The organism is Lactobacillus mulieris (assembly GCF_007095465.1).
Classification (GTDB): domain Bacteria; phylum Bacillota; class Bacilli; order Lactobacillales; family Lactobacillaceae; genus Lactobacillus; species Lactobacillus mulieris.
On record NZ_SDGL01000012.1, the window covers coordinates 1 to 43104 of the forward strand.

The following is a 43104-nucleotide window of genomic DNA, read 5'->3' on the forward strand; positions in this document are numbered from 1 at the left end:
CAAAGCCGGTTGGAAATTGCAATTTTAGCTTATAATTTGGCTTATTGTCTAGAAAGATTTAACTAGCACCACGCGTACATTAATATTATAATTCGAAATTATTATTTTTTCAACGACTTAATGCTGATTGCCAGAATCGAACTGGCGACCTTCTCTTTACGAGGGAGATGCTCTACCGACTGAGCTAAATCAGCTTAACAAAAAATTATAGCAAAAAACAAACTAGGGTGCAATCTAGGCTTTTAATACATATTCTGGCATAATTACTAGCTGGTGATAGTATGAAGGAATATGTTTATTTGTTGATAGCGATTATTGGTGAATTAATAGGTACTACATTGTTGAAAGCATCTGATGGCTTTTCAAAATTGTTTTTGGGGTTGCTGGCATTATTTTCTTATGCCTCATGTTATTTCTTCTTTTCTAAGTGTTTAAGAACAATTAGTTTAGGAGTCGCATACGCTATTTGGTCAGGAGTAGGAATAGTTATTACTACAGTAATTGGGATAATATTATGGAAAGAAAAAACTAATCTGATTACAGTACTGGCTATAATTATGATTATCATTGGCATCATTTTACTGAATTTAACGACTACTAATAAATAATTGTGTAATAAATAGTTAGGTTTTGTAATTTTTGTAATTCTAATCTCGCAAAAAGATGAATAAAGCCATATTTAATATTACAAATATTTCAAATTGTAACATTAGACATAATATTTTTAATAATCTATCTATAGCTGTGTAACTTTTCTGAAATATTCGCCTGCTAGTATATATCATGTCAATTGAATGACAGACGAAATTTTGACAGACGAGAAAAGTTATTATTAAGGAGAGATTATTCTTGAAAAACGCAAAGTCTATCAGATTAAATTCATTATTTACGAAATTTATGGCAGTTGCAGCAGTTACTTTAACTGGTGTAATGGCAACTAACTTGAAATCAAATACTGCACACGCTGCAACTATTGTTAACAATGATACTGATGTTGTAACTATTAACTATGTTCCAGGATATGGTATTGCAATTTGGGACAATCCAGATAATCCACAATTGAAGAACAATAACAAGCTTCAACATGCAACTAGTTGGAAAGTCTTTGAAACTGCATATGATAGTCAAGGCAACAAATGGTATGATTTAGGTGGTGGACAATGGATTGAAGCCAAATGGACTAAAGCTGGTCTTAATAGTGTCAACCCATATGTAGCTTTTAATCAAGTGGCTTCACAAAGCAGTAGCTACTCTTCATCTACTCAAGCATCAAATCAAGTTGCTAATACAGCTAGTTATGCAAATGCTGCTTCTTCAAATAACTACAGTTCAGCCTCAACAACTAGTTCAACTTCAACTACAACAAGCACAACTAGTTCATACACTTCAACTGCAACTGGTTCTGAAGCAGATGCTAAAGCTTGGATTGCAAATAAAGAATCTGGTGGTTCTTACACTGCACAAAACGGTCAATACTATGGTAAATACCAACTTTCAATCAGTTACTTGAATGGTGACTTATCAGCTACTAACCAAGAAAAGGTTGCTGATAACTACGTATACAGCCGTTATGGTTCATGGACTGCTGCTAAGGCCTTCTGGTTAGCTAATGGTTGGTACTAATATTTTTGAATTTATTCTGAACAAATATAAATAAAAGGACTCCTTGAGGAGTCCTTTTTCTTTTTGGGATAAAATTATGGTACTATTTATGTTTGTAATATACTTAATAGGAGAGAAGTATGAGTAAAACAATTTACTTAGTTCGTCATGGACAGACTGTTTTTAATTATTATCACAAAGTTCAAGGAAGGGTAGATTCACCTCTAACAGTCTTAGGACAAATGCAAGCAAAAGTTACAGGTGATTTTTTTAGAAAAAATGGGATAAAATTTGATAAAGCCTTTTGCTCAACTCAAGAAAGAGCATCTGATACGTTAGAATTTATTACTGAAAGAAAAATGTCATATGAAAGACTGAAAGATATGCGTGAGAAGTGGTATGGAATTTATGAGGGGCAAGATGAAGTCACTTTACCATGGAATCATGGAAGTGTGGCAGATCCTACTATGGAAGCAGACTTTTTGGCCGTAGATAGAATGAAAAGAGCTATTGAATATATTAAAAAACAGCTTGCAGATGGAGAAACCGCAATTGCAGTTGGTCACGGAGCAATTTTAGGAATGTATGTAAGAAATATTTTCCCTGAAACTAACTTTCATTTTGAAAATTGTAGTGTAGTTAAATTAATTTTTGATGGTGATAAAGTAGAATTTGCTGGTAGCTATTGTCCAGCTAAAGGAATGAAATAGCAGAATATTTCAAGTTTTTTAATTTTTTTGTTGACGAGAATAAAATTATTGGGTATTATATTATTTGTTGAGCAACAAGTAAAAGCTCACAAACGATTGGGTTATAGCCAAGTGGTAAGGCAACGGTTTTTGGTACCGTCATGCACTGGTTCGAATCCAGTTAACCCAATAGAGGTAGCTCTGAATCGTAAGATTCAGAGCTTTTTTTTCGAAAAAACTAGTAATGAGAGTATAATAAGCTATTATTTGTAAAGGAGAATGGTTATGAGAAGAGTAGGGATTATTGGTCTAGGAAATGTTGGTGCAACTGCAGCGTTTAACCTTTTTACTCATGGCTACTGTGATGAAATTGTTTTGCTAGATGTTAATGAAGCCAAAATGCAGGCTGAAGCTATTGACTTGTTAGATACGTTGCCAGTCAATGACCATGAAGTTAAAGTTTATTATGGTGACTGGGATAAATTAAGGGATGCTGATTTAATTATTGCAGGCTTTGGTGTGAAGGTAACTAGTAGTAGTGAAGAATTAGCAATTAATAGTCGCAATGCACAAAGTGTTGGTCAAAAAATTAAAGCCAGTGGTTTTAATGGAATAATCATTAATATTGCAAATCCTTGTGATGTCATTACGACTGTTTTACAAAAGACTACGGATTTACCCAAGCAAAAGGTATTTGGAATTGGAACGATGCTAGATAGCGTGCGCTTGCGTCGAGTAATTAGCGAAAAGTTGGAATTAAACAGTAAGCAAATTGGTGGCTTTGTACTTGGTGAACATGGACTTTGTGATTTTATTGCGTGGTCAACTGTTAATCACGAATTTTCTGATGCTGAAAAAGCTGAAATTGCAAATGAAGCCAAAAGCAATGCCGAGAAATTAATTGCAGGTAAAGGTTTTACTAATTGGGCAGTTACAAGTGCTGCGATGGAATTAGTGCGTGCAGTTTTAACTGATGAATATTTTTATACAGTTTGTTCCGTTTATGTTGAAGAATATGGTATTTATTTAGGCTATCCTGCAGTAATAGGAAAAAATGGTGTTGAAAAAATTGCTCAATTATCATTACCTAGCGATGAAGAGTATCATTTGCAGGAAGCTATAGCTTTAATCAAAGAGCATTTAGCTGAAATTGATTAATTTAAAGAATGTTACTCAAAAAGTTTAATTTATCTCTTGCATTTTTTTGATAAATTAGATATCATAGTTAAGTAACGTTTCGGAGGAGTAGCGAAGTGGCTAAACGCGGCGGTCTGTAAAACCGCTCTCCCTGAGTTCGGTGGTTCGAATCCACTCTCCTCCACTTGATTTGGTTATAGCCAAGTGGTAAGGCAACGGTTTTTGGTACCGTCATGCACTGGTTCGAATCCAGTTAACCCAATAGTGTTTTTAGAACACCCAACCCGAAAAAAATAGCTCGCCAATTGGTGAGCGTTTTTTTTTACTAAAAAAAACCTTTTTGTTAAAGTATGTAAGATTATTGTTTATACTCAGAGGTGATAACGTGCCAAGAATTGTTAAAGTAGGCGCTGGTGGCGATGAAATCGATTGGAAAGAAGCTCTAAAAAATCTCAGGGCGGATGATATGTTACTCTTAAAGCCTGGTTTTTATGAATTAGAACAGGGCATTTCAGCTTGTGATGTTACTATCAAGGGGACTGGAGCAAGTCCAGAAGATACTGTAATCGATGGGTATATTTCTGTATCACCTGATAGCAGATATGTAACGCTAGAGAACTTGACTATTAATACTATTGGGGAAAGAAATGCGCTTTTTATTCCTTATAATGCAGATACTTATTTAACACTGAGAAACTGTGTTATAAAGACAGAGATTAATGAAAATGCAGCAATAGCGTTAAATGGAAAATGTACAGTTGAGTTATATTCATGTCGGGTAATAAATGGTAGTGTATCGTTCTTTTCTGGATCAGATTTTAGGCTTGAAATGAATGATTCTCAAATAGATTATCCCGTTACCGATTATTGTGGATTAGCATTAGAGGGAATTGGAACTGCAATAATAAATAATTCAACTGTAAATTCAAGTATCAATACTTTTTCTGATACTAATATTGAATTAGTTATAAATAATTCTAGATTACGTGATGTTCATTTAGCAGGGCAAACTTGGTTGAATATGCTTAATTGTCAAATATATTCTAAAGAAGACAATGCTTTTACTAGTGACGATGAATGTTGGTTAAATATTGCAAATTCTGTATTTAGTGGAGGCATGTATTTAGATGGTTCAACAACTATGCTACTTCAAAATAGTAAGTGTGATCGTTTAATGGCTATTGCAGGCACTAAAACAACAATGACTAATTCTCTTTGTAAGTCACATGCTGACTTTCAACAAAATGCGAGTTGTGATGCTACCCGATCTACTTTTAATGGTAGTGAAGAATTTGAATTCTTCTTAGCTGTAAATGGAGAAGCTGAGTTTAAGGGACATGATATTATTTTGAACCCTAATGGTGCCACATTAGCAGTTCAAGATGACGCTATTTTTAGAACTAACGTTTTATCTAGTGATCAAAAGGCACTAAGCGTAGAATATACTAATTTGCCGAATGTAAATATTTTGGGATTAAAGTGGGAAAAAAGAAAATAATTCATTATTTTTCAGAATGATGAAATCTAGACCAATTTGCTCTACAATATGTTTATACAACTTGATGACCTAATTCTGGGAGGCGATAAGAATGCAGGAACCAATTTACATAAAAATTCATAATCAAATTAAGCAAGATATCGAAAACCGCGTATATAAAGTTGGAGAAAGAATTCCTGCGGAAAGGCAGTTAGCACAGGAATTTGGGGTTTCAAGAATGACATTGAGACAAGCTATAAAAACGCTTGAAGATGAAGGAATCCTGGAAAGACGACTAGGGAGTGGTACATATGTATCAAGTCAAAAAGTTCAGGAAAAAATGTCAGGTGTTATGAGCTTTACGCAAATTACAAGGGCCAATGGCCAAGTACCATCTTCGAAACTACTTTCTTATCGAATTACTAAACCGTTTTTGTCTGAAAAAGAAAGATTGAAAATTAACGAGAACGACAATGTTCTCAGAATGGAGAGAATTCGGTATGCGGATGATATTCCTATTTGTTTTGAAGTAGTAACTATTCCTCAAAAATTAATAAAAAATTTTTCAAAACATGATATTTCGACTAGTTTATATAAGACTTTAGAAGAAAAAGGTGGATATAAGATTGGAAGTGTAGTTGAAAATATTGGGGCAAGTATTGCTAATGAAAATGATGCAAGGTACTTAAAAATTCATAGAGGAGATGCCTTGGTTACTCGGCGACAAGTAACTACTTTAACTGATGGGCAGCCATTTGAATATACGCGTGCGGAGTATGTAGCTGAAAGATTCGAATTTACATTTTCACGATAAAAGGAGATGCATAGCGCATCTCCTTTTATTTTAAATCTTCCTTTATTTTGGTAGTTGATATTCCAGGAGTTCTTGGAAGATAGACCACATCACAATATGGCTTTAAGAAGTCAAATTTTCCTTTCCAATCGTCTCCCATTACAAAAGTATTGATATCATATTTTTGTACATCTTTTATTTTTTGATCCCAGTCTTCTTCTGGAATAACTTCATCGACGTATTTAATAGCTTCAAGGATATATTTTCTCTCAGCATATGAATTGTAAGCCTCTTTATGTTTCTTGAATTCATTAAATTCATCGGTTGAAAGACCTACGATTAAATAATCGCCCAATTCTTTAGCTCGTTTTAATAAGCGGACATGTCCATAGTGTAACAAATCAAATGTTCCATAAGTAATTACTTTTTTCATAGCATAAGCTCCTTTATTACTTGATTAATAGTATCATACTTTAAGAAAAGACAAAACTTTGATAAAGCTTTCATGTAGGGGTCCTTTTTTGCTAAAATTTGATAGTAAGAATAGGGAGGATATTCATGAAAAGCGTTTTATTCGGCTTGTATATTAGATTTTTAAAATTATGTGCATTTTTTGTCCCAATTAGATCAAATTCTTTTGTAATTTTAAATGGCGCAGGACGTTCGGGATCAAATGGATATTTATTTTATAAATATCTTAGAAAAGAACATCCAGAGTTAAATGTAACTTTGGTAGAGCCGTGGCCATCATCTCATTTGAAGTGGAGTGTATGGAAGAAAATAGGAGGAGCACAATATATATTCACTACCCATCAACCATTTAAAATAAAAAGAAAGCAAATTAGTTTTTCTTTATGGCATGGAATTCCTTTAAAAAGAATGGGCTTTATGGCATACAATACAAAATACCATACAAATAAGCATAATATGAATATTTGGCAGCATCAGGCTGATTATATAGCTTCTTCTTCGGATATCTATGAAACTTTGATGGCAAGTTGCGTAGGTATAGACACAAATAAATTTATAAGAACTGGATTTCCTAGACTGGATTTCTTGAATAAACCAATTTCAAAGAGGATAATTTTAAAAGATCTATTTGATAGTGATAATGAAAAAGCAAAAATTGGAATTTATATGCCTACATTTCGATATGAACTTGAAGATAGAACTATAATGAATCAAATTGAATCAGGTAATTTTTTTGCTTTTGATGATTTTAATATTGTAGCTTTAAATTCCACTTTAGTAGAAAATAATCAATATCTAATTGTAAAACTGCATCCTTACGAAATGAAATTAGTTAGTGCTGAAATGAAACAAGCTTCTAACATAGCTTTTTTGAATAATAATTATCTTAATGAAAATGATATAGACCTATATGAGCTCTTAGGAATAACAGATTTCTTGATGACTGACTTTTCTTCTATTTTCTTTGACTATTTACTTTTAAATCGGCCTATCATTTTTGTAAGTAATTTCTTAAAGCAATATTCAAAAGCTAGAGGGTTACTAATGTCACCATATGAAAAGATTGTTCCAGGACAGCAAGTATTGAATCAAAAAGAATTACAAATAATCTTAAAAAATATAGATAAAGATCCATATAAAGAAAGAAGAAACAAGCTGTGTACTATTTTTTTTGAAAAAGATAAGAATTGTTGTCAATCTATTTATGAGTTAACCAAAAGGGTGAACTAGTTTGAAAAAAACTTTATTAAATATTTTTTATAATGCTATCTATCAAATCTTTTTAGTTTTAGTGCCATTAATTACAGTGCCATATTTATCTAGAGTGTTGGGACCTAATACGTATGGCATTTATAGTAGTGTAAATAATACGTTTCAATTTTTAATGGTTTTTTGTACTCTTTCGGTATCTTATATTGGAATGAGAACAATTTCGAGAATTAGAGCAGAAAATCCAAAAAAAGATTTAACTGAAGCTTTCTGGGGATTATGGTATTTTCAAGGAATTGCAGGATTAGTTACTATTGCCCTGACTGTATTAGTATCAATTGTTTTTAAGGTGAAATATTGGAACTATATTTTGCTAATGGTGCCATTTTTGATTTCAGCTCAATTGGATATAGCTTGGTTCTTTCAAGGCTTAGCTGATTTTGGGAGAGTAGTACTTAGAAATACAATTGTTAAGCTTATCAGTGTATTGCTAATTTTAGTGTTAGTTAAAGAGCCTAGTGATTTATATAAATATATGCTAATCATGTCGGTTTCTACAATGTTAGGCTCTTTTGTTTTTTGGTTTAATATTAGAAGTTATGTTGGAAAGCCAACTAAATATTTTTACAAGTTAAGGATCACTAGCAAAGCTATTATTACTTTATTAATTCCGCAAATTGCTACTCAAATTTATACTTCATTAGATAAACCAATCTTAAATTTCTTTCAGAATACTACACAAGTTTCTTATTATGATAATTCGCAAAGGATTGCTAATATGATTTTGGGGGTTATTACAAGTATCACTTTAGTTATGATGCCTAAAATGGCTAGTGAAGGAAAAGAAGCTCAGAAAAAGATTTTACGAAAATCATTGGAAGCAACGGTTATGTTAGGGACGTTATTTTCTGTAATCGTGATGGTTAATACTAAAGAGTTTGTACCTTTTTTCTTCGGAGAGAAGTATATTCCAATGACGCCATTAATGTTTTTCTTCACATTAACTATAATTTTTATTCCAATGGGTGGGGTATTTGCTAATCAATTTGCACTGGCAAACAAAAGAGATAAAGACTATGCAATTCCAGTATGTATAGGAGCTGTGTTAGAGGTTCTTTTGAGTATTATATTAGATCGGCAATTTGGTGCTACAGGTGCTTTAATAAGTATATTAACGACAGAAGTTATTGTGCTAATTTTAAGAATCTGGATTGTGCGAGATGGCTACGAATTTAAATATGTGTTTAAAGATATCCCCAAATACTTTATTATTGGAATAGTAAGTTTAAGTATCGGAATGTTAATCCCTCAAATTTTAGCTAGTGCCTTTTTCAATATGGCTTTAAAATCAATAATAGTTATGCTTATTTATTTAGGATTAATGTTTATGATGAAACTAGATTTTAATCAAGATATTCTAAATGTGACAAATAAATTTCTTAGAAGGAATAGATAATATGCCGGAAAAAGTAGATATTTTAGGTGTTAAGTTCAACAATTATAGTTTAAAAGGATATCAAAATGAAATTATTAGAAGATTAGATGATAAATTATCCACTTTTATTGTTACAGCTAATCCTGAAATTGTGATGGCTGCAAATGAAAACCCAGTCTTTATGAAGTTAATAAATCAAGATGCAGATTTTGTAACAGCAGATGGAATAGGAATTATAAAAGCAGCCAATATCTTAAATAAACCAATTTCGGAACGAGTTACAGGATATGATCTTTTTACGTGGCTGCTTGATATAGCGAACCAAAGAAAAAATAAGGTTTATTTCATCGGTGCTAAAGAAGAAGTGATTGATGATTTAGGAAAAAGAATTCAAAAAGAATATCCTAATATCGAAATTGTGGGTTTAAAAAATGGATATTTTAAAGATAAGTTAGACATTATTGCTCGTGATATTTCTAAGACAAAGCCTGATATGGTTTTTGCTGCATTAGGGTATCCAAAACAAGAACAACTATTAGATATTTTGAGAAAACAAGAATTACCTGCAATTATGATGGGTGTAGGTGGTAGCTTTGATGTCTTTTCAGGTCATGCTAAACGAGCACCAAAAGTTTGGCAAGACTTGCATATTGAATGGGTATATCGCTTTTTAAAAGAACCTAGTCGTTTTAGAAGGTTTTTGGCATTACCTAGATTTATTGAAGAAGTTTATCGGAGTAAGAGAGGAAGAAGATAATGAAGGTTCTGCATGTTAATGCTGGACTTGAAAAAGGTGGTGGCCTTTTTCATATTATTAATTTATTGACTGAAGCTAAAAAAGAGGGACAAGACTTTGAACTCCTTACTTTAGCAGAAGGACCAGTTAGTCAAAAAGCAATTTCCAAAGGGATAAAAACGCATGTACTGAAAACTAAAAGTCGATATGATTTAACTAGTTTAAAAAGATTATCCCAATTTATTAATGAAAATAATTTTGACTATGTACATACTCATGGGGCAAGAGCTAATTTATACCTTTCTTTGATAAAAAAGCGAATAAATGCTAAGTGGGTAATTACAGTTCATTCTAATCCATTATTAGATTTTGAGGGGCGTGGATTTATGGGCTGGATTTTTACCAAGTTAAATATAAAAGCTTTAAAAAAAGCAGATGGCATTTTAGCTATTACTCAAAATTTTGCTAATTTGTTAACTGAAAAAATAGGAATAAATAAGAAAAAGGTCCATATTATTTATAATGGAATCTTTTTTCATGAGAGTTCTGATTTACCTGCTAAGTATGACCATCCTTATTTTAATTTAGTTAATGTAGCACGTTGTGAAAAAGTAAAAGGACAGGAACTGCTTTTGAAGGCCCTTAAAGATTTGCATGATCCACATATTCGATTACATATCGCTGGAGATGGTAGTGAACTTGAAAATTTGAAAAATTTAGCTCAAGAATTAAATATTTCAAATCAAGTTACTTTTCATGGTTTTATGAGTCATGACGATCTTTCTCATTTATATGAGAGATGTGATTTAGCGGTGCTTACATCATATTCTGAAAGTTTTCCACTTGTGTTATTGGAAGCAGCTGATAATATGGTTCCTCTTTTATCAACTGATGTTGGTGATATTAAAAAGATGATTCCAAGTGCAGATTATGGTTTTGTTAGTCCAATTGGAGATTTGGATATGATTAAAGAGCAAATTCTTAAAGCAAGCTTGATGCCAAGTATTGAATTGAGGGAAATGGCTAAACGAGAGAAAGAATATTTAATGAATAATTTTAGTTTAGCTAATCAGTTAGAAATGATATTACAAGCTTATACAAAGATAAAAAATGAGGCATAAAATGATACCAAAAATTATTCACTATGTATGGGTTGGTGGTAATCCCAAGCCTGAGAAAATTCAAACCTGTATGAAAACATGGAAGAAACATTTAGGTGATTATAAAATTATTGAATGGAATGAATCTAACTTTGATATTCATGAAAATAAATATGTAGAGCAAGCATATAAACAGAAAAAATGGGCCTTTGTTTCCGATTATATTCGTGCTAAGGCAGTTTATGAATATGGTGGAATTTATCTTGATACAGATGTTTTAGTTCTAGATGATTTAAAGGATTTGTTAGATAATAAATGTTTTGTTGGTTTTGAAAATAAAGATAATCCCTTTACAGCAGTTTTTGGAGCTGAAAAGGGCCATCCATTGATTAAAGATATGTTGGACTATTATAATGACCGCGATTTTGAATTTGATAGCAGTGACCAAATGGCGGGAGTTAATACAGTTTCAGTATCGGATATTTTGAAAGATAAATATGGAGCAGTACCTAATAATCAAGAACAAGTTTTAAAAGATGATATCCATGTATATCCTGATGGCATCTTGTGTAATCCATCTAAAAATTCTAAGACAATTCACGTATTTACTGGAACTTGGATGGAGGGAAGTAAGCCATTTAAGCGTAAATTAGTAACGTTCTTAAAGCTTAGAATAAAGACTAAATGGCAAGCTGGATTATATTCAAAACTTTTTTAAAAATCAAAAATATCTTAATTTATAAGTCTGTGCGCAAGTGCAGGCTTTTTTGTTAAAATAAAAAGGTATTAATTTATTATTGCAATAGGAGAAAAGAATGTTTTATAAGCAAATCGATGAAGATGATTCATTAATATTGCATACTGATTTATATGAAATCAATATGATGTATACCTACTTTAAAGAGGGAATTAGTGAAAAAAAGGCGGTTTTTGAAGTCTTTTATCGTAAAGAACCTTTTGGTAATGGCTTTGCTGTTTTTGCTGGGTTGGAACATATTGTCCAATACCTTAATGACTTGCATTTTAGCGAAAGTGATTTGGCCTTTCTTAAAGAAACACAAGATTATGATGACGATTTTATAGAATATTTGAGAAACCTGGAACTAAACTTGACTGTTCGTTCAATGGAAGAAGGTCAATTAGTCTTTGCAAATGAACCAATTGTGCAAATTGAGGGGCCTCTTTCACAATGTCAGTTAGTTGAAACTACAATTTTAAATATTGTTAATTTCCAAACCTTGCTTGCTACTAAAGCTGCTCGAATTAAATTAGCTGTAGGATCAGATGCATTAATGGAATTTGGTACACGACGCGCCCAAGAAACTGATGCTGCATTATGGGGAACTCGTGCCGCATATATTGGTGGGTTTGATGCGACAAGTAATGTCCGTGCTGCTAAACTATTTGGAATTCCTGCAAGTGGTACTCATGCTCATGCATTAGTTCAAGCATTTGGCAATGAATATGCTGCTTTTAAAGCATATGCACAAACACATAAAGATTGTGTATTCTTAGTTGATACTTATGATACTGTTCGCTCAGGTGTTCCTACTGCTATAAAGGTAGCAAAAGAAATGGGCGATAAGATTAATTTCTTAGGTGTAAGAATTGATTCGGGAGATATGGCTTATATTTCCAAGCAGGTTCGTAAACAGTTAGATGATGCCGGCTTCAAAAATGCTAAAATTTTTGCTTCAAACGATTTAGATGAAAAGACAATCACTAATTTAAAGATGCAGGGAGCTAAGATTGATGTTTGGGGAATTGGAACCAAATTTATAACTGCATTTGATCAACCTGCTTTAGGAGCAGTATATAAATTAGTAGCGATAGAAGATGAAAATGGCAATTGGAAAGATAGTTTGAAAATTTCTTCTAATGCAATTAAAATTTCAACTCCTGGCAAAAAACAAGTTTGGAGAATTTGCGCTAATAGTGATCGAAAAAACGAAGGAGATTGGGTGGCAAGAGTAGGAGAAGATCCTAGAAACTTTAATGCCCTATTTATGTTCCATCAACAATATACATATATAAATAAAGTCGTAACAAATTTCACAGCCAAACCTCTATTAAAAGATATCTTTATCGAAGGAAAATATGTTGATCACCCACGTTCACTTGCTGAAATTAAAGCTTTTTGTCAAGCAAACTTAGAAAACTTGTGGGATGAATATAAGAGAAGTCTTAATCCACAAGAATATCCTGTAGATTTGTCACAAAACTTATATGAAAGTAAAATAGATTTAATTAGTGAGATAAGAACTAAAATTAGAAATCGAGGTTTGCATTAATGAGAGATTTGCAAAAAGAAATTATAGCTTATGAACATGTTTTACCTGAAATTGATCCGGAAAAAGAAATTAGACGTTCAGTTGATTTTTTAAAAGATTATTTAAAAGCCCATCCATTTTTAAAGAGCTTAGTGTTAGGAATTAGTGGTGGGCAAGATTCAACTTTGACAGGAAAGCTTTGTCAAATAGCAATTGATGAGTTACGAGCAGAAACTGGAAATCAAGAATATAAGTTTATTGCTATTCGTTTGCCTTATGGCGTTCAAAATGATGCTAGTGATGCAGCTGATGCTGTTGCTTTTCAAAAACCAGATGTTGATTTAATTGTTAATATAAAAGATGCTGTAGATAAAACAGTGGAAAGCTTAGAAAAAGCTGGAGTTAAAGTTACTGATTTTAACAAGGGAAATATTAAAGCTCGCCAAAGAATGATCGTTCAATACGGTATTGCTGGAGCTTATAGCGGTGCGGTTGTAGGTACAGATCATGCAGCAGAAAATATAACTGGATTTTATACTAAGTATGGCGATGGAGCTAGTGATCTTGTTCCGTTATTTAGACTTGATAAACGTCAAGGTAAAGCTTTGCTTAAGTATTTAGGATGTCCAGAACATTTATACCTTAAAGCACCTACAGCTGATTTAGAAGAAGACGCTCCAGATTTACCTGATGAAGTAGCTTTGGGTGTAACTTATAAAGATATTGATGACTATCTTGAAGGCAAAGAAGTGAAGCTGGCAGCTGCAGAAAAAATCGAAGCTTGGTGGAATAAGACTAAGCACAAGAGAGAGTTACCAATTACAGTATTTGATGACTTTTATAAAAAATAGATAACTTGAAACTTAAGCTTTTTTTACCTATAATAAAGCTATCATAAGGGAGTAACGGCAATGTAAATTGCGATAAGCTCAACAACCGAAAGAAAAACTTTCTGGGCTTGTCTTAATTAGTGAGACTTATGTGCGTCAGCACGTGAGTCTTTTTTTGTTAGGAGGTATTAAATTGCCAAAGAATTATTATTCTCAAAGTCCTGAAAATATTGAACAAGAACTTGATACTAATATTCAATCAGGTTTAAGTTCTGCTAAGGCACAAGAACGTTTAGAAAGAGACGGCCTTAACGCTTTAGCAACTGAAAAGGGCAAGAGTATGTTTGCTCGATTTATTGATCAATTTAAAGACTTTATGATTATAGTCTTGTTGATAGCTGCGTTGGTTTCCGGTGTAGTTGCTGGAGAATGGACTGATGCTGGAATTATTTTATTCGTTGTTTTAATGAATGCAATTTTAGGTGTTGTTCAAGAAGCCCGTTCTGAAGCAGCGATTGAAGCTTTGAAAAAAATGACTACACCTGTTGCACATGTGCGAAGAAATGGTCAAGTAGTTGAAGTACCAAGTACAGAATTAGTTAAAGGGGATATTGTTTTACTTGAAGCTGGGGATGTTGTTCCAGCTGATTTAAGACTAACTACAACTGAAAGCTTGAAAATTGAAGAAGCAGCTTTAACTGGAGAATCGGTTCCAGTTGAAAAGGATAAATCATTAATTTCAAAAGATGATGTTGCGTTAGCTGATCGAGTTAATATGGCATATTCTTCAACCAATGTAACTTATGGTCGAGGAGAAGGAGTTGTAGTTGCCACTGCAATGGAAACAGAAGTTGGTAAGATTGCTACAATGATTAACGAAGCTGATGAAACAGATACACCATTAAAACAAAGTTTAAATCAACTGGGTAAGACTTTAACTTGGATGATTTTAGGTATCTGTGCTTTAGTATTTGTTGTTGGTATTTTGCGTAATCCAGCTAATGAAAGTCAAGCAAGTTTAATGATTGACATGTTTTTGATTGCTGTATCATTAGCTGTTGCAGCAATTCCTGAAGGTTTACCAGCAATTGTTACTATTATTTTAGCTTTGGGTACACAAACAATGGCTAAGCATAAGGCTATTGTGAGAAAGTTACCAGCTGTTGAAACATTAGGGGCAACTGATATTATTTGTTCTGATAAAACGGGGACTTTGACTCAAAACAAGATGACCGTTGAAAAAATATATTATGATGGTCAGTTACATGATGCTAGTGAAGCGGTTGATGCTAATAGTGATATTATGCAAACTATGTTATTAGCAAATGATACTAAACTACAGGCCGATGGCTTACTTGGTGATCCAACGGAAACAGCTTTAACTCAATTTGGCTTAGATAAGGGCATTAATGTTGCTGATTTATTAGAAACTAAAAAGCGTGTGCAAGAAGTTCCGTTTGATTCAGATAGGAAACTAATGAGTACTGTTAATAAAAACGGGGATAAATATTATGTTGCCGTTAAGGGTGCTCCCGATGAATTACTTAAACGAGTAAGCAATTTATCTGATAAAGAAAAAGAACAGGTTCTTTTAGCTAACAAAGAAATGGCTCAAAACGCGCTAAGAGTTTTGGGACTTGCTTATAAAGAAGTGGAAAAGCCTTTTGAAGCAGTTAATAGTCAAACTGTTGAAAACAAGTTGATTTTTGCTGGATTAGTAGGAATGATTGATCCTGAACGTCCAGAAGCAAAAGCAGCAGTTGCAGAAGCAAAAGCAGCTGGTATTAGAACTGTAATGATTACAGGAGATCATCAAGTTACTGCTCAAGCTATTGCTGAACGATTAGGAATTATTGAAAAGGGACAGAGTAAGAGAGTCTTGACTGGTAGCGAACTAGATAAGATGGATGAAACTTACTTTAAGGAGCATGTTTCTGATTATAGTGTTTATGCCCGTGTGAGTCCTGAACACAAGGTTAAGATTGTTAAAGCATGGCAGGCTAATGAAAAGATTGTGGCTATGACTGGTGATGGTGTAAATGATGCACCAAGTTTGAAACAAGCGGATATTGGTATTGGTATGGGAATTACTGGTACTGAAGTTTCAAAAGGCGCTAGTGATATGATTTTAGCAGATGACAATTTTGCAACAATTGTAGAAGCCGTTAAACAAGGTAGAAAAGTATTTTCAAATATTCAAAAAGCCATTCTTTATTTAATGAGTTGTAATGTTGGGGAAGTTTTGACTGTTTTCATTATGACTATTATGGGTTGGGATGTATTACAACCTGTACAACTTTTATGGATTAACTTAGTTACTGATTCACTACCTGCTATTGCATTAGGGGTGGAACCTGTTGAAGATGGCATTATGAATCGAAAACCACGTGGTAGAAAGTCTAATTTCTTTAGTGGTGGTGTTGCAAGTTCGATTGTTTATCAAGGTATTTTAGAAGGTGTATTAGTTTTAATTGTATATACACTAGGTCTCCATATTGGACCACATGTTGCTGATCCTAAGCTTCAACACGGGGATGCTTTGACAATGGCATTTTTAACCTTAGGTTTAATCCAATTATTCCATGCATTTAATTCTAAATATGTTCACCAATCAATTTTTAGAAAGCACACTTTCCAAAATAAATGGTTTAATTGGGCAATTGTAATTTCTGCAATTATTATGGCTGCAGTTGAATTGCCTTTCTTAACTAACGTATTTAAAGTTACAGAATTAGATTTAGATCAATGGTTAGCTGTTTTGGGAACAGGCTGCTTGATGATAATTATTGTTGAGCTAGTTAAGCTTGTGCAGAGACGAATGGGAAAAGAATAATTACAACATTGATATATAATTTTTTAGACAACTGAAAGGTTGTCTTTTTTGTTGTAAAATAAATTTATTATGAATGAAGTAGAACTATTAAAACTGATTAGGAAAATATCTTTAGAATCATTTAGTTATCCATTTAATGGAAAAGCAAAAATTAATTATCGCTTCAAAACAACAGGTGGACGCTATCATTTAAAAGATCGTCATATTGAAATTAATGCTCATTTTTTAAAAAAAGAATATCGAAAGGATTTAATTGGTATTATCAAGCATGAATTATGTCATTATTATCTTCATACTCATCAGATGGGGTATAAACATCAAAATAGAGATTTCAAAATTCTGCTAAAGCAAGTAGGTGGAAGCCGCTATGCACCAGATATTGGCTTAGCAAAGAAGATAAAATATACCTATCAATGTACTAATTGCCATAAGTTATACTATCGAATTAGGCGGATTGACTTAAAAAAGTATGTTTGTGGAAAATGACATCATAAATTAATACTCTTAAAATGAAAAAACACTTGCATTAAATTACTGATTCGTGTATCATAATAGGAGTGTTGCGGGCGTGGCGGAATGGCAGACGCGCAAGACTAAGGATCTTGTGATCGCTTTTAGATCGTGGAAGTTCGAGTCTTCTCGCCCGCATACAGTTAGGAAGTTGTGTAAGCAGCTTCCTTTTTTGTTTATCATTTGTACAAGAAAAAGAGGCATTACTATACAAAATAGCATCTTTTTTATAGAATTATTTTGGATGGAATTTCAAAGTGAAAAATCAAAAGGCTAGAAATTTAGCAATTAGTGCAATTTTTTTTGCACTTCTGTTGCTAGAATTATTTATTCCTAATATTGGAAATATATATTTATTTCCAGCCATGCCTGCTGTGACAACTATTCCTTTAACAATTGCAATATATAGTGTATTGTTAGGTGCTAGAGCAGGAATGGGGTTGGGAATAGTATGGGGCGTAATTAGTATGTTTTTAGCTTATACACGTCCGACTAGTTTAGTAAGTATATTTCTTTTTCAAAATCCAATTATTGCAATAATTCCTAGAGCTTTATCTGGATACTTAGCAGGGATAGTTGCTTTAAAAAATAATAGATTATACTATTGTTTATCAGGATTAATTAGCTCATTGACTAACACAGTTTTTGTGATTATTTTAGCCAGTGTAATTCTTACTGGAAATCAAGAGCTTTTGGCACATCTAGGACATACTAATGGAAATTTATTGGTTCTTTTAACATCTGCTTTGGCTTTTAATGGGATATTAGAAGCTATATTTAGTGCAATATTAGCCCCAATAATTTTAAAACCGTTGATTAAAATAATGCAGTATAAATAGAAATCAGGATAAAAATGGCACGTTCACGATCTCGAGTAAAAAAAACAACATTAACTTTAGTTAAAGTCTTTGGAGTACTACTTATTTTAGTAGTGGCTTTTGTTTGTTTTCGTTATTATCGTAGACAAGCGATTAATAACGAATTAATTCGCCAAGAACAATTAGCTAGAGAACAAGCAGCAGCTAAGGAGCTGAAAATTAAAACTGATTTTATAAAAAAAATAGGCCCAATTGCTCAAAAAGCGGATCAAGGTTTTGCGCTTTTACCTAGTATTACAATTGCTCAAGCTTGTTTAGAAAGTAATTATGGGCAAAGCGAATTGTCTCAAAAATATAATAATTTATTTGGTGTAAAAAGCAGTGATCCTAATACATCCAAAACTTTGTCTACTAAGGAGTATGTAAATGGTAAATGGATTACGGTAAAAGCTAGTTTTCAAATTTATGATTCATATGAATCTTCAATTCAAGCCCATGCTAGGTTATTTCAAAATGGTACTACTTGGAATAAAGATCAGTATCAACATGTATTAGCAGCAAAAGATTATAAAAGTCAAGCTAAAGCACTAGTTACGGATGGTTACGCAACAGATCCTGATTATGCTACTAAGTTAATTAACTTAATTGAACAGTTTAATTTAAATAAGTATGACAACTAATCTTTTATTTTTACTAGACTTCTTCGTTAACGAAGAAGTCTTTTTTCGTTATAATGATAAACGTGTTAATTTAGTGAAAGGGAAAAATTTATGAGTCGCGAAACGATTTTAAAAGGGTTAAACCCTCAACAACAAGAAGCCGTTGAAACTACAGAAGGACCACTTTTAGTAGTTGCAGGAGCTGGTAGTGGTAAAACTAGTGTTTTGACAAGAAGAATTGCTTACCTCGTTGAAGAAAAGGGAGTTGCCCCTTGGAATATCTTAGCTATTACCTTTACTAATAAAGCAGCTACTGAAATGAAAGAACGTGTCCAAAAGCTATTAGGACCTGCCGGTCAAGATGTTTGGATGTCAACTTTTCATGCCCTTTGTGTTAGGATTTTACGTCGGGATGCAGATAAAATTGGTTATTCTCGCAATTTTTCAATCGCTGATTCTAGTGAACAGGTTACTTTAATCAAACATATTGAAAAAGATTTAAATATTAATCCTAAGCAATATAATCCTAGAGCTATTCTGAGTGCAATTTCGAATGCCAAAAATGATTTGCTCAATCCTAAAGATTTTGAATCAGCTAGTGGAAATCGACCTTTTGATCAGGTTGTCAGTGAGATTTATAAAGAATATCAAAAAAGATTAGTTCAAGACCAAATTATGGATTTTGATGATTTAATTATGCAAACTTTAGTCTTATTTCAAAAAGATAAAGCTACTTTGCATTATTATCAAAATAAATTCCGTTATTTATTAGTTGATGAATACCAGGATACTAATGAAGCTCAATATCAACTTTGTCGGTTATTAGCTGCTCAATACAGCAATGTTTGTGTAGTTGGTGATGGTGATCAATCCATTTATGGCTGGCGTGGAGCTAATATGGAAAACATTTTGAATTTTGAAAAAGATTATAAAGAAAAGGGTGTCCACACGGTTAAATTAGAGCAAAATTATCGATCTACTGGCCATATTTTAAGTGCAGCTAATGCTGTTATAAAAAATAATCAAAATCGAAAAGCTAAAAAGCTTTGGACAGATCAGGGGGCTGGAGAAAAGATAACCTATTATAGGGCTCAAAGTGATGTAGATGAAGCAATTTTTGTTATTTCCAAAATCACTGAAGCAGTTAAAGCAGGAAAAAGAGATTATAAAGATTTTGCAATTCTGTATCGGACTAATGCACAATCACGTGGTTTTGAAGAATCTTTAGTAAAGTCGAATATTCCTTATCAAATTGTTGGTGGCCACAAGTTCTATGATAGAAAAGAAATTAAAGATATTTTGGCCTACTTAAAATTAGTTGCTAATACGAGTGACTCAATGAGTTTTAACCGAATAGTTAATATGCCCAAACGTGGTATTGGAGCTGCTACTGTTGAAAAATTATTGACTTTTGCTAATGAACGAAGAATTGGAGTAGGTGATGCACTTTCTAACTTAGAATTAGTTCCTGTTTCAGCAGCAGCAAGTAAAAAATTAGCTGACTTTAATGCTAAATTGGTTGATTGCGTGTCTTATGCTCAAGATGCAAGTCATACTGTAACCGGATTAACTGAAAAGATTTTAGAAGATTTTGGCTATACTGAAGCGCTCAAAAAAGAAAAAACGTTGGAAAGTGCTAGTCGATTAGAAAACTTAGATGAATTCCTTACGGTAACTAAGCGCTTTGATGATAATTTTGAAGCAGAAGATGATGAAAGCTTGCCAATTAATGATTTTCTAAGTGAAGTAACATTACTTAGTGATCAAGATGATATTGAAGATGATGGAAATCAAGTGACTTTGATGACGCTCCATGCGGCTAAGGGGTTAGAATTTCCAGTAGTCTTTTTAGTAGGAATGGAAGATGGAATTTTCCCATTGTCACGTGCTATGCTTGAAGAAGATCAACTTGAAGAAGAAAGACGCTTGGCTTATGTTGGGATAACTCGTGCCAGAGAGAAATTATATTTAACCAATGCTTTTTCTAGAACGATGTATGGAAAAACAACCTCAAATCCAGCTTCTAGATTTGTCCAAGAAATTAAGCCTGAAGACTTAGAAACAGAATATGCAGGCGGCTTCAATAAACAAAGGGCCAATTCAGTATCTTCCACTAGTAGTATTCCATTCTTTAATAAAGATGAACGTGCAAGAAGTCAAGTTTATACGTCTAAGACAGCAGCTAAAGCTAGTGGTGCTGTAGGTGCTGAAAAAGAGGGGTGGAATGTAGGAGACCAAGTCACTCACAAGGCATGGGGAAAAGGTGTTGTAGTTAAAGTTAATGGCACTGGTGAAGATATGGAATTGGATATCGCTTTTGAATCTAAAGGAATAAAACGCCTTTTAGCAGCATTTGCCCCAATTAAAAAGGTATAATAAAAATAAAAACGGACAGTTGATATAAGGAGGTTTTATGGCTAAATTGAATAAAAAAAATGCTCAAGAAGAAATTGAAACCTTGCGAAAAAAGTTAAATACTTGGGCTGAACAATATTATGCACAGGATGCTCCGAGTGTTGAAGATGCTGTTTATGATCAGAATTATCAAAAATTAGTAGAACTTGAAAAGCAATTTCCAGAGTTAGTAACCCCTGATTCAATTACGCAACGAGTTGGTGGAGAAATAAAATCAGATTTAGGAAAAGTTGAACATCAAGTTCCGATGCTTTCAATGGGGGACGTCTTTTCCAAAGATGAACTTTTTGAATTTGATCAACGAATTCAAAAATTAGTGGGAGGACCTGTTGCTTATAACGTTGAATTAAAAATTGACGGATTATCTTTATCACTTGAATATGTTGATGGAAAATTAATTCAAGCTTCAACACGTGGTAATGGTCGAATTGGTGAAGATGTAACTAAAAATGTGCAATATATTGATGATATTCCTAAGATTTTGCCTGAAAAACTTACTACAGAAGTACGTGGCGAATGCTATATGGGAAAAGCAGCTTTTTTAAAATTAAATACTGAGCGTGATGAAAATGGAGAAGCAATTTTTGCCAATCCAAGAAATGCGGCTGCAGGAAGTTTGCGTCAACTTGATCCAAAAGTTACCAAAAAGCGAAATTTAAGTACATTTATCTATACTTGGGTAAATCCTCCTAAGGAAATTACTAGTCAACATCAAGCAATACAACAAATGTCCAAGTTAGGATTCCATACTAATGAAACTGGAAGAAAATTAGCTAATTTAGATGAAGTTTTTGCATATATTGATGAATACACTAGTAAAAGAGATAGCTTGAGCTACGGAATAGATGGAATTGTTTTAAAAGTTGATGATTTAACTTTACAAAAGCAATTAGGCAATACTGTTAAGGTACCACGATGGGAAATCGCTTATAAATTCCCACCTGAAGAACAAGAAACTATAGTTCATGAAATTGTTTGGACAGTGGGAAGAACAGGGGTAGTAACACCAACTGCGGTGATGGATCCTGTTGAATTAGCAGGAACAACTGTGTCAAGAGCTGTACTGCACAATCCTGATTTGCTTAAACAAAAAGATGTGAGAATAGGCGATACTGTTAAACTGCATAAAGCAGGTGACATAATTCCTGAAATTTCAGAGGTTGTTTTAAGTAAAAGACCAGCTAATAGTCAAGTATATGAGATTCCAACCGAATGTCCATCTTGTGGACAAAGTTTGGTTCACTTGGAAGGAGAAGTTGCACTACGATGCATTAATCCAGCTTGCCCAGCTCAAATTGAAGAAGGAATTATCCACTTTGCTTCACGGCCAGCTATGGATATTATGGGCCTGGGACCGAAAATTGTTCGACAGCTAATTCAACATGATTTAGTTAAAGATGTTGCAGATTTATATCATTTAACTGCAGATGATTTAGCAGAACTTGATCATTTTGGTGATAAATCTATTAGTAATTTGCTTACAGCGATTGATAATTCTAGACAAAATTCAGTAGAATTACTATTAAATGGGCTGGGAATTGATCATGTAGGTGCTAAGGCAGCACTATTAATCGTCCAAAGATTTAAAAACTTAAATAAGATTATGCAAGCAAGCGTGTCAGATTTAACAGCAATTGATACAATAGGAGAGACGATTGCGGAATCAATTACTACTTACTTTGCACAAGCTAGTGTTCAAAAATTAGTTCAAGAACTAATTGATAGTGGAGTAAATATTGATTATTTAGGTGAAGATGTGTCTGAGGAAGAAATTGTTGATAATTTCTTTAAAAATAAGACTGTAGTTTTAACTGGAAAATTGGCACATTTTACTAGAAGTGAATTTACTAAAAAGCTTGAAAGCCTTGGAGCAAAAGTTACAAGTTCAGTTTCTAAAAAGACTGATTATGTTATCTATGGAACAGATGCTGGTTCTAAACTTACTAAGGCTGAAAGCTTAAAGATTGCACTTTTGACTGAAGAAGAAGCAATCGAAAAAATTCAATAAAAGGGATTATGATTGTGAAAAAGTTTTTACAAATAGCTTTGTTGGCATCATCGATGCTTGTGTTAGCGGGTTGTGGTCGATTAGGAGATTCAGATTTAGCTAATAATGCTACAACCACTAATAATAAAACTAAAAAGTATCAAACAACATCAACTAATAGTGGTTATACTGTTTTATTAAAAAATGGGAAATATGTAACTAGTTCAACTTCTGGACTTACGTCAAGTGATCTTGATAATACAGTTGATAGTGAAGCGCTAGAACGTGGTTTAGTCAATTTAGACAAAAATGTATTTTCAACGAATAAATATGTTTTTCAAGAAGGACAAAAATTATCTAGTTCTACTATTTCTTCTTGGCTAATGAGAGAATCTAAATCATATCCAGATGGCCTCAATCCTAAAAATAATGGTAAAACAGGTGAAACAACCCGAAACCCCGTTATTTTAAATCAAATTTTGGAACAAGATTTTTTAACCGGCTCAGGATCAAATTATAAATTATCTGGTATTTCTTTGGGCTTAGCACTTAATTCTATTGATTATTATCAAAAGACAACTGGTGGACCACAATATTCAAGTAATATTTCTCGATCTAAACAAGAGGAATATGGAAAAGAAACAGCTGATAAAATAGTAGCTAGACTACGTAAGAAAAAGGAAATGAAAAATATTCCGATAATGATTTCTCTCTTTTCAAAGACTAGTCAAGACTCATTAGTTGGTGGAACTTTCTTTGCATATGGCGTAGCAGAGGGTAATAGTAGTAAAATAACTAATTGGAAGTCTGTTTCCGAAAAGAGCCAGGTCTTGCCAACTGTAAATAATGAATCACCTGTTAATAGTGATGATGCTTCAGCCTTTAATAGTTTTAAATCAGCTATTGAAGATTATTTCCCTAACTTGAGTGGGGTTGTAGCAACAGTTCGCTATCAAAATGACAAATTAACTCAGGAGAACATTCAAATTACAACGCAATTTTATGGTTACGTTCAAATTCAAAGTTTTACAAGATTAGTGCAATCAGAGGCTAAAAAATATTTAGCCAAAGATGTACCAATTGAAATAAAAATAAGTTCAGTTAATGATGTCCAGGCAATTGTTTATAAAAACAGTGGCGATGATAGTTATAGCTCACATATATATGGTGGCGAATAAGGAGGTAAAATAGTGGAAATTACAAAAGAAGAAATCAAGCACGTAGCTGCTTTGTCACGGCTTGAATTTAAAGATGAAGAGTTAGATCAATTTACTTCCCAAATGGGAAAGATTATTGAAATGGCTGAACAATTGGGAGAAGTTAATACAGAAGGTGTTCCTGAAACGACTCAAGTAGTTGATCGTGATACAGTTTATCGCGAAGATAAGCCAGAACATTGGCAAGATCGTAAGGAAATGCTTAAAAACGTTCCCGAAACTAGTGATGGCTTCATTAAGGTGCCAGTAATTATTGATAAGGACGATAACGATTAATGAATTACTTAAACGAAACTATTGACTCTTTAAACCAAAAATTAGCTAATGGTGAAGTTTCAGCTCAAGAATTAGCCGATAAAACTATTGCTAATATCAAAGAAACTGACAAAAAGATTAATGCTTTTATTACTGTTGATGAAGATGCAAAGGCAAGTGAAAACTTGGATTTTGCAAATAAGTTAGCAGGTGTTCCAATTGCAATTAAAGATAATATTGTAACTAATGGTCTTAAAACTACCGCTGCAAGTCATATTTTGGATAACTTTATTCCAGTCTATGATGCTACTGTTGTGTCTAAGCTTAAAAAAGCTGGTGCAACTGTCGTTGGTAAAACTAACTTAGACGAATTTGCAATGGGTTCAAGTAATGAAAACTCATACTTTGGCGCAGTACATAATCCATGGAATTTAGATAAGGTGCCAGGCGGTTCATCTGGTGGTTCTGCAGCAGCAGTTGCTAGTGGTGAAATTGTGGCTGCCCTTGGTTCAGATACAGGTGGTTCAATTCGTCAGCCTGCAGCATTCAACGGTATTTTTGGTATTAAGCCAACTTATGGCCGAGTATCACGTTGGGGCTTGATTGCATTTGCTTCATCACTTGATCAAATTGGTGTTTTAACTAAGCGAGTTCAAGATGCAGCAGAAGTTTTAAACGTTATTAGTGGTGCAGATGAACATGATTCAACTGTTTCTGAAAAAACTGTACCTGACTTTACCAAGGCGTTAGGCCAAGATGTTAAAGGCTTGCGAGTTGCGGTTCCTAAGGAATACATGAGTGATGCAGTTGATGAAGGCGTTCGTAAAGCGATTCAAGAACAAATTGATTTTCTTAAGGAAAACGGTGCCATCATTAATGAAGTGTCACTTCCTCACACTAAATACGTTGTCCCAACTTACTATATCATCGCTTCAAGTGAAGCTAGTTCAAATCTTCAAAGATATGATGGTATTCGTTACGGTTACCGTGCTAAGGATACTAAAAACTTGCTTGATGTTTATGTAAAATCTCGTTCAGAAGGTTTTGGTGATGAAGTTAAGCGCCGGATTATGCTAGGTTCATTTGCTTTGTCAGCGGGTTCATATGATAAGTTCTTCAGACAAGCAAGTAAGGTAAGAACTTTAATTTGCCGTGACTTTGACAAAATTTTTGAAGATAACGACGTAATTGTTGGACCAACAACTACTGAACCAGCATTTGAAATTGGTTCAGAAGTTAAGGACCCAATTAAGATGTACAATAACGATATTTTGACTATTTCTGCAAATATGTCTGGTGTTCCAGCTGCTAGTGTTCCTGCAGGTCTAGTTAATGGTATGCCTGTTGGTTTACAAATTATGGCTAAGAGATTTGATGAAGAATCTGTTTTGCGTGTTGCTGACTTTATTGAACGTAACAACAAATTTTATGAAAAGAAACCAGCTGGATTGGAGGATTAATTAATGAATTTTAAATCAACTATCGGTCTTGAAGTTCACTTTGAGTTAAAAACAAAGAGTAAGATTTTCTCTCCATCACCAGTAACTTATGGTGCAGAACCTAACTCAGAAGCTAATGTTATTGACTGGGGTTATCCAGGTGTTCTTCCTAAGCTTAATAAAGAAGTTTATCGCTTGGGCTTGATGGTAGCCTTAGCTACTCACTCAGAAATTACGCCTGTTACTCATTTTGATCGTAAAAATTATTACTACCCAGATAACCCTAAGGCTTATCAAATTACCCAATTCTTTGAACCACTTGCTAGAAATGGTTATGTGGAAATTGAAGTTCGTGGTAAAAAGAAGCGAATAGGTATCCACGAAATGCACATCGAAGAAGATGCCGGTAAGAACACTCACGGTACTAACGGCTTTTCATATGTTGACTTAAACCGTCAAGGGGTACCACTACTTGAAGTTGTTTCTGAACCAGATATGGAAGATCCAGAAGAAGCATACGCATATCTTGAAAAGTTACGTAAGATTGTTCAATTTACTGGTGCCAGTGACGTTAAGATGGAAGAAGGATCAATGCGTGTTGATACTAACATCTCAATTCGTCCAGCTGGTCAAAAAGAATTGGGTACTAAGGTTGAAATGAAGAACCTTAATTCATTTGAACACGTACGTTTATCACTTGCATACGAAGAAAAGCGTCAACAAGAAGTGCTTTTATCAGGTGGTAAGGTTCAACTTTCAACTCGTCGTTTTGATGAAAATAGTGGTAAGACTGTGCTTGAACGTGTTAAGGAAGGAAACGCAGACTACCGTTACTTCCCTGAACCTGATATTGCTCCATATCACATTAAGCAAGACTGGATTGATGAAATTAAGGCAGTTTTGCCTAAGAGTGCAGAAGAGCGTCGCACTGATTACATTAACAAGTTAGGCCTTAAGCCTTACGATGCAGATGTCATTTTGCAAACTAAGGAAGCTAGTGACTTCTTTGATAAGGCAATGGAAGCAGGAGCAGATCCACAAATGACTGCGAACTGGATGAATACCCAAGTTAATGGATACCTTAACGAACATCACGTTGAACTTAAGGACATTAAGCTTACTCCAGAAAACTTGGCTAAGATGGTAACTTTGATTAAAGATGGTGTTATTTCATCTAAGATTGCTAAGAAAGTCTTTGCTGAAACTGTTGCCAATGGAACTGATCCTAAGAAGTTCGTTGAAGAAAATGGAATGGCTCAACTTTCAGATCTTTCAGTTCTTGAACCAATGGTTAAGGAAATTGTAGACAACAATCCTCAATCTGTTGAAGACTTCAAGAATGGTAAAGATAGAGCGATTGGTTTCTTAGTTGGTCAAATTATGAAGCAAACTCATGGTAAAGCAAATCCTAAGATTATTAACCAATTACTTAATAAAGAATTACAAAGTCGTTAATTTACTAACAAGAAAAAGGGTGTTTTAAATGATTAAGAAAGCAAGATTGATATATAATCCTGTTTCAGGTCACGAACAGATGCCTAAAAATGTTGCAGATATTTTAAATATCGTTGAACAAGCAGGGTACGAAGCAAGTGCATTTCGCACCACTCCAGAAGCTTTTTCTGCACAACATGAAGCTACTCGCGTTGCTAAAGCTGGTTTTGATTTAATCATTGCTGCTGGTGGCGATGGAACAATAAATGAAGTGGTAAATGGTGTTGCAGGACTTAGTCAGCGGCCCAAATTAGCAATTATTCCAGCAGGGACTACTAATGATTTTGCGCGGGCTTTGAGAATTCCGCGTGACAATTTAGTTGAAGCTGCAAAAGTGATTTTACAAGGTAAAACTCGAAAAATGGATGTTGGCCAGGCTATTTGTGATGATAATGAAAAATATTTCGTTAACATTGCTGGTTCTGGTTCATTGACCGAGTTAACTTATGGAGTTCCATCAGAATTAAAGAGTGCTATGGGTTATGGTGCTTATTTGATTAAGGGAGCGGAAATGCTTCCGAGCATAAGTAAAAGCCATATGAAGTTAACATATGATGATGGTGTTTACGATGGTGATTTATCTATGTTTTTACTTGGAATGACTAATTCAATTGGTGGCTTTGAGCAAATTATGCCAGATGCTGAATTAAGCGATGGTTTATTTCAATTGATTGTGATTAAAACAGCCGATCCTTTAGCGCTATTATCATTGATGGTAATGGCCCTGAATGGTAAGCATGTTAATGATCCAAATATCATTTACACTAAAACTCGCTCTTTAAAGGTGGAAATGGTTGACGATGATGGTAATAAGGTACCGTTTAACCTAGATGGTGAAATTGGTGGCTATTTACCTGTAACCTTTAAAAACTTGCAACAGCATATTGAATTTTACGTTGGTAGATAAAAACTAAAAAATGACCTAGCTCAATTTCGAGCTAGGTCATTTTTTAGTTGGATTTATTTTTTATAAAAAGTTTCTTCAACAGCATGTGAAATAGCAATTTTTACATGTTCGTATGAAAGACCACCTTGAATGTATAGACGATATGGTGGGCGGAGTGGACCATCTGAAGAAAGCTCAATAGTTGAGCCTTCAGTAAAACTTCCTGAAGCCATAACTACATCATCTTCGTAACCATCTTGATGATAAGGAATTGGATCAACAAAAGAATTGAGTGGAGAGTAATGTTGAATGGCCCCACAAAACTTAACCATTGGATCTGGCTTACCAAAAGTTACAGTTTGAACAATATCAGTTCGCGGATCGTTCCATTTAGGAGCAACATTCATTCCCATTTCTTCACATAATGCTGCTGTAAAAATCATGCCCTTAATGGCTTGTCCAGTAGTATGAGCTGCCATGAAAAATCCTTGATACATATCGCGTAAATATCCCCAAGTAGCGCCTTCGCCTTTACCAGCTCCAGGAACATTAAGACGTGAGCCAGCCCCTTCAATCAAATCCTTGCGTCCAACTAAGAAGGCCCCACCTTTAACAATTCCTGCTCCTGCATTTTTAAATAGTGAACCAGCAATTAGGTCTGCCCCATAAAAAGTAGGTTCTTCACACTCTGAAAATTCTCCATAACAGTTATCAACAAAGATATTTACATCAGGACGCACTTCTTTAATAAATTTGAGCATTTGCTTAATCTTTTCCATAGTAAAGCTAGCACGAACAGCATAGCCGAGGGAGCGTTGAATCGCAATTACTTTAATTTTAGGGTCTTGTAAATCCTTTTTTGCTTGTTCAAAGTTAACTTCACCGTTTTCAAGTAGTTCAGTCGCTTTAAAGTTGATGCCCCACTCCTTCATATTACCTGGCTTATTACCAGCTAAACCGATAACTTCTTGAATAGTGTCATATGGGGTACCAGTTAAGTAATATAAAGTGTCGCCTGGGCGAAGCATACTAAATAAACCAACAGCGATGGCGTGAGTAGCTGAAGAAAATTGTGAGCGAACAAGTGCATCATCAGTTTTGAAATAATCAGCATAGATTGCTTCTAACTTGTCACGACCGATGTCATCATAGCCATAACCAGTTGATGGGACTAAGTCTTCTTCTCCTACTCGATGCTTCCTAAAAAGCTCAAGAACCCGTTGTTGGTTATGAAGGACTTGTTCATCAATTTCAGCTAGCCGAGGGGCAATCATCTTGTCCACTTTATCAATTTTTGCTTGCAAGTCTTCTGGTAAGTTTGCTTTCCAAGATAAAACCATTTAATTTGAGTCTCCTTATTTTAAAACTTCTACTTCAACATTAATTTTACCATTTGTGCCTTGAGTCCAGTAAACGCCTTGAATTTCAGGAACAAAGCCAGGAAAATTTTCCATTGCTCCAACCAAAACTTCAAAATACTCTTTATCTATTTCTTGCCATTTTTCTCCAGGGGCAACAATGAATACTCCTGGTGGATATGGTAGAGCGCCTTCTGCAGCAATTTGCCCAACAACATCTTTTAAGCTAATTAATTTGCTTTCATTGTGCATAAATAAATTATCAGCTTCAGATGGAATCATGGAATAATTTTGCATATTTTCTTTTTCAAATAAGGCTTTTTGTAATTTGAAAGTTTGATGAGTGGCATAATAAGAATGCATTTCATGACAAAGCTGTTTTAGAGTGTAGCCACGATAGCGAGTAGTATATTCTTTAGCCAACTTGGGAACCACTTTTTCTAGGGGAGCATCTTCAAAATAGAATTTTTCAAATTCTAAAAAGGCATCTAGTAGAGCATCAAGATCAGTTTGACGATCTCCAGGTGTTAATAAGAAAAGAAGTGAATTTAAATCATTTTTTGCACGGATAATTCGTTTTTCCATTAAAAATTCAGCCACAATTGGTCCAGGAATTCCATCATTTTCATATTTATTATTAGTAATATCAATTCCTGGCGTAACAACGGTAATTTTCATTGGGTCTATCATAGCTTCACCTGAAGTAATCCGGTTAAAGCCATGCCAAGTATCAGTAGGTGATAAATTCCAATATTTACTATTGGTCATTAATTTTTCAGTCGGAATTTGTACAAAATTGTCACATACTAATGGTTTAAATAGTTTGGACTTACCTAGTAATTTCTTGCGCCATTCAATTCCCATCCGCAAGGTGTCATCCCACCATTTCTGATTACCTGGTCCACTAACTAAATAAGTATTTGCAACAAGAGATGCGTAAATTGGGTAAGAGTAGCTTGAAGTGACAAATTTTAGATAGGCATGATTGAAATGCTTATGATCTACATAACGTTTTTGTCCTTTGATATGGCTATCTTTTTTCAAAATCTGTGAAGTTTGCGCCATTCCAGCTTGCTGTTTATGCAATGACTGGGTAACTAAAATCCCAGGATCTTCAGGGCTTAAATCTAGTAGTAATGGGGATAAGTGTTCCATAATTGGAATAAATTCTTCAAACCCGCCCCAAGCACAGTCAAAAAGAATATAATCGCAAAGCTTACCAATTTTATCCACAATCCATTTTGCGTCATAAAAGACACCATCATAGGTTTCGGCTTGAACTACTGCCATCCGGAATGGTCTTTTTTGCTTGGCTTTTACTGGGTCAATTTTGGTAGCTTCACGGCGTAAGTAATCTTCATTTAAACATTCAGGGTCCATCTCACCAATTAAGCCGAGCGGATTACGATCAGTTTTAATATAAACAGGTTTAGCCCCTGTCATAACTAAAGCGCTATTGTAAAGGGACTTATGGTTGTTACGATCAAAAAGAACTAAATCATCTTTTCGCAAAACAGCGCTAGCACAAATAGAGTTGGCGCTAGTTGTCCCGTTGGTACAAAAATATACTTTATCGGCATGATAAGTTTGGGCAGCTTTTTGTTCAGCTGTTAGTGGTGTTCCTGAATGTGTCATCATATCTCCTAATTCTGGAACAGTATCACTAGTATCTGCATACATTAAATTCTTACCAAAGAACTTATTCATAATCACACCGGCTGGATGTTTATCGTAGTATAAACCATTATGATGTCCAGGAGTAGTAAAACTAATCGGCTGATCTTGTGCAAAGTTAACTAAATCTCTTAAATAACCAGGAATATTTTTATTAATGTATTCTGTTATTGCAGAAATAATTGTTGATATATCTTCACTAGAGACTTTTGAATTTACCTGTATAACGGGAATAGGTAAACCTGATTCTTTTTGCAAGTGCTGAACGGTTGCAAGTTTGATTGGATTATTTTTATTAACTATAAAAGCTACTATTTCAGCAGGATTCTTTATATCAGTTAATGGAATTTGTTGCCATTCTGATAATTGAGGTAGGTCAATAGTTGAATCAACTGCAATCTTTAGAAAAGTCATATGCCCTCCTTACTAAAAAATTCTAGAAACTATTGCTTTTTTCCAAAATTACATATAATCTATTGAACGTATATCGATACAAGTTATTGTATCTATTAAGTGATTATATAAGTAGAGTGAGGATAGAGACAAGTGGAAGTGAGAGGTTCTTTCATAGTTTTAAAGCCTCCCAATAGCTAAAAATAAAATTTAACAAGATTATTATTGGGGAGAAAAGATGAAAGAAGATACATTTAATTTAGATTTAAACAAAAAGCACTATCTTACTTGGCCGGTTATTGCCTTAATCGACTTTGTAACTATTATTAGTTTTGAGAATATTTTTTATCCATTTCAAAATCAAGGCCTATCTGTTGTCATTTCATGGGTATTTCTTTTGTTCTCATATGTTATTCCTTACGCTTTGATTTCTAGTCAAATGAGTTTGACTTTTGATAATCAAGAAGGTGGACTGGCATCTTGGGTTCGGCGCAGTAGCAATGATACTTTAGGTTATTGGACATCTTGGATGTATTGGGTTCAGAGTGTCCCTTATATTGTTGATGTGTCCAATTCTGTAATTGTTTCATTCAGCTGGATAATTCTAGGAAACAATTCTTTAGATAAAAAAATGTCGACATTTTGGTTTGGTTTATTAACTTTTGTCATAATTTTGGCATTTATTTTATTAGAAAACCGCTTGAGAAACTCATTGGAAATTCTTTCTTTAATCGGTGGTGGTGCTATGTTTATCATGTCTATGCTTTTTGTGGCACTTGCTGCTTGGGCAGTTATGCATGGTGGTCATAAGATTGCTACACAACCATTTAACTGGGGAGCTTTTAAGCCAAGCTTTAGTTTGAATTATTTCTCAACTACTGGTTTGTTGATTTTTGCAATGTCTGGGGCAGAACTTGCTGCACCATACGTTTCGCAAATGAAAAATCCTAAGCGTGATTTCCCTAAGGCAATGTGGATGTTGGCTATTATGACTGGATTTTTAACTATCTTTGGTACCTTAGCTTTGGCAATGTTCTTTAATGCACATCATATTCCACATGATTTTAAGATGAACGGTCCTTACTATGCTTTCCGTTTATTGGGTGAAAGTTTGGGTATGGGCAAAATTTTAATGTACTTATTTGCAGTAGTACAAGCTATTTTTATGATGGCACAACTAGCTGTTTTACTTGATGCATCAAGTAGAGTGTTTGCTGGGGATGTTGCAGATAAGTTTATGCCCAAGTGGTTAACCAAGAAAAACAAAAATGGTCGTCCAATTCACAGTTATACTTTCACTGTTGGCTTAAGCTTGTTCTTGCTTCTTTTGACAGGAACCTTGCCAAACATCAATACCATTTATAACTGGCTTTTGAATATTAATGGGATTATTTCACCATATAAGACTTGTTGGGTATTCTTTGCCTTTGTTGCAATGAGAATGCAGCAAGAAAAATACAAGTCAGATTATGTCTTCATTAAAAATAAGACTGGAGCATTAGCAGTTGGGTTTTGGTGCTTAATCTTTACCTTTATTTGTGCCACTTTAGGTTTTGTCCCTCAAAATGTTGATTTTGGTACTGCAGAATTTAATCACCAATTAGTTTTAAACATTATAACAGTAATTGTTTTATTCGGGCTGGGCTTTATCTTGCCATGGATGCGTAAGCGCGAAAAGAAACGAGAAGAAAATAAATACTAGTAGATAAGGGATAAAACAAGATTTTCATTTGAAAGTCTTGTTTTTTTTTATCAAATATCTTGACCTAAAGTTAGCTTTAGGCGTTAACATGATAACAAGTTGAAAATTAAAAGTAAAACAGGAGGAAAATTATGCAAGTTTTAAACATTGAAACTAAATGGGATAAAGTCTTTAAGAAAAGCAACAAGGTCGACCATAAGAAGGTAACCTTTCCTACAAGATTCGGTACGATCTTGGTAGCTGATATGTATATTCCTAAAAATGCTAATGAAAAATTGCCAGCACTAGCAGTTAGTGGACCTTTTGGTGCAGTTAAGGAACAATCTTCTGGCCTTTACGCTCAAAAGATGGCTGAAAATGGCTTTTTAACCATTGCTTTTGATCCATCCTTTACTGGTGAAAGCACTGGGACTCCTCGTTACATGACTTCACCTGATATTAATACTGAAGATTTTCAAGCAGCAGTTGATTTTTTATCAAACAATGATCTAGTTGATCCTGAAAAAATCGGGATCATTGGCATCTGTGGCTGGGGAGGGTTAGCTTTGAATGCGGCTGCAATCGACACTCGGATTAAGGCGACAGTTGCTTCTACTATGTATGACATGACACGGTTAATTGCTAATGGTTATTTTGATAAAGAAGATAAGGAATCTGCTCGCAATCAAGCAAGAAAAGCTATAAATAAACAAAGAACGATTGACTTTAGAGAGGGTCAATATAAGTTAGCTGGAGGAGTAGTCGATCCATTGCCAGATGACGCTCCAGATTTTGTTAAAGATTATTACGCATACTACAAGACTAAGCGTGGTTATCACAAACGTTCACTAAATTCAAATAATGGTTGGGCTGTAACTAGTGCGCTTTCATTCTTAAACAGTAAATTATTAGCTTATGCTGGTGAAATTGAAAATGCGGTAATGATTACACATGGTACTAAGGCTCACTCTTTTTATATGGGTAAGGATGCCTTTGGTAAATTAAAAGGTGACAATAAGGTATTTTTACCAATCGAAGGTGCAACGCACACTGATTTATATGACCAAATTGACAAAATTCCATTCAAGGAAATGACTGATTTCTTCAACAAATATTTGAATTAGAAAAGGATAGTAATTGAAATTAATTAAAGAAGCATATTATGAAGGAGAGCGTCCTCTTTTTAAAAGAAAAGATACTCAAATAATTGATACAACTTTTGGAAAAGGTGAATCTCCATTAAAAGAAAGCAGAAATATTTCATTAAATAATAGTTTATTTACCTGGAAATATCCACTCTGGTACAGCAAAAATATTGAAGTAGAAGATACGACTTTTGAAAGTATGGCTCGATCTGGTATTTGGTATACTCACAATATAAAAATTACTAATTCATCTTTGCAAGCGCCAAAATTATTTAGAAGGTCAAGCGAGATTGTTTTAGATCGAGTTCATTTTTCAGATGCACAAGAGACGCTATGGTCTTGTAAAGATATTAAAATTACCAACACAACAATTAATGGAGATTATTTTGGCAAAGGTAGTCAAAATATTTATTTAGATAATGTTGATTTGGTTGGGAATTATTGCTTTGACGGTGCTAAAAATGTTGAGGTTCATAATAGTAGATTCATTAGTAAAGATGCTTTTTGGAATTGTGAGAATGTTACTATTTATGATTCAAAAATTTCGGGCGAATACCTAGCTTGGAATAGCAAACATATTAAGTTTATAAATTGTACAATCGAAAGTGAACAAGGCTTATGCTATATTGATGGTTTAGTTCTTGAACATTGTAAACTTTTAAGAACTAATTTAGTTTTTGAATATTGTAAAAATATTAATGCAGATATTATTAGCGATGTGATAAGTATCAAAAATCCAATTAGTGGTAAGATTATTGCGAATTCAATCGGTGAAATTATCAGAGATGATTCTGAGATAGACAGTAAACAGACATTTATTAAGAGTAGACATTGTAATCTGGAATTATTAAAAGAGGCAAAATAATGTATAGTTTTGATCAAATGCCCAATAGACGTGGAACTAATTCAATTAAATGGAATGTAAAAGACCATGAATTACCAATGTGGATTGCTGATATGGATTTTGGTGTCGCTCCAGAAATCATTCAAGCAATGCAAGATAAAATAAAATTGGGAGCTTTTGGTTATGAAAGTGTACCTGATAGCTATTATGATGCAATTGTTAATTGGCAAGAAAAGCAACATAATTGCCAAATAAAAAAAGATTGGATTTTATTTGTAAGTGGGGTAATTCCTGCTTTATCAAGTGCAGTTAGGAGATTAACACATCCTGGTGAACAGATTGTAACTTTGACACCAGTGTATAATATCTTTTTCCATTCAATTGAAAATAATGGCCGAAAAAGCTTAGAAGAAGAGCTTGAATATGATGCAAATAGTCACGAATATAGAATAAATTGGTCAAGCTTAGAACAGAAATTAGCTGATCCTCTAACTAAAATGATGATTCTATGTAATCCTCATAATCCAATTGGCAAATCATGGACTTATGAAGAAATAGAAAAAATTGCTCAATTATGTAATAAATATCATGTTTATTTATTTAGTGACGAAATTCATGGCGATTTAGTTTTAAATGATAGTTTTAGTTCAAGTTTAAAACTACCAGATAATTTAAAACAAAACCTGATAATTGCCTTTTCACCAAGTAAAACCTTTAACTTAGCAGCTTTACATAGTGCAAGTGTAGTGGTTCCAAATTCTGAACTTAGATTTCAAATTTATCGAGCAATTAATAATGATGAAATAGCTGAACCAAATCTTTTAGCGATTCCTGCCACTATTGCTGCTTACACTCAAGGAAGCACTTGGCTTCACGAGCTAAAAGCATATTTATTAAAAAATCGCCAATATATTGCTAACTTTTTAGAAAATGAACTTAGTCAACTAAATTTGGCTAGTGAATTTGCTACTTATTTAGCCTGGATTGATATTTCAAATTTGAATATTAACAGTCAAGAGCTAGCTGACTTCTTGAAAGAAAATACCGGTTTAATAATTTCATCTGGTCAAGAATATCGAGGAAATGGCGATAATTTTATTAGATTGAATTTTGCTTGCCCTCAATCTGTATTAAAAGAGGGATTAGGTCGTTTGAAGAAAGGAATAAATAGTGAAAAAGCATAAAAAACGGTTTTGGATTTTGGCCGGTTTAATTTTGTTAATAATTATTTGCTTAGGGATATTTATAGGATTAAGAAAAAATCAGCCAACTAAAGCTGCCTTATCTAAAGCTACTGCCACTGTCTTTTTCCATGGTTGGGGATCAAGTAGGCATGCTGAAGAGCAGATGGCGAATTATTTAGTTAGTCATAAATACGCTTCCTCAATCGTGGTGGCTGATGTTGACTATCAGGGTCATGTAAAATACTCTGGCACTTTACCTGCAAAGACGAAACATTTCATTGTTGAAGTTAATTTACAAAATAACAAGAGTGTCTCACCAAATGGTGGGATGACTTATAGTCAATCTAGCAATTATGTAGCAGATGTTTTAGCTAGTTTAAAGAAAAAATGGCAAATTAAGAATGTTAACTTAGTTGCTCATTCAATGGGAAATTTGCAAGTGATTTATTTCATTAAAAATCACGCTGGCAGTTCAAAATATCCAAAGATTAATAAGTTAGTCGACATTGCCGGTCACTACAATGGGATTATCGGCATGGATGAGCCAAAAGACACTAGTCTAGAGGCTAATGGTAAACCAAAGATGATGAATGATACTTACCGTGATTTATTGTCAGTGAGAAATACTTTCCCTAAAAACATTCAAGTCATGAATATTTATGGCAATTATAAAAATCAGGGTGATGGCTCAGTTAATAATAACTCCTCAAAGTCCTTGCGTTATCTAGTACAAAAGCGGGCTAAATCTTATGAAGAACGAGAAATTAAGGGTTATGGTGCGCAGCACAGTCGATTACATGAAAATAAAGAAGTTGATCAATTACTTTTAAAATTTTTAAAGTAGTTATTTAGATAGAAAAATCCGCTAGAACAGAAAGTTCTAACGGATTTTGTTTTATTGATAACTTTTAGCGACGATCATTAACTCCGAAAATTTCTAATAAGAGCATAAATAAGTTGATGAAATCAAGATACATATTTAATGCCCCCATAATGGCTAAGCCACTATCAGAAACTTGGTCGCCATATTCAATAAAAATTCGCTTAGCGCTATTAGCATCATATGCAGTCCAACCAGTGAAGATAAGTACACCAATGTAAGAAAAGATATAAGCACCAGCCCCACTTTTAACGAAGAAGACATTAACCAGGGTTGCTACAATGAAACCAATCATGGCTGCTCTTAAGTATGAGCCCCAGTTGCTCAAGTCTCTTTTAGTAAAAGTGCCAAATAATGCCATTGCTGCAAATACACCAGCTGCTGATAGAAAAGCAGAAGTAATAGTTGTACCAGTATAGTAGCTAGCTATGATAGAAAATTCAACACCGTAAACTACTGATAGGAACATTAGCAATGTAAAACCTAATGTAGGATTTTTGGCTGCTTTAAAACTAATTCCTAAGCAAAGAGCAAAAGGTAGAAAAATAATAACCCAAAACATAGCTTGTGGCATGTTCATAATGGCTGAGCGAAAAACAGTCATTGTTAAGTATGAACTAGCAGCTGAAACTAAGACAGCTATTAACATAAAGCCGTACATCTTAGTTAAGAAACTGTTAATAGCAGTAACATCTTGAATTTTGCGTCGTCCAGAATCTTGTGAAAAGTAATCCATATAAAAGTTCCTTTCTATAGTTAATTACTATATTCACTACTAATTGTATCCAAAAACATGGTTTTAGACAAAAGTTTAGCATAAATTAGTAAAGATACAATAATCAATAAAAAAAGCCTAACATCAATTGTTAGGCTTTTAAATATTTATTTCTTATTCCACTTTAGTCCAATTCCAGTAAATCCACTTAAGATAGAAAAAATAGGCGACAATAAACTAAAGAAGGTAAATGGCAAAAATGCTAAAACTGGAACTCCTAAGGTAGCAGCTGCAAAAGAACCAGCAACGCCCCAAGGGATTAAGTAGTTGATTACACTTCCCCCATCTTCAAGCACTCTACTAAGTGCAAGTGGATGTAGGCCTACTTTATCAAAGGCCCCCTTAAATGCACGTCCAGGTAAAATAACTGAAAGGTACTGTTCACCGACAAATAAGTTAATTCCAATACCAGATAAAATTGTTACTAAAATTAAACTACCAGCCTTTGGCAATTTCTCTACAAGAGGTTCCATTGCTTCCTGAATAATGCCGAATTTCATTAGTAATCCACCAAGTGATAATGTAGAAACAATTAATGCAACAGTTCCCATCATTGAACTAATACCTCCACGGCTTAGGAGGGCGTTAACTTGACTGTTATCTGTTTTGGCAATAAAACCATTCATTAACAAGTCAGTTAACTTAGGAATTGTCATTTTTGTATCTTGGATAAAAATCATGATAGTTGTCAAAATAATATTGGCGAATAAAGTGGGGATTGCAGGAATCTTCTTCCAAGCGCAAACAAACATCAAAATGATTGGCAATAGTGCCCACCAAGAAACAGAAAAGTTACTGTTTAAAGTGGAAACAGTTTTGTCAATTTTAGTTAAATTAATATGACCTCCATTACCTAAAAATGCAAAAAGAATTAAAGAGCCAAGAAAAGCAGGGATAGTTGACCACATCATGTTTTTTATATGGGCAAATAGTTCACTTTCTGCAACGGCACTTGAAAGGTTAGTTGAATCAGAAAGTGGTGACATTTTATCGCCGAATACTGCGCCAGATATAATAGCTCCGGCAACTAATGCTAAATTTTGATTCATTGAAGCTCCGATGCCTAAGAAGGCAATTCCTACGGTGGAAATTGTAGTGAAGCCAGAACCAATTGCTAAACCAACAATCGAACAAACTAAAAAGACTGAGGGAACAAAGAATTGACCACTAATTAAGTGAAAGCCTAGAACCATAATGGAGGGGATGATTCCGCCTTTAATCCAAACGGCAATTAAAGCGCCAATTAAAATGAAAATAAAAATTGGAATAATTGCAATATTAATTCCTTCCTTAATTCCATCTTGAATTTCATCCCAAGAAAATCCCCGGATTTTTGCCCAGAAAATGATTAATGCGGCAACGAATAGTACAGGAACTTCAGGATTGATTCCAAATTTTATAACACTGGTTCCTAAAATAGCTAGTAATAGAATTAAAATCGAAATTGATTCTCCAAAACCAATCTTCTTTTTCATAGTTATTTCCTCCGAATAAAAAAGTCCCTGTTGCTATTAGCAACAGGGACGAACTTATAAAGCCGTGGTACCACCCATATTCTCTGCAATATCTGCAGACTCAAGTACGCAGGTGATAACGGCACTGCGTAAGGCCGAAATAAGTAATTCGCATACCCTTAGTCTGTCCGACTTGCACCAACCGTCGGTTCTCTGAACGCTGAACTAAGGAGCTACTGGTTTATTAATTGAAATTATAATAGCGTGGTCCGAATTAAATGTCAAATAAAAAGTTAAAAAAAGATGATATTCTGTTAGCGAGCAATGCAACTGATTTTTTAGTATTATATATTATAGCGATTTTAGAAAAGGTAGATATCATGCAAAAAAATCAACTCGTTGAATTAGAAATTACGGACTTATCTTATGAAGCAATGGGAGTTGCCCATTTAGATGGAATGACGATTTTTGTTAATAATGCTTTGCCAGGTGAAGTAGTTGAAGCTAAAATCTTAAAAGTTAAAAAGAGTTTTGCATTTGCTAAGATTGAAAACATTATCAAGCAAAGCCCAGATCGAGTAACGATTAAACTTAATCAATGGGTCCAAACTGGACTTGCCAGTTTAGCACATATTAAATATGAAAAACAGCTAGAGTTTAAGCGTCAGCAAGTTATCAACTTACTGGAAAAAGCACACTTGAACAAGAAAGTTAATGAAACAGTAGCTAGTCCTGAAGAAGTGGGCTACCGTAATAAAGCGCAAGTACCTGTGCGTAATGTAAAGGGAAAGCTGGAGATTGGTTTTTTCCGGAAGCATTCACATGATTTAGTTCCAATGGAAAACTTTTTTACCACTGACCCTGAAATTGACCGGGTATTAGTGGCAACACGTGATATTTTGCGTAAAAATCATGTACCAGCTTATGACGAAGTTAAAAATAAAGGCGAAGTTCGCTATCTTGAGGTGCGTAGAAGCAAGGCTAATAGCGATATGATGGTAATCTTGGTATGTTTACACAAAGATTTTCCACAGCTTGTAAAAGTAGCTGATGAAATAAGTCAAATTTCAGGTGTTGTTAGTGTGATTTTGAATCATAATCCTAAGAAAACGAACGTTATTTTGGGGAAACATGACTATTTACTCGCAGGAAATCCACAAATTGAGGATAAAATTGGGGATATTCGTTTTAAGATTTCTGCTCAAAGTTTCTTCCAGATTAATTCTTTGCAAACGCCCCGGCTGTATAATTTAGCAATTGAAAAAGCTGGTTTGTCAAAAAAGGATACTGTAATCGATGCTTATTCAGGTATTGGAACAATTGGCTTGAGTGTTGCTAAGCATGTTAAGCAGGTTTACGGAGTAGAAATCGTAAAACCTGCTGTACAAGATGCTAGAGAAAATGCATTACTCAATGGAATTGAAAACGCTGAATATGTTTGTGGAAAAGCTGAAGAATTGATGCCAAATTGGGTTAATGAAGGGATGAAGGCAGATGTGATTTTTGTTGATCCGCCAAGAAAAGGGTTGACCCCTGAATTCATCGAAGCTAGTGTGAAAACTAACCCACAAAAGATTGTGTATATCTCATGTAATCCCGCCACGATGGTGCGTGATTTAACAATGTATCAAGAGTTGGGATATGACTTTGAAGAAATTACTCCAGTTGATATGTTTCCACAAACTCCACATGTCGAAAGTGTAACGGTGCTGGAAAAGAAATAAATGTATACTAAGAAAAAACAACAGCAAGTTGAAGATGTACTCTTAACTCAAATTGTAGTTACATCAGAAGCGAATAATATTTTTAAATATGATGGCAAAATATACTCAAGTCAATCATATAATTCAGGTTTAGATCCTGATATGTCAGATTTTGCTGTAACTTTTTATGAAATAATCTACAATAAAAAAATTATTAGAGATGGGCAAATTATTAATACGGATTTTGCTGGAGATACTATTAATACTGGTATTTACAAAAAAGGGCAAAGAAAAAAGGTAAAGTTAAAAAATCGCCATTGTTTAGCAAATTTTTGGGCAATACCTTATATTCATGGAAGAAAACGTGAAAAGCCAAAAAGAGATTATTTAGATTCGTATTTAACTTTTGTTGAAGAAAAAATTTTGATACAAGATGATAATTTTAAGGAGTATCATGATTTTAATGAATTTAAATTGGCTCAGTTTATTCCTGAAGGAATTAATTCTAATACGTTAGTTTCTCAAGAAATATCGATAAAAGATAGAGCTCAACTGCTGGCAAAATCAGAAATAGGTAAAACTTTATGGCAATATTTTAATGAGCATTGTTTATTTTAAACTTATATTTCAAAAAAACTGCTAACTCATTGTTAGCAGTTTTTTAATGCCTATTTTTCACGATTCTTTTTAAGAACCCAATATTCAGTAACTACACTTATTAATCCTAATATGCTGATTATAATTCCTAATTTCAAACCTGGCATTGTATGCTTTAAAGTAACTTTATGTTTCCCTTTTGGTAAATCTAAAGCAATAAATCTATTTAAGGTTTTCACAATCTTGACAGGCTTTCCATCACTAAAGGCTTTCCAGCCAGATGTGTATGGAATAGTAGTAATTAAAGATTGCCCTTGTTTGATATTAACAGTCCCTTCAATTTGATTATTTGTCCATTTGGATAATTTAAGTCGGTTGTTTTGTGCATTAGAAATTGTCTTATTAAGAGCTTGTTTATTGAGTAAGTAAAGTTCAGGATTTAATAGTGATCCTTTTGAAATTTCTTTCTTTAACTTAATTTTCAAAGTAACTTTGCCACTCTTAGGCACATATACGCCAATTGGTTGATAAGTAATTGGCATCAAACAAATTTCTTGATTATTGACTGTTAATTTAGAAATTTGAGTAGTATAAAGCTGATTATTATCTAAAACAATATAACCAACTGAATTAGGTTTAGCTTTATAGGTGAAAGTAAGAGTAGAAAGGATAGCTTTTTTACTTTGATAATTTAGTTGATTTTTGTCTTTTTTGACCACTAAATTAGTACTAGTAATTTGGGCAGAAATTGGTTTAGAAAAGTAGACTTGCTTAGAGCCAGTGAGGGCATTTAAAACTTTAGTTTGATTTTCAAGTGGTTGTTTGATAGCTAATTTTAAATTATTAGCTTTGTAACCGGCAAAAGCTAAAGGAAAAGTATTACATTGGTAGGCAGTATTATATTTATCTTTATACCAGACTTTGTTTTTCTTTAAATCATTACGTAAACCATAATTCTTAAAACCAACAATTGAATCAGTTAAGCGAGTAGTTGTAATAAAGGTCTTAATATCAAATAAAGCATCTGTTAGTTGTGTACTAGTAGAGTAAAAGTAAAAGTACCCATATCCTGGAAGGCCTAATAATGAATAAAAGTCACTAATTTTAGGGTCGTTATTTGAAGAAAAGACTTCAGCTCCACGATAGTTGAAAGT

Annotated in this window: 37 protein-coding genes and 5 tRNA genes; 35 read left to right on the forward strand and 7 right to left on the reverse strand. The window is 33.8% G+C overall.

Annotation, left to right across the window (positions count from 1 at the left end):
* Positions 1 to 121 precede the first annotated feature (121 nt).
* A tRNA-Thr gene (locus ETI37_RS06140) sits at positions 122 to 194 on the reverse strand.
* An 87-nt stretch (positions 195 to 281) separates the two neighbouring features.
* Between ETI37_RS06140 and ETI37_RS06145 the strand changes: the two genes are divergently transcribed.
* From ETI37_RS06145 to ETI37_RS06185, 9 genes are all read left to right on the forward strand, one after another.
* Entirely contained in the window at positions 282 to 608 is a 327-nt protein-coding gene (locus ETI37_RS06145) for a DMT family transporter (RefSeq protein ID WP_006586308.1), read from the forward strand.
* A gap of 241 nt (positions 609 to 849) precedes the next feature.
* Entirely contained in the window at positions 850 to 1623 is a 774-nt protein-coding gene (gene apf, locus ETI37_RS06150; RefSeq protein ID WP_225305989.1) for an aggregation-promoting factor, read from the forward strand.
* A 119-nt stretch (positions 1624 to 1742) separates the two neighbouring features.
* Positions 1743 to 2312 (forward strand): histidine phosphatase family protein, encoded by a 570-nt coding sequence (locus ETI37_RS06155; RefSeq protein ID WP_006586310.1) that lies wholly within the window; start codon positions 1743 to 1745, stop codon positions 2310 to 2312.
* Between the two features lie 97 nt (positions 2313 to 2409).
* A tRNA-Gln gene (locus ETI37_RS06160) sits at positions 2410 to 2481 on the forward strand.
* A gap of 95 nt (positions 2482 to 2576) precedes the next feature.
* On the forward strand, positions 2577 to 3449 hold the full coding sequence (locus ETI37_RS06165) for a lactate/malate family dehydrogenase (protein ID WP_022091329.1): 873 nt from the start codon (positions 2577 to 2579) through the stop codon (positions 3447 to 3449).
* An 81-nt stretch (positions 3450 to 3530) separates the two neighbouring features.
* A tRNA-Tyr gene (locus ETI37_RS06170) sits at positions 3531 to 3612 on the forward strand.
* Positions 3613 to 3618: 6 nt separating this feature from the next.
* Positions 3619 to 3690 (forward strand) — tRNA-Gln (locus tag ETI37_RS06175).
* 123 nt (positions 3691 to 3813) lie between these two features.
* Entirely contained in the window at positions 3814 to 4926 is a 1113-nt protein-coding gene (locus ETI37_RS06180; protein ID WP_006586312.1) for a hypothetical protein, read from the forward strand.
* Between the two features lie 91 nt (positions 4927 to 5017).
* Positions 5018 to 5719, forward strand: a complete 702-nt coding sequence (locus ETI37_RS06185) for a GntR family transcriptional regulator (protein WP_006586313.1) — start codon at positions 5018 to 5020, stop codon at positions 5717 to 5719.
* 25 nt (positions 5720 to 5744) lie between these two features.
* Here ETI37_RS06185 and tagD read toward each other — a convergent pair whose 3' ends face one another.
* Positions 5745 to 6131 carry a glycerol-3-phosphate cytidylyltransferase gene (gene tagD, locus ETI37_RS06190; RefSeq protein ID WP_006585657.1) on the reverse strand — a complete coding sequence of 129 codons (387 nt, stop codon included), beginning with the start codon at positions 6129 to 6131 and terminating at the stop codon, positions 5745 to 5747.
* 125 nt (positions 6132 to 6256) lie between these two features.
* Here tagD and ETI37_RS06195 point away from each other — a divergent pair, with 125 nt between their 5' ends.
* From ETI37_RS06195 to ETI37_RS06285, 19 genes are all read left to right on the forward strand, one after another.
* The gene (locus ETI37_RS06195) at positions 6257 to 7399 is read left to right on the forward strand and encodes a CDP-glycerol--glycerophosphate glycerophosphotransferase (RefSeq protein ID WP_006587730.1); all 1143 of its coding nucleotides are present in this window, start codon (positions 6257 to 6259) and stop codon (positions 7397 to 7399) included.
* Position 7400: 1 nt separating this feature from the next.
* A complete protein-coding gene (locus tag ETI37_RS06200; RefSeq protein WP_006586315.1) occupies positions 7401 to 8834 on the forward strand; it encodes a lipopolysaccharide biosynthesis protein in 1434 nt (477 codons plus the stop codon).
* 1 nt (position 8835) lies between these two features.
* Complete coding sequence (locus ETI37_RS06205; RefSeq protein ID WP_006586316.1) at positions 8836 to 9570, forward strand: WecB/TagA/CpsF family glycosyltransferase; 735 nt, start codon at positions 8836 to 8838, stop codon at positions 9568 to 9570.
* Positions 9570 to 10670, forward strand: coding sequence for a glycosyltransferase (locus tag ETI37_RS06210; protein ID WP_006586317.1), 1101 nt, complete (start codon positions 9570 to 9572; stop codon positions 10668 to 10670). The genes ETI37_RS06205 and ETI37_RS06210 overlap by 1 nt, the downstream gene beginning before the upstream one ends.
* Position 10671: 1 nt before the next feature.
* Positions 10672 to 11367: a glycosyltransferase family 32 protein gene (locus ETI37_RS06215; RefSeq protein WP_006587729.1), complete on the forward strand. Its 696-nt coding sequence runs from the start codon at positions 10672 to 10674 to the stop codon at positions 11365 to 11367.
* Positions 11368 to 11464: 97 nt separating this feature from the next.
* Positions 11465 to 12940, forward strand: coding sequence for a nicotinate phosphoribosyltransferase (locus ETI37_RS06220; protein WP_006586319.1), 1476 nt, complete (start codon positions 11465 to 11467; stop codon positions 12938 to 12940).
* Positions 12940 to 13770: an ammonia-dependent NAD(+) synthetase gene (gene nadE, locus ETI37_RS06225; protein WP_143458492.1), complete on the forward strand. Its 831-nt coding sequence runs from the start codon at positions 12940 to 12942 to the stop codon at positions 13768 to 13770. Before ETI37_RS06220 ends, nadE begins: the two co-directional genes overlap by 1 nt.
* A 172-nt stretch (positions 13771 to 13942) precedes the next feature.
* Positions 13943 to 16582: a calcium-translocating P-type ATPase, PMCA-type gene (locus tag ETI37_RS06230; protein ID WP_022091328.1), complete on the forward strand. Its 2640-nt coding sequence runs from the start codon at positions 13943 to 13945 to the stop codon at positions 16580 to 16582.
* A gap of 69 nt (positions 16583 to 16651) precedes the next feature.
* Positions 16652 to 17068: a SprT family protein gene (locus tag ETI37_RS06235; RefSeq protein ID WP_006586322.1), complete on the forward strand. Its 417-nt coding sequence runs from the start codon at positions 16652 to 16654 to the stop codon at positions 17066 to 17068.
* A 76-nt stretch (positions 17069 to 17144) separates the two neighbouring features.
* Positions 17145 to 17230 (forward strand) — tRNA-Leu (locus ETI37_RS06240).
* A gap of 119 nt (positions 17231 to 17349) precedes the next feature.
* Positions 17350 to 17931, forward strand: a complete 582-nt coding sequence (locus ETI37_RS06245; protein WP_006586323.1) for an ECF transporter S component — start codon at positions 17350 to 17352, stop codon at positions 17929 to 17931.
* Between the two features lie 14 nt (positions 17932 to 17945).
* Entirely contained in the window at positions 17946 to 18590 is a 645-nt protein-coding gene (locus ETI37_RS06250) for a glycoside hydrolase family 73 protein (protein ID WP_006586324.1), read from the forward strand.
* A gap of 90 nt (positions 18591 to 18680) precedes the next feature.
* On the forward strand, positions 18681 to 20945 hold the full coding sequence (gene pcrA, locus ETI37_RS06255; protein ID WP_006586325.1) for a DNA helicase PcrA: 2265 nt from the start codon (positions 18681 to 18683) through the stop codon (positions 20943 to 20945).
* 37 nt (positions 20946 to 20982) lie between these two features.
* Complete coding sequence (gene ligA, locus ETI37_RS06260; protein ID WP_006586326.1) at positions 20983 to 22992, forward strand: NAD-dependent DNA ligase LigA; 2010 nt, start codon at positions 20983 to 20985, stop codon at positions 22990 to 22992.
* Between the two features lie 14 nt (positions 22993 to 23006).
* Entirely contained in the window at positions 23007 to 24149 is a 1143-nt protein-coding gene (locus tag ETI37_RS06265; RefSeq protein ID WP_022091327.1) for a CamS family sex pheromone protein, read from the forward strand.
* A gap of 12 nt (positions 24150 to 24161) precedes the next feature.
* The gene (gene gatC / locus ETI37_RS06270) at positions 24162 to 24464 is read left to right on the forward strand and encodes an Asp-tRNA(Asn)/Glu-tRNA(Gln) amidotransferase subunit GatC (RefSeq protein ID WP_006586328.1); all 303 of its coding nucleotides are present in this window, start codon (positions 24162 to 24164) and stop codon (positions 24462 to 24464) included.
* Positions 24464 to 25903, forward strand: a complete 1440-nt coding sequence (gene gatA / locus ETI37_RS06275) for an Asp-tRNA(Asn)/Glu-tRNA(Gln) amidotransferase subunit GatA (protein ID WP_006587727.1) — start codon at positions 24464 to 24466, stop codon at positions 25901 to 25903. The genes gatC and gatA overlap by 1 nt, the downstream gene beginning before the upstream one ends.
* A 3-nt stretch (positions 25904 to 25906) precedes the next feature.
* Complete coding sequence (gene gatB, locus ETI37_RS06280; protein WP_006586330.1) at positions 25907 to 27337, forward strand: Asp-tRNA(Asn)/Glu-tRNA(Gln) amidotransferase subunit GatB; 1431 nt, start codon at positions 25907 to 25909, stop codon at positions 27335 to 27337.
* A gap of 28 nt (positions 27338 to 27365) precedes the next feature.
* On the forward strand, positions 27366 to 28283 hold the full coding sequence (locus ETI37_RS06285; RefSeq protein WP_006586331.1) for a diacylglycerol kinase family lipid kinase: 918 nt from the start codon (positions 27366 to 27368) through the stop codon (positions 28281 to 28283).
* 53 nt (positions 28284 to 28336) lie between these two features.
* Here the strand turns inward: ETI37_RS06285 and ETI37_RS06290 are convergent, their stop codons facing one another.
* Positions 28337 to 29602 (reverse strand): methionine gamma-lyase family protein, encoded by a 1266-nt coding sequence (locus ETI37_RS06290; RefSeq protein ID WP_006586332.1) that lies wholly within the window; start codon positions 29600 to 29602, stop codon positions 28337 to 28339.
* A 15-nt stretch (positions 29603 to 29617) separates the two neighbouring features.
* Positions 29618 to 31708, reverse strand: a complete 2091-nt coding sequence (locus ETI37_RS06295) for a putative ornithine decarboxylase (RefSeq protein WP_006586333.1) — start codon at positions 31706 to 31708, stop codon at positions 29618 to 29620.
* A gap of 217 nt (positions 31709 to 31925) precedes the next feature.
* Between ETI37_RS06295 and ETI37_RS06300 the strand changes: the two genes are divergently transcribed.
* The 5 genes from ETI37_RS06300 (at position 31926) to ETI37_RS06320 (ending at position 37385) form a co-directional block, all read left to right on the forward strand.
* On the forward strand, positions 31926 to 33389 hold the full coding sequence (locus ETI37_RS06300) for an APC family permease (RefSeq protein ID WP_006586334.1): 1464 nt from the start codon (positions 31926 to 31928) through the stop codon (positions 33387 to 33389).
* A gap of 131 nt (positions 33390 to 33520) precedes the next feature.
* Positions 33521 to 34492 (forward strand): alpha/beta hydrolase, encoded by a 972-nt coding sequence (locus tag ETI37_RS06305; RefSeq protein WP_006586335.1) that lies wholly within the window; start codon positions 33521 to 33523, stop codon positions 34490 to 34492.
* Between the two features lie 13 nt (positions 34493 to 34505).
* On the forward strand, positions 34506 to 35378 hold the full coding sequence (locus ETI37_RS06310; protein WP_006586336.1) for a DUF3737 family protein: 873 nt from the start codon (positions 34506 to 34508) through the stop codon (positions 35376 to 35378).
* Positions 35378 to 36541 (forward strand): MalY/PatB family protein, encoded by a 1164-nt coding sequence (locus tag ETI37_RS06315; RefSeq protein WP_006586337.1) that lies wholly within the window; start codon positions 35378 to 35380, stop codon positions 36539 to 36541. Before ETI37_RS06310 ends, ETI37_RS06315 begins: the two co-directional genes overlap by 1 nt.
* On the forward strand, positions 36528 to 37385 hold the full coding sequence (locus tag ETI37_RS06320; protein WP_006587725.1) for an alpha/beta hydrolase: 858 nt from the start codon (positions 36528 to 36530) through the stop codon (positions 37383 to 37385). The genes ETI37_RS06315 and ETI37_RS06320 overlap by 14 nt, the downstream gene beginning before the upstream one ends.
* Before the next feature lie 64 nt (positions 37386 to 37449).
* Here ETI37_RS06320 and ETI37_RS06325 read toward each other — a convergent pair whose 3' ends face one another.
* Both ETI37_RS06325 and nhaC read right to left on the reverse strand, forming a co-directional pair.
* The gene (locus tag ETI37_RS06325) at positions 37450 to 38157 is read right to left on the reverse strand and encodes a Bax inhibitor-1/YccA family protein (RefSeq protein WP_006587724.1); all 708 of its coding nucleotides are present in this window, start codon (positions 38155 to 38157) and stop codon (positions 37450 to 37452) included.
* Positions 38158 to 38303: 146 nt separating this feature from the next.
* Positions 38304 to 39671: a Na+/H+ antiporter NhaC gene (gene nhaC, locus ETI37_RS06330; RefSeq protein WP_006586341.1), complete on the reverse strand. Its 1368-nt coding sequence runs from the start codon at positions 39669 to 39671 to the stop codon at positions 38304 to 38306.
* Positions 39672 to 40030: 359 nt separating this feature from the next.
* Here nhaC and rlmD point away from each other — a divergent pair, with 359 nt between their 5' ends.
* Positions 40031 to 41374, forward strand: coding sequence for a 23S rRNA (uracil(1939)-C(5))-methyltransferase RlmD (gene rlmD, locus ETI37_RS06335; protein ID WP_034535782.1), 1344 nt, complete (start codon positions 40031 to 40033; stop codon positions 41372 to 41374).
* Positions 41375 to 41971, forward strand: coding sequence for a hypothetical protein (locus tag ETI37_RS06340; protein ID WP_006586343.1), 597 nt, complete (start codon positions 41375 to 41377; stop codon positions 41969 to 41971).
* Positions 41972 to 42021: 50 nt separating this feature from the next.
* Here the strand turns inward: ETI37_RS06340 and ETI37_RS06345 are convergent.
* On the reverse strand, positions 42022 to 43104 hold a 1083-nt coding region (locus ETI37_RS06345), incomplete at its 5' end, for a YfhO family protein (RefSeq protein ID WP_143458490.1).

Excerpts from the sequence above, each read along its gene's own strand:
- ETI37_RS06145 (WP_006586308.1), top strand. The coding sequence starts at position 282 with ATGAAGGAATATGTTTATTTGTTGATAGCGATTATTGGTGAATTAATA.
- ETI37_RS06155 (WP_006586310.1), top strand. The coding sequence starts at position 1,743 with ATGAGTAAAACAATTTACTTAGTTCGTCATGGACAGACTGTTTTTAAT.
- ETI37_RS06165 (WP_022091329.1), top strand. The coding sequence starts at position 2,577 with ATGAGAAGAGTAGGGATTATTGGTCTAGGAAATGTTGGTGCAACTGCA.
- ETI37_RS06185 (WP_006586313.1), top strand. The coding sequence starts at position 5,018 with ATGCAGGAACCAATTTACATAAAAATTCATAATCAAATTAAGCAAGAT.
- tagD (WP_006585657.1), bottom strand. The coding sequence starts at position 6,131 with ATGAAAAAAGTAATTACTTATGGAACATTTGATTTGTTACACTATGGA.
- ETI37_RS06195 (WP_006587730.1), top strand. The coding sequence starts at position 6,257 with ATGAAAAGCGTTTTATTCGGCTTGTATATTAGATTTTTAAAATTATGT.
- ETI37_RS06205 (WP_006586316.1), top strand. The coding sequence starts at position 8,836 with ATGCCGGAAAAAGTAGATATTTTAGGTGTTAAGTTCAACAATTATAGT.
- ETI37_RS06210 (WP_006586317.1), top strand. The coding sequence starts at position 9,570 with ATGAAGGTTCTGCATGTTAATGCTGGACTTGAAAAAGGTGGTGGCCTT.
- ETI37_RS06215 (WP_006587729.1), top strand. The coding sequence starts at position 10,672 with ATGATACCAAAAATTATTCACTATGTATGGGTTGGTGGTAATCCCAAG.
- ETI37_RS06220 (WP_006586319.1), top strand. The coding sequence starts at position 11,465 with ATGTTTTATAAGCAAATCGATGAAGATGATTCATTAATATTGCATACT.
- nadE (WP_143458492.1), top strand. The coding sequence starts at position 12,940 with ATGAGAGATTTGCAAAAAGAAATTATAGCTTATGAACATGTTTTACCT.
- ETI37_RS06235 (WP_006586322.1), top strand. The coding sequence starts at position 16,652 with ATGAATGAAGTAGAACTATTAAAACTGATTAGGAAAATATCTTTAGAA.
- ETI37_RS06250 (WP_006586324.1), top strand. The coding sequence starts at position 17,946 with ATGGCACGTTCACGATCTCGAGTAAAAAAAACAACATTAACTTTAGTT.
- pcrA (WP_006586325.1), top strand. The coding sequence starts at position 18,681 with ATGAGTCGCGAAACGATTTTAAAAGGGTTAAACCCTCAACAACAAGAA.
- ligA (WP_006586326.1), top strand. The coding sequence starts at position 20,983 with ATGGCTAAATTGAATAAAAAAAATGCTCAAGAAGAAATTGAAACCTTG.
- gatA (WP_006587727.1), top strand. The coding sequence starts at position 24,464 with ATGAATTACTTAAACGAAACTATTGACTCTTTAAACCAAAAATTAGCT.
- gatB (WP_006586330.1), top strand. The coding sequence starts at position 25,907 with ATGAATTTTAAATCAACTATCGGTCTTGAAGTTCACTTTGAGTTAAAA.
- ETI37_RS06285 (WP_006586331.1), top strand. The coding sequence starts at position 27,366 with ATGATTAAGAAAGCAAGATTGATATATAATCCTGTTTCAGGTCACGAA.
- ETI37_RS06290 (WP_006586332.1), bottom strand. The coding sequence starts at position 29,602 with ATGGTTTTATCTTGGAAAGCAAACTTACCAGAAGACTTGCAAGCAAAA.
- ETI37_RS06295 (WP_006586333.1), bottom strand. The coding sequence starts at position 31,708 with ATGACTTTTCTAAAGATTGCAGTTGATTCAACTATTGACCTACCTCAA.
- ETI37_RS06300 (WP_006586334.1), top strand. The coding sequence starts at position 31,926 with ATGAAAGAAGATACATTTAATTTAGATTTAAACAAAAAGCACTATCTT.
- ETI37_RS06305 (WP_006586335.1), top strand. The coding sequence starts at position 33,521 with ATGCAAGTTTTAAACATTGAAACTAAATGGGATAAAGTCTTTAAGAAA.
- ETI37_RS06315 (WP_006586337.1), top strand. The coding sequence starts at position 35,378 with ATGTATAGTTTTGATCAAATGCCCAATAGACGTGGAACTAATTCAATT.
- ETI37_RS06325 (WP_006587724.1), bottom strand. The coding sequence starts at position 38,157 with ATGGATTACTTTTCACAAGATTCTGGACGACGCAAAATTCAAGATGTT.
- nhaC (WP_006586341.1), bottom strand. The coding sequence starts at position 39,671 with ATGAAAAAGAAGATTGGTTTTGGAGAATCAATTTCGATTTTAATTCTA.
- rlmD (WP_034535782.1), top strand. The coding sequence starts at position 40,031 with ATGCAAAAAAATCAACTCGTTGAATTAGAAATTACGGACTTATCTTAT.
- ETI37_RS06340 (WP_006586343.1), top strand. The coding sequence starts at position 41,375 with ATGTATACTAAGAAAAAACAACAGCAAGTTGAAGATGTACTCTTAACT.